Below are 56594 nucleotides of genomic sequence, written 5' to 3' on the forward strand. Positions count from 1 at the left end.
TGCGTCGCTACTGCGACCGGTACGGAATACGACCGACGATCCGGCACCGACAGATGCACCGTCGCCCCAAGCCAGGACTACCCCGCCTGTTCGAGCGCCCGCGTTATCGGCGTCGCAATGTGATAGAGCGTCTATTTGGCTGGATGAAGGAAAAGCGGCGACTTTGTACTCGCTACGACAAGCTGGCAAAAAGTTACCGTGCCATGGTCACGCTGGCCTGCATCGAGCGCTGTTTACGGGTCTATTTTTCAGACAGAGCCTAGGAGCCGGCGGGGGGAGCACTCGCGTCGGAGTCGTTCTGAGGGTCCGACATATCAGTGGACGGATCGTCGGCACCGCCCCCTTGGTTCCAGGTCACTCGCGCAGCGATACGTGCCAGCACCTCGGGCGGCGCCTCGCCCAATACCAGTATCTGCATGGGCCGGCCCTCATGATTCACATGACGAACCGCTGCATAGGAGATACCCAGTCGATGCATGCCGGGCAACAAGGAACGCCGGTTACCGGTAATGGGTTCGACGAACAAGCTGATGCTGGTCAAACCATCACTGTAGAGCTGGTGCTCAATCCGTGCGCTCTGACCAGGGCTATCAGGCGGGATCGGCTGCGAGGTAAACCCGGCAGGCAGCCACTGCGCGTGCCACGGAGAATCCGCCGGAGACTGGCCGGGGCCGAGACGAAGCGTATCAGGATAAAGCGTGGGGGCTCGCAGATCGGTTATCTGAAAGGTTTCGAGAATCTGGCCATTGATACCGATCATTTCACGCTTGAGCGGCAGCGATGTCTCGCGATCCAGCCAGAGACAGTAACCGTAGCGGAGCTCGTCCTGCGGTTCGATATCGAGACGCCATGCCGCGCGTCCGGCAATTCGCTCGATTTCCATCGGTTGGAGGTCGTAATGTCCGGCAATCTGTCGGGTCAAGGCGCCAGGCGCGAGACCAGCGGTAAAATCCAGCGTTCCCTGCCCCGCCGCATCCTGGCTCACGCTGCCCCGCTTCTCCACCGCGACGGGCGGACCATCCAGAAATCTCGCGGCCTCGGTCTCCACGCCCTGCTGCACGCTATGCGTCAGCGCCAGGGTCCTGACGCCATCGAAACTGATACGCACGGCCCGTGCACTGAAGTTATAGCAGTGGCTGGCCCAGAGACTGCGCTGAAACAGCGCCTCGGGAGAGACATCGCTATCGCTGGCGGCAGCCAGGTCGCGACAGTCGAAAGTTTCCGGAACCGCCCGCTCATCGACGGACGCTTGAGCCTGGGCAGTGCCGGAAACCGCAAGCAGAGGAAGTATCGCAGCCAGAGAGGCCCGGGGAGTAAACCGAAACATCAACGCGCTTCCGTGGCTCCGGCACCGTCGACCTGAGCGGACAGTGCGCCCGGCGTACGCAGCAACGGCATCCAGTTGTCGCCGGTGCTGTAGGCAGCGCCGACGGAGTGACGCTCCAGATAGGATTGCAGCGTCTGCGCCTGCTCCATATCGACGTTGGGAGACTGACGCGTGCTCGGCGACAGGAACATCGGCTGCATCACCTGCTCCCCGACCGTCATCAAGCCGCTGTTGTTGCCAGCGCCGAAGCTTCCACCGCCAAAGCTGCCGCTGCCCAGCGAATAGGGCAGCCCGCTGGAGACCGGCGCCTGCATGGAAGCCTGCATCGCCCCGCTCTGGTCGCCGGCAACACTTTCGGAGGCCAGCGTGGCCTGGGCCTGGGCACTTTCGTTGACCGCAGAGGTACCCGTAGCGGCCGCCACATCCGAGGACGTGGTGGTGTCGGCGCCAAAGCGGCCGTTATAGACCTGAACGCCGGTGATCACCATGAGCGATACCGCCGCCGCCACGGCAGCGCCGCCCATCATGGAAAACGAGTGGCGCCTGACCGGCTCGCTGGCTGGTTCCGCGACGGGCCGGGGTTCATCCGCCAGCGCCGCCATCACGTCGCCGGAGATATCGATATCGACGATCGCATCCCGCTCGCGCCGCATCATGCTGCGGGCCAAGTGATATCGACGCCAGGTATCGGATTCCTGCGGCGACGTGCCCAGCGTCTTGAGCGCCCGCCTCAGATCGAATTCATCGGCCTCGTTATCCATCAATGCGGAAAACGATTCGTATACCTGCTTCATAGTCACACCCTCACACTCGCCTTGCGGCTTGCCACGTGTTGAATGACGGCGACACTCAGGGCGACATCTGGGGGCGTGCCATTGCGATCCTCGAAGGCCGCAATGCCCTTGCCCGCTACCTGCGTCACCGGACCCTCGTCGCCGGATTGTCTCCAGCCGACGACGGCTTGGCTATTACCTGCCCCACTATGACGACAGAAATCGATGACAGTTCATTTTCGATTCATCTTTCTCGATTCGATCGCCATCGGCGCTCCCGAACCTATTGATCCTGCGTCGCTCAAGCGCCGTTGACCGCGTCTCGCCCACCGTGTTCCAGCAACGGTTCGATATGCTTGTCGACCGCCTCGCGCGCCCGGAAGATCCGCGATCGGACGGTTCCCACCGGGCACTCCATGATCGTGGCGATATCTTCATAGGAAAGCCCGTCGAATTCACGCAGCGTGATCGCGGTGCGCAGATCATCCGGCAGTTGCTCGATCGCTTCGAACACGGCGGCTTCCAGTTGATCGCGGGCGATCGCCGCTTCCGGCGATTCGATATCCGACAGACGCCCGCTCTGGTCGACGATCTCGGCATCGCTGATATCCAGATCGCTACCGGGAGGACGCCGCCCCCGCGATACCAGATAGTTCTTTGCCGTGTTGATGGCGATGCGATACATCCAGGTATAGAAGGCACTTTCGGCACGAAAGCTGCCCAGGGCGCGATACGCCTTGATGAAGGCTTCTTGGGCAACGTCCTGAACTTCGGAATGGTCCTGAACATAGCGGCTGATCAGACCGAGAATCTTGTGCTGGTACTTCTTGACCAAAAGATCAAAAGCTCGGGTGTCCCCTTTCTGGGCGCGTTCGACGAGTTGCTGATCGGTCTCTCGGACACCCATTCAACGCCTCCCCGTACGACTGGGCACCGGAAGCTGCAGGACCTGGAGCAGTGAAATGACACAGCGATAACGAGTGTGGTGACTAGGAGATAATACGCTCATGATCCCACCTGGAGCCCTTTGAGCTCACGATTCAATGACAGGCGTGCAAGTTATAACAGAAACGATGGATTAGCACGCGAAGCCGGCCAGTGTTCCTGTTTTAACCCGCCCCATCAAGTCGCGCTCCCGGCGCCGGATCCCCGGCATGCAGGGCACAACGGGGCCGGAAAGTTGATTTTTGTACCCTGCAACCCCCATAGTACGCGCTCCACGCGCAGTCACCATCAGAGTCAACGGGCCCCAGCATGTCGGAACAGCAGGTCAACAATCTCAACGTTCTCTCCCAGGATGTCCTGATTACCCCGGAAGCGTTGAAGCAGAACATTCCGCTTTCGGAATCCGCCGAGCGCACGGTCATCGAAGGGCGTCAGACCATCCAGCGCATTCTCGATCGCGAGGATCCTCGCCTGCTCGTGGTCATCGGCCCCTGCTCGATTCACGATCCGGAAGCCGCACGCGACTACGCCAGACGCCTTCGCAAGCTCGCCGATGCCGTCAGCGACAGCCTATACATCGTGATGCGCGTCTACTTCGAGAAGCCGCGTACCACGGTCGGCTGGAAGGGCTTGATCAACGATCCGCACCTCAACGACTCGTTCGAGATCGAGGAAGGCTTGCACATCGCTCGCCGGCTACTAGTGGATCTGGCCGAAATCGGCCTGCCGCTGGCCACCGAGGCGCTCGATCCGATTTCGCCGCAGTATCTGCAGGACTGCATTAGTTGGTCCGCGGTAGGGGCCCGCACCACCGAATCCCAGACCCACCGTGAAATGGCTTCCGGCCTTTCCGGCCCGGTCGGCTTCAAGAATGGCACCGACGGCAGCCTGGACGTGGCAGTCAACGCATTGCAGTCGGTCGCCAGCCCGCACAATTTCCTGGGTATCGACCAGGCGGGTCAGGTCGCGGTGATCCGGACCCGGGGCAACGCCTATGGCCACGTCGTTCTGCGGGGCGGCAACGGCAAGCCCAACTACGACAGTGTCAGTGTCACGCTGGCCGAGCAGGAACTGCACAAGGCGGGGCTGAAAGCCAACCTGATGGTCGACTGCTCCCACGCCAACTCCAACAAGGACCCGGCGCTGCAGCCGCTGGTCATGGAGAACGTGACGCACCAGATCCTCGACGGCAACCGCTCGATCATCGGTTTGATGATCGAATCGAATATCGGCTGGGGCAGCCAGAAGATTCCCGAAGACCGGAGCCAGCTCGAATACGGCGTTTCGATCACCGATGCCTGCATCGACTGGCCGACCACCGAACGCACGCTGACCGAGATGGCCGAGCAATTGAAGTCCGTGCTCCAGTCGCGCCAGCGTTCCGACGACTGATCCCAGGACGACGACCGTTCAAGCAGAACGCCCGGTGCCGCAATTCACGGCACCGGGCGTTTTTTGTTGGCGGCGGCAACGCGGCCCCCGTCAGTTCCTGGCCGGCTCGCCTGCTTCCACCCCTTCGATCTGACGCCGAAACGGTGGCAGCGCGTCCAGCAACGCCTTGCCGTACCGCCGGGTCAGCACACGCCGATCCAACAGCGAGATACGGCCGCTGTCGTTCTCCTTGCGGATCAGCCGCCCGCACGCCTGCACCAGCTTGATCGACGCATCCGGCACCGATATCCGCATGAACGGGTTGCCGCCCTGACTCTCGATCCACTCGGCGAGCGTGGCGCCGACCGGATCGTCCGGCACCGAAAACGGCAGCCGGGTGATGACCACGTGGGTGAGATAACGACCGGGAAGATCGATCCCCTCGGCGAAACTCGCCAGCCCGAAGATCAAGCTACCGCCGCCGTCGTCGACCGCCTTGCGATGGCGCTCCAGCAGCTCGCGCTTGGGCAGCCGATCCTGCGAGAGCAGGCGCGACGACCAGGGTTCCGGCAACGCATCGGCCACGCTGCGCAGTTGCTTGCGCGAGGAAAACAGCACCAGCACGGCTTCGTCATCTTCCAGCCCCTCGATGAACTCGACGATGGAACGGTCGTGCGCCTTGGCATCGCCGGGCTCCACCGCTTCCCTCGGCACACTGAGGATGGCCCGGGAATAGTCGAAAGGGCTCGGCAGGCGCTGGTAGCGATAGCGATTGGCCAGGCCGGCCCGCTCCTGCAATCGCTCGAAACGATTGAGCGCCGTCAGCGTCGCCGAGGTCACCACCGCCCCGTAGCAGGTTCCCCAGAGATGCCGCGCCAGTGTCTCCGCCGCCGATACCGGGCTGGCCGAAAAGGTCAGCTCCGGCTCGCCACCGAAGTTCTGGAACGTCAACCATCGCGCTTGCGGTGCCTGCCCCGCCGGATCCGGCTTGGCCATGGCTGACCACAGCGCATGCGCTTCCAGCGCGCGGCCGTGGAGCAGCGCCGTCAGCGGCAGCCACGGTTCCGCCTGCTCCCGCGGGAGCCCGGTGGACTTGTCCGGGTCGAGACTCTCGCGGAGGATATCGCTCATCGTCTCCAGATCGCGCGATAACTCGGCGAACGGAATGACCAGCTGCTGGGCCAGATCGACCAGCGGCTCCGGCGCCCGGCCGTTGGGAAAGCGGAAATGCTGCGTCTCCTCGCCTGCCCCGGATCCGAGCCCGGCAATCTGATGTCCCATGGCGTAGGCGTCGCCGAGACGTGGCTCCAGCGCCGCGATGCGTTCGGGGAAGGTCGCCAGCAAGCGGCCGAGTGTCGGCTGGGCGCCGAGCGCGGTGTTCAACTCCGTCAGCGACTTCTTCAACGTCCGCAGCCAGCGCAACGTGCCGTTAATCCCGAAACGATGATAGAAGTGATCCAGCGCCTTGTCCGGCAGGTGATGCCCTTCGTCGAAGACGTAGATACACTCCTTGGGCGACGGCAGTACCATGCCTCCGCCTAGCGCGAGGTCCGCCAGCACCAGGTCGTGATTGGCGACGATGATATCGGCCTGCTCGAGATGCCGGCGCGAGCGGAAATAGGCACAGGCGCCGAAATGGCCGCAGCGCCGATTGGTGCACTGGCGATGATCCACGGTCAGCCGTCGCCAGTCGCGATCATCAATGGCGACCGGCCAGCTATCCCGATCCCCTTCCCAGTTGCCGGAGGCATAGGTATCGGCCATCTCCTGGATCAGCTGCGGGAAGTCACCGCCGGCGTCCGTGGCGATGGTCTGCTCGAACAGCGACAGCGTCGGGTTGGGCTCGGCGCCTTCCAGCGCCTGATCCAGCTTGGCCACGCACAGGTAACGCCCCCGACCCTTGGCCAGCGCGTATTCGAAATCGAGCCCGCTGTGCGCCTTGAGCATCGGCAGGTCCTGATTCAATACCTGCTCTTGCAGTGCCACCGTGGCAGTGGCGATGACCAACCGCTTGCCGCGCGCCTTGGCGACGGGTAACGCCGCCAATAGATACGCAAGGGTTTTACCGGTACCGGTACCCGCTTCCAGAACACAGACGTGCTCGTTGGACGTCCTTCGGCCCTGATCATCTCGCTCGATCGACGCCAGCGTGCGCGCGATCTCCGCAATCATCAGACGCTGACCGTAACGCGGGGTGAGCTCCAACCCTTCGAGCACGCGCCGGTAAGCCTCCTGGATCTCTTGCTTGAGGGGTTCGTCGAGCATGCGCATTCCGGGGAAGGAAGGTCAGAAACAGATCGCCCACCGACGGTGGACGATCGAGAGAGCCGAACCGTTGACGATGTCAGCCGCTCAGGAAAGCATCGGCTCACGACATCATGGACTCGGGCGGATGCTCGCAGGGCAGCTTGCCGTTGATGTAGTTCTCGATCTCCGGCAGCGAGAAGGCATCCTCTTCGCCGACGAAACTGATCGACACACCCTTCGCGCCCGCACGGCCGGTCCGCCCGATACGATGGACGTAGTCTTCAGGATCTTCCGGCAGCGTGAAGTTGATGACGTGGCTGACATCCTCGATATGGATGCCACGACCGGCAACATCGGTCGCCACCAGCACGGTCACTTCGCCTTCCCGGAAACGCTCCAGCGTCTTGATTCGCTGGCTCTGCGGCACGTCGCCCGAGAGCATCGCCGCGTTGACGCCCTGGTCGCGCAGCATCTGGTCCAGTTCGCGTACCAGATCGCGACGGTTGCCGAACACGATCACCCGCTCCATCGCTTCCTGGCTGACCAGATTGAACAGCAGCTTGCGCTTCTCGCTGTCGCTGACCAGATAGACACGCTGGTCGATATTGGCCGCGTTGTCGGTGGTCACCTCGATCTCGACGTGGGCCGGATTCTGGGTCCACTGCTCGGAGAGGTTGAGGATATCCGGCGTGAAGGTCGCCGAGAACAGGAAGGTCTGGCGTTCCTCGCGCTTGGGCGTATAGCGGATGATGCGCTTGACGTCCGGAATGAAGCCCATCGACAGCATACGATCGGCTTCGTCCAGCACCAGCACCTCGACCTGGGAGAGATCGATGTCGCGCTTCTGCTGGAAATCGAGCAGACGCCCCGGCGTGGCCACCAGAATGTCCAGGTTCTTGCTCAGCTGATCCCGCTGCTTCTGGTAGTCCATGCCGCCGACGACGCTTGCCACATGCAATGACGTGAAACGGGCCAGTGCCTTGGCGTCCTTCTCGATCTGCAGCGCCAGTTCGCGGGTAGGCGCGATGATCAGCGCCCGCGGCGTTCCCGGCTTCTGGCCATCCGGCGCTTCTTCTTCCAGGAAATAGGCCAGCATCGAGATCAGGAAAGCCGCAGTCTTGCCGGTGCCGGTCTGTGCCTTGCCGACCACGTCGCCGCCGAGCAACGTATGCTTCAGCGCTTCGGCCTGGATCGGCGTGCAGTATTCGAAACCTTCTGCCTGGATCGCGCGCATCAATGATGTCGGCAGGTCGAAATCATGAAACCGCCAGCGTCCGGCAACGGGCTCGACCTGAAACTGTTTCAGCGACCAGTTGGAAGTGTTCCGCGACTGCGATTTACGTGGCTTGCGCCGACGCCGCTTGGGTCTGCGGTTCTGTGCCGGGGGCTGGGTGTTGTCAGACTCACTCATAGTTATGACGAATGTCCGAAATCGATTGACGGTTTGACTCGCGACGGCTGGCGTCCTGCTCGGCGGCGCCATCTACGGCGCGGCGGGCCGGCATTCACGCCTTCAAGGACGAACCCTCGACGCGACGATGATCGACTTCGCCGGGGCCAGGCCCGGCGCGAGCCGAACACATTGTACCAGTTCTGGCCTGCTAACGTCGCGAGCCCAGTGGTCCAACGTCGCGGCTAGCCGATGGCAGAGCCCCCTTCCCCTGTTAGAATGTGGGCTATCGTTGGCTCCGGGAACACCGCCTTGGCGGTCGAGAGTTTCCAATGCCGATGCCCATATCGCTATATCGCTGGATTTCCCGCTGAATACTGACAGGTTGCGCGCATGACTCGCAGAAAAAAGACCCGGTCGCTGGCCGACAAGGTGACGATCCGTACCGGCAAGCGCAAGGACTATCGCCGCTGGCGCCATGACAATCCCGATGAAGTCGCTCCATCGCGTCGTTACGTCGACAAGAAGACCCAGCAGCGAAAACTGCAGGCCGAGCGCAAGCGCCAGCGTCAGAGCGCCCCGCCGCTGCCGCTGCATTCCGCCAGCACCGATAGCGACGCCTCGAAGGATGAGGGCTCCGATTGATGCGACTCGTCTCTTTCAATATCAACGGCATCCGCGCTCGTCTGCACCAGCTCGAGGCGCTGATCGAGAGCCACGCGCCGGACGTCATCGGTCTGCAGGAGACCAAGGTCCAGGATAGCGAGTTTCCCCGCGACGCGGTGGAAGCCATGGGCTATCACGTTCACTTTCATGGCCAGAAAGGCCACTACGGTGTCGCGATGCTGACCCGGGCAGCACCGACATCCGTTCATTATGGGTTGCCCGACGATGGCGAGGAGGCGCAGCGCCGCCTGATCGGAGTGACGCTCGACATTGACGATGGCAAACCGCTGACGGTGTGGAACGGTTACTTTCCTCAGGGCGAGAACATCGCTCACCCTACCAAGTACCCCAACAAGCGAGCGTTCTACGCCGGTCTCAACGCGCTTCTCGAAACGCAGCACCAGCCTTCGGAGCGCGTCGCGATCATGGGCGACTTCAATATCTCCCCGGCGGATATCGACATCGGCATCGGCGAGGACAATCGCAAGCGCTGGCTGCGCGAAGGCAAGACCAGCTTCCAGCCCGAGGAACGCGAATGGCTGGAGCGCCTCAAGGCGTGGGGGCTCGAGGACAGCTATCGACTTTGCCACCCGGACAGCAGCGACTATTTCAGCTGGTTCGACTATCGCTCCAAGGGTTTCGATCGCGAGCCCAAGCGTGGCCTGCGTATCGATTACATCCTGGTCACCGAACCGCTGGCCCGCGCCACGCGTCGCTCGGGTATCGACTATGACCTGCGCGCCATGGAACGGCCATCCGACCACGCCCCGGTGTGGAGTGAATTCGAGCTAGCGTGAGTTTCGTTTCCTATGGCGACAAGTTCACTATGGCGACAGGTTCAAGCAGGACGAACTTACCACTGACCGAGCATCAACTTTCCTTCTGCTCGTTAATGCGAGGGGCAAGCCCCTCGCGCTCCCCTTTTTGACGCCACAGACGGCGAAACCCTAAACGCCAATCGCCCGCGCTCGGGTCGGCGCGAAAGGGCATCCCTGCCCTACGCGCCTCTGGCGTCATCCATGACGCCAGACCCGGCACGGGCGACCGTCGTTTAGCGCCGTCTGGAAGGCGTCATTCGGCGGCAAATCCCAGTGTCCCGGCTTTATTGACCAACAAACAAAAATGCTGACAAGGACCACTGGTGATGGTCAGTGGAGAACGGCTCACGCCACAATTCGCCACCTTACCAAAACCGACCATCGCGTGAGCGAACCACCGCTACGCCGATCCCAGCGAATCCAGCCACTGCTGCGCCTGCTCGACGCCCGCTGCCCTGGCCTGCTGAAAGGCATTGCGGGCCGCCTCCCGATCGCCGAGCTGCAGCGAGGCGAAGCCCTGCAACAACCAGTCCCGTCCGGAAATCTCGCCGCCTGCCTCACGCAGACGGGAAAGCGCGTCTCGTGTCGTCTGCCACTCGCCCCAACCGTAAGCGAGCTCGGCCAACTGCTGCCAATCCTCTGTCCGGCCGGTCTTGTCGGCCAGCGTCTGCCAGGCCGACAGCGCGTTTTCATGATCGCGAGCGGCCGTCCAGGCCTGGGCGATCAGGCGCAGGTTGGCGCTGCTGGAATCCAGCCGACCGCTATCCAGCCAGTTTCCCAGATGCTCGGCGGCACGCGCCGGCGTTCCCCCGGCAATGTGCAGTCTGGCCAGTTGCAACAGATCTTCATCCGACGTCAGCACACCTCGGCGCCAGCCGCTTTCCCAGATCGCTGCGGCACGACCGTCATCACCGGCTTGCTGGGCAAGCCCTGCGGCCCGGCGCCAGACGTCTGGTGAGCTCGCATCGTCGCCCAGCAGCGTCAGGGCGTCATCGAAACGTCCCGCCTGCTGGTAGACCGTACTCGCCAATTGCCGCTGCGACTGGCTCCAGCCCTCGGTGCCGGACGCTCTCAGCCGATCGAGCGAGTTGGCCGCGGCCGACCACTCTTCGAGCGACGCCCGCGCCTGAACCAGCAACCAGCGCGAAGCGTCGTCTCCGCCGCTGCGCTCGACCCATTGGGTGAGCAGATCCGCGCCCTGCCGTGTCTGGCCGCCACTCAAGCGCAGCCGCGCTTCCTGACGCAGCCACGAGAGACGGCGTGCGTCAGGGATATCGTCGATGCGCCTTGCCTCGGCCAATTGATCCGCAGCCAGGGATTTGTTTCCTTGATGAGCATTGGCCGATGCCGCCAGTTGCAGGAACAGGGCGCGCGCCCAGCGATCGGCCGCATTGCCGCCTTCGAGGCGCGAGGCCGAGTCGGCAGCGCGGGTAGCCACCGCCGCGTCGTCGCCGGCCTCGAGCTGCGACTGCATCGACTGCAGCGCCTGGATCATGTCCGCGCGCAGCGCCGGACCCTCGGCCCGGGCCAGCGAGATACCGCCGCAACCGATCAGGCCCACCAGCGCCAGCGACAGACAGCGCTTGCTCAGGCGACGAACCGTCATTGAACTCACGGTCAGCCCTCCAACTGGAACTGGATACGCTGCGTGGCCCGCCGCACGTCATCGGCCGGCGGGAATCGCCACTGTGATACCGCCTCCTCGACGGCACGGTCGAACACGTTGGCGGGATCGGCGTCGATCACACGCAGACTGTCGGTATCGACGCGTCCATCAGGCTGAATGATGAAACTCACCTCCACGTATCCTTCCAGGCCGCGCCGGCGCGCACGCATCGGATAGGACGGATTGACCCGGCTGGTAGGCTGCAGCTGGCCGACATCGCGCGGCGATGCCTGCGTTCCTCGCGGCGGTTGCTGCGGTGCGGGTTCGGGCTGCGGCGGGCCGGGCTCGGCTTCGGACTGAGGCGCCGCATCCGCCACGGCTTCCTGCGTCGGCTGGGGTTCCGGCTGGGGTTCCGGCTGAGCCTCGGGTTGCGGTTGTGGACGCGGCTCTGGCTCCGGCCGCGCCTCGCTCAGTTCGGGCAGCGATTCGTCCAGCGTCACGTCCGGCGCCTCCATGGGCGGCGTTTGCGGCTCCGGAATCTCCACCGGGCTCGGCGCCTCTGCCGCAGGTACGGGTGCCGCCGCAGGAGGTGGCGGCGGCGCGCTCGGCGGCGTCGGCAATGCCGGCGACGTTGGCGTCGGTTGCGCCGGCTCCTGCTCCGGCGCATCGACCATCGAGATCGCCGTCGGCGTCACGATCTGGGTGCGATCCGGTTCCGGCGGAGCCACCAGCAGCGCCAACAGATAGAACAGCAGCAACGCCAGCAGCGCGCCGCCGACCAGGCCTGCCACTCTACGCATCAGCCGGCATCCCGGTTGGCGGCCACGGCGACGTTATCGACACCCGCCTGGTGAATGCGATCCATGACTTCGATCAGCAAACCCGTCGTCGAGTTCTTGTCGGCCTGCACCACGACGCTGCCATCGCCGGAGACCAGCTCCGCGACGCGAGCGCCGACGCGATGGGCATCCACTGCCTCGCCGTCCACCCAGACCGCGCCTTCGCCGGTGATGGCGACGAGCACCTGGGTATCCTGGCGCGCCGTGGCCTCGCTCGACTCGGGCCGCTGGATCTCGACGCCACTCTCCTTGATGAAGCTGGTGGTGACGATGAAGAAGATCAGCATGATGAAAACGACATCGAGCATCGGCGTCAGGTCGATGCCGGTCGAATCGTCACTGGCTTCCCGCAAGCGGCGCCTACGCATGAGAGTCCTCCACGGCGCGGGCCATGCGGTCATGCAACCGCTGATCCTCGCGCCGAATGATCTGTTCCAGACGAGTGACGAAAAGCAGGCCGACCACGGCAACGGCCATGCCGCACAGCGTGGGCAGCGTGGCCTGGGCGACGCCGTCGGCCATCGCGCGGGCCTGGTTGCTCTCGGTGAGAGCCAGGCTGTCGAATACCTGGATCATGCCCGTCACCGTCCCCAGCAGCCCGAGCAGCGGGCAGACCGCGATCAGCAGCTTGAGCCATGGCAACGGCAGGCGTAACCGGGCGATCAGTTCGCTCGTCCACACTTCGCGCAGGGTCAGTGCGCTCCAGCTCGAGTGATCGCGACGCTGGATCCACGCCTCGATCAGCACTCGCCGGGCACGTCGATGGGTGAACTGCCAGTAGAACAGCCGTTCCAGCGACATCGCGAACAGCGCCATCGCCACCAGCATGATCACCACCAGCACCTCGCCGCCAGCGCCGATCAGCCACCGGATCGGCTCAAGCGTGGGCACCATGACGGCGCTCCTCGGCGTGGGCGACAGCAGCCGTCTCGGCCTCGAGATGCTCGGCGAGCACCGCGCTGGCGCGGCCTTCCAGCAGGCCGATCAATCGTCGGCTGCGGCTGCTCAAGGCGGTATTGACGAACAGCAGCGGCACGGCTGTGATCAGACCCAGCACGGTCGTCACCAGCGCCTGGCTGATGCCGCCGGCCATCAGCTGCGGATCGCCGGTGCCGAACACGGTGATCGACTGAAAGGTGACGATCATCCCGGTCACCGTGCCCAGCAACCCCATCAAGGGCGCGACGGCGGCGATCAGCTTGACGACCGGCTGGGCCCGCTCCAGGCGCGGCTGCTCCGCCAGCAGCGCCTCGTCGAGCCGAGCCTCCAGCGCTTCCGGCGCGTGATCACGGCCCAGCGCGGCGAAGCGCTGAAGTACCCGCCCCAGCGGGTTGTCGTCGCTGAGGGACTCCGGCGCCCGCATCTGCCGACGCATGCGCGCACTGACCCGAAGCAGGTAGACATACTGCATCAGCGCCACCAGCAGCCCGATGATCCCCAGCGCGACGATCACGTAACCGACGTAGCCGCCCTGCTGGAACCGCTCCCACAGGCTCGGCTGCTGGGCGAGCGCGTCCAGCACATCGCCGTCGGTAGGATCGACCACGATCTGGTTGCCCTCGCCCTGCTGGAAAGCCTGCAGGGCCTGGCGAGCATCGCCCGGCGTTGCCGCCACGACGGAAAGACGACCGTCGTCGCCGATTCGCTGCAGCAGATCGCCGTCGCTGAAGGCGACGATATCCCCCAGACGGACCACGGGGCGCTGGGCGACATCGCCGTCCGGCCCGGCAACCGGCGCCTGGAACCGCACGCCTCGGCCGCTTTCCGCGATCAGGCCCGCCAGATCCTGGCGCACCCGATCCAGCGTCTGCAGGTCGATCAGGCCACGATCGTCGAGCCGCGGAGGCAACTGCGCATCACCGCCGACGGTCAGCCAGCTCTCGCCCAGCGCATCCCGAAGCTCGCTGGCCTGCTGCTTGACGATTCCGGAGATATCACCGATATCGCCGGCCTCTTCCGTGCGCTGCTGCTGTAGCGCCGCCAATTGTTGCTGCTGGTCCGTCTGGCGCGATTCCAGCTGGTCGCGCCTGCCCTGGGCGTCCTGCAGCCGCTGCTCGGCATCGGCGACCGCCTGCTGCAACGCCTCACGGTCATCCAGCAATGTCTCCAGCCGCTGGGTATCGCGCTGTTCCGCGGCCTGGCTGTCGGCCCGGAACGTCTCTAGCACCTGCTGCATCGAGTGCGATCCGCTACCCGACGCGTCGCCGGACTGAGCACTGGCGACGATGGGCAATAGCGTCATCGCCACGAAAGAGAGCGCTGACCACCATGCATGACGCTTCATGACTGTCCGTCTCATGACTGCCCCTCCGTCGCTGACTGTCCGTCTTCGACGACCAGCGATGCCGGCAGGTGCAACAAGGCCGGCGCGCTCTGATCCTGTGCGATGCGAATGCCGCGACGGACCTCGTCGATCTGATCGCCGTCCAACGCTTCCCACTCGCCGTTGGCGATGCTCCAGACACCGCCGGCGCGATCGTCGGGCGTGACGTAGTACCAGCCCGTTCTCCCGACCCGTAGATAGTCGACTTCCCGCGCGAGCTGGCTACCCTGACTCGCCGCGTCGGATTGCGCGCCTTCGAGCGGGCCGCTCCACTGGTCCATTTCCCGCCCGTAGGCGAGCTCGGTACGCCAGGCGGAAAAGATTCGCTGCAGCTTGTCGGCCTGCGAGGCATCATCGCGGGCCAGCATCTGTTCCAGGTCGTCGACGCGGGCCAGACGCTCGTCGCGCAGGAACGGCATGTCCGCTTCGATCATCGCGCGCAGTTGCTCGACCATCTCGCGCATCTCCCCCGGCAGTCCCTCACGGGTCACGGAGATCTGCGTCAGCGCCTGCTGCTCGGAAGCGATGCGCTTGGCCTGATTGTCGACGATCGGTGCCAGCTCGGCGTTGTAGCTCTCGAGCCGGTCGGCCTGCTGGCTGGCCTGGCGCAGGCGCTGCAGCGCTTCCCGCGTGGCGTCGTCGGCGTTGTCGATACGGCTTTGAAGTTCGGCCTGGGTCTGCTGGGCCTCGATGCTGGCCTGGCTGAGCGAGTCCTGGGCCGGCGCCGTGCTGGCAACGCCCAGGCTCATGGCGGCGAGAAAGGACGCCAACAGGCGTGCACTTGCTCGTTTCCGCGGGGAATCATGCACCACGCTATCTCCTTGCGTATGAGCCGTGACAACAAGCTGGTGACAAGCACCGCTAACCAGCGGTGTAACGAAGCTGAATTCGACGCGATACGCTAATACAAACAAGAACAATTATCAATCCGTATAACCTGGCGCTCCAGTGACAACCCGCGACCTCCGCTGAACGGCGAGGCACAAAAAAACCGGTACCCGCAGGTACCGGCTTTCTGGATCGCGAATCGCGTAGGCGAGTCGTCTACAGCTTCTGCTCCAGCTCGGGCAGAATCTCGAACAGATCCCCGACGAGACCGTAATCGGCCACCTGGAAGATCGGCGCTTCGTCGTCCTTGTTGATCGCCACGATCACCTTGGAGTCCTTCATGCCCGCCAGGTGCTGGATCGCGCCGCTGATGCCGACGGCGATATAAAGCTCGGGAGCGACGATCTTGCCGGTCTGCCCGACCTGCATGTCGTTGGGCACGAACCCCGCGTCGACCGCGGCACGAGAAGCCCCGATGGCGGCGCCGAGCTTGTCGGCAATGCCGTCGAGCAGCTTGAAGTTGTCGCCGTTGCCCATGCCTCGGCCACCGGAGATGACCACGCGAGCGCCACCCAGCTCCGGGCGCTCGTTTTGCGCGAGCTCTTCGCCGATGAAGCGCGACAGCGCGTTGGAGACGACAGCATCCACGGGCTCGATGGTCGCGGCCCCGCCTTCGCTCACCGGGTCGAACGCCGTCGTGCGCACGGTGATCACCTTGAGCGGATCGCTGGACTGCACCGTGGCGATGGCGTTGCCGGCATAGATCGGACGCTTGAAGGTATCGGCGCTCTCGACGCTCAGGATCTCGGAGATCTGGGAGACGTCCTTGAGTGCCGCGACCCGCGGCAGCACGTTCTTGCCGTCGGTCGATGCCGCGGCGAGCACGTGGCTGTAGTCGCCGGCCAGCTGGGCCAGCAGATCCGCCAGCGGCTCGGCCAGCTGATGCGCGTACGCCGCATCGTCGGCCACCCGCACGCGGGAAACGCCATCGAGTTTGGCGGCCGCTTCGGCAATGGCCGCCACATTCTCGCCGGCTACCAGGATGTCGATATCGCCACCAATGGCTCGGGCGGCGCCGACGACATGAGCCGTGCCGGCGGAGAGACGCCCTTCATGGTGTTCGGCCAGAACCAGAATACTCATGCGATCAGCTCCTTTCACAGCACTTTGGCTTCGTTCTTGAGTTTATCGATCAGCTCGTCCACGGAGCCTACCTTGACCCCGCCCTTGCGCTCGGCCGGCGTCTCGACCTTGAGCAGCTCAAGCCCGCTGGAGACGGTTACGCCGAGTGCTTCCGGCGTCCGGCTGTCCAGCGGCTTCTTCTTGGCTTTCATGATGTCCGGCAGCTTGGCGTAGCGCGGTTCGTTCAGGCGCAGGTCGGTGGTCACCACCGCGGGCAGCTTGAGCGCGACGCTCTGCAGCCCGCCATCGATCTCGCGGGTGACGCGCACGTAGCCGTCCTCGACGCCATCGCCGAAGGCGACCTCCGAGGCGAAGGTGCCCTGCCCCATACCGCTCAGCGCCGCCAGCATCTGGCCGGTCTGGTTGTTGTCGGTATCGATCGCCTGCTTGCCGAGAATGACCAGGTCGGGCTTCTCTTCATCGACCACGGCCTTGAGCAGCTTGGCTACCGCCAGCGACTCGACGCGTTCGTCGGTCTCGACGTGAATGGCGCGGTCCGCACCCAGCGCCAGCGCCGTGCGCAGCTGTTCCTGGGCGGCCTTGGGGCCGACCGAGACGGCGACGATCTCCGTGGCGACGCCCTTCTCCTTGAGACGAACGGCCTCTTCCACCGCAATTTCACAGAAGGGGTTCATGGCCATCTTGACGTTGGTCAGATCCACGTCGGAGTGATCCGGCTTGACCCGGATCTTGACGTTGTAATCGATGACGCGTTTGACCGCGACGAGTACTTTCATGGGTGTCCTCGCAGACTAGTGACAAACCGACCCCACAGGCGTTGGTCGGCATCGACGATCGAACTATGGCGATCGTCAGCGTGACGGAAATGCCGGGCAACAAAAACGTCGGCGGAGACAGAATCACGCCGACGCCAGCTCGGGTCAACTCGGCGCTCCCTCCTGCCCCAGCTTGGTGCGCCATCGGGACAGGAACGAGCGAAAAATGCGATGATAGCGCATCAAAGGGGTGCTGCCGAAGCAGCACCTTCGCATAAGAAAAGCGCCTGTTGGCATAACATCAGGCAGCTGACTCACGTTAGGCTATAAAAAATGGCGGCCATCAGTCGTCGACGAACGGACCGGGCAGGCATGGCGGCACGCATCCTGCCAGCAAGCGAGGAGATCGGGTTTGGAACGTGAATCCATGGATTTCGACGTAGTGATCGTAGGGGCGGGCCCCAGCGGCCTGTCGGCAGCGTGCCGTTTGATGCAGCAAGCGAACGAGGCCGAACGGGAGCTCTCCGTCTGCGTGGTCGAGAAGGGTTCGGAGGTCGGCGCGCACATCCTCTCCGGGGCCGTGTTCGAACCGCGCGCGCTGTCGGAACTGTTCCCGGACTGGGCCGAGCGCGGCGCGCCGTTGAACACGCCGGTACTGCGCGACGAGCTCTATCTGCTGAAGGATGCCGACAAGGCCCAGAAGCTGCCCAACGCGCTGGTACCCAAGTCGATGCACAATGCTGGCCACGCCAGCTCGAACGGCACCGACAATCCGAACTATGTCATCAGCGCCGGCAACCTCTGTCGCTGGCTGGCCGAGCAGGCCGAAGGGCTGGGTGTCGAAATCTTTCCCGGCTTCGCCGCCCAGGAAGCGATCGTCGACGACGAAGGCATCGTGCGGGGCATCATCACCGGCGACATGGGCGTCGCCGCCGACGGCAGCGAGACCGCCAACTACATGCCCGGCATGGAACTGCGTGCCAAGTACACCCTGTTCTGCGAAGGCGCACGGGGCCATATCGGCAAGCAGCTGATCTCGCGCTTCGATCTCGATGCGAACCGCGACCCGCAACATTACGCCATCGGCTTCAAGGAGCTGTGGGACGTGCCCGCCGAGCAGCATGAGCCCGGCCTGGTGCTGCACGGCTCCGGCTGGCCCCTGAATGACAAGAACCATGGCGGCGACAGCCATGGCGGCTGGTTTCTCTATCACGGCGACAACCAGCAGGTGATGGTGGGGCTGATCGTCGACCTGGCGTACCGCAACCCTTATCTGTCGCCGTTCGACGAATTCCAGCGCATGAAGCATCACTCGCTGCTGAAACGCCATCTCGAAGGCGGCAAACGTGTTGCCTATGGTGCCCGCGCGATCACCAAGGGGGGCGCCAACTGTCTGCCCAGGATGACGATGCCCGGCGCCCTGCTGCTGGGCTGCGACGCCGGCACGCTCAATTTCGCCAAGATCAAGGGCATTCACACCGCGATGAAATCGGGGCTGGTCGCGGCGGAGAGCGTGTTCGAGGCCATCGCTTCCGGCGACGAGGGCGGTCAGGAGCTTACCGCCTTCACCCAGGCCTGGGAGTCGAGCTGGGCGTGGCAGGAGCTGCAGGCCAGTCGCAGCTTCGGTCCGGCCATCCATCGGTTCGGCACCGTGGGCGGCGGCGCCTTCAATTTCGTCGACCAGCTGCTGGGCGGCAAGCTGCCGGTGCAGCATGACACCACGCCGGACCATCAATTGAAGAAGGCGGCGGAGTCGACGCCGATCGATTACCCCAAACCCGATGGCAAGCTATCGTTCGACAAGCCGTCTTCGGTGTTCCTGTCGAACACCAACCACGACGAGAACCAGCCCTGCCATCTGAAGCTGAGCGATCCGGACATTCCCATCGCCAGAAATCTGCCGGAATACGCCGAGCCCGCGCAGCGCTATTGCCCGGTCGGCGTCTACGAAGTGGTCGAGGAAGGAGGAGAACCGCAGTTCCGGATCAACTTCCAGAACTGCATCCACTGCAAGACCTGCGACATCAAGGACCCGTCCCAGAACATCACCTGGGTAGCTCCCGAGGGTGGCGGCGGACCCAACTACCCCAACATGTAAGCTCGAAGCTCGAAGCTCGAAGCTCGAAGCTCGAAGCTCGAAGCTCGAAGCTCGAAGCTCGAAGCTCGAAGCTCGAAGACAGCATAAGCAAACCGCCCCACGGCAAGCACTTGGGGCGGTTTTTTCTTCCAGTTCAAAGCTTGTGACTTAAAGCTCCCGAGCGAAGCCCGGGCTTACTCGCCGGTCGCGATCGGCCTCGATGGGTCACGAATCCAGTCGCTCCAGGATCCCGCGTAAAGTCGCGGCAGCGGCAGACCCGCCACGGCATAGGCCAGGATATCATGGCAGGCCGAGATGCCGGAGCCGCAGTATGCCGTCACCTTATCGGCCCCGGGCAACTCTTCCGCCAGCCGCTGAGGCGATTTGAAACGCCCATCCGCCTCGAGATTGGCGCTGCTGGGCCGACAGACTGCGCCGGGGATATGTCCCGCAACCGCATCGATGGGTTCCTCGTCGCCACGAAAGCGAGCTTCGCCTCGGGCATCGACCAGCAAGCCACCTTCTTCCAGCAGATCTCGTACCGGGATGATCATCGTATCGTCGAAATCCGGCTGCCATTGACTACTCAACGACGGTGCCGGCTCGTCAGTCGCCAGCTCGCCGCCAGCGGCCTGCCATGCGGGCAAGCCACCATCGAGCACCCGCACGTCGGGATGCCCCGCCCAGCAAGCCAGCATCCACCAGGCGCGAGCTGCCGATAGCTGCCCACCTCTATCGTCATAAACCACCACGGCGCGTTGCGGCTCGATGCCGAGACGCTGGATCGTCGCCGCGAAGGCCTCATGAGACGGCAGCGGGTGGCGGCCACCGTCGCCGGGCGGTCTCGAGAGATCGCGGTCCATATCCAGGTGGTAACTGCCAGGAATATGCGATTCCTGCCAAAGCCGCTTTCCTGCCGCGGCGGCGTCCAGGCGGGCACGACAATCCAGCACCAGCGGCGGGCGATCGCCAGCCAGGCTTTGCCGCAGCTCCTCTGCCGTTACGAGCACGGATTCGTTCATCATTGCCTCCTTGATGCTTTATCAGCCGAAACAGGTCGTCGATCGAGCAAAGTCGCTGTTGGCTGAATAAAATCGTTGGCCGAGAAAGATCGTCGGTTGAAAGAGTCTGGCCGATCAATGCCGTTTCGTCAGGGGCGCCCGCGCCGCGATCAAGCGACGTCGACCGGCCGACTCGAAACGCACGTCGATGACCGGATTGGCTTCGTTGCCTTCGACCACCAGCACCTCGCCGTCGCCGAAGCTGGCGTGCCGCACTCGATCGCCAACCTGCCAGCTCGCTCCGGATTCCGCCCCGCGTTCCACGGCAGGCGTTTCCGCCTCTCTGGCTCGCGGCACGAGACCCCGCCCAACGTGCTCCAGTCCGACACGCTGCAGGTAGGCGCCGACCATGTCCGGCTCGCGAACCGCCACGGCGGCCTCGCTGCGCGCCTGAATCGCCTGGTCGATCCGACGGCAATCCTCCACCGCCGTCTCGTCGAGAAAGCGGCTCGGCCGGTGATCGCCGCCATCCTGAACCAGCAGCAGCCGTTCTCGCGCCCGCGTGATGGCGACATAGTAAAGTCGCCGCTCTTCTTCCAGTCGTTCAGGCGACAGCGGATTGTCGCGACTGTAATGGGGGAAATCCTCCTCATTGAGCCCCCATACCGCCACCAGCGGCCACTCGAGCCCCTTGGCGCCGTGCACCGTGCTGATCAAGACGCCGTCGGGACGGTTCTCCACCGGGTTGCGCAAAAGCTCGATGAAAGCCTCGGGATCGTTGGCCAGCTCGCCGGCCTGCTCGATCAGCATGTCGAGCAGGCGCACGTCGTCGTCCCCCTTCTCACGCCGCGCTGCCGATCGACGCAGGACTTTCTCCGCATCGATGGCATCGACGACATGCTCGAGCAGCTTCGCCGGCGGCCAGGCGGATAGCTTGGGCAGTTCGCAGAGGAGCTGCCAGCGCCGCTTGAGATGGCGGCGCTGCCCGGGCTTGAGCCCCGTCAGGACCGAGGCCTCGCGCGCCGGCCATTGCTGCGTGCGTGCGAGCTCCTCGACCAGCCGACGCACGCGCTCCTGGGCGACGAATGTCGTCGGCTGCGAGAACAGCAGGGCCAGATGGCCGGGATCGTGCAGCCGTTGTGGCTCACGGGCCAGTTGAAGATAGCCCGCCAAGGCCTGCACCAGCGGCAGCCGAAACACGAAGCGCTCTTCCTGTGCCAGCCGGAACGGTACGCCGGCCCGCAGCAACTGGAGCTGTACCGAGACCGACAGCGACCAACTGCGCACCAGGACGCAGGCTTCGTCGCTACGCCGGCCATCGGCGTGCCAACGCTGCAGCGTCGCCAGCAACGCACCGGCGCCGACGCCCGTCCGCAGCCGTGTCAGTGGGTTGCCGGGCGCTGCCAGGCAGAGCTGATCCCAGCGCTGGCGATTGTTGCGAATCGCGTGGTTGGCGGCCAATGCCAGGGCGTGGCCGTGGCGGAAGGTAAAGGAGAGCGGATACTCGCTGGCCTGGCCGAACAGGCCGTCGAAGCGCGCCAGCATGGCGTCGGGCCGAGCGCCCCGCCACTCGTAGATACACTGGTTGGCATCACCGACGGCCATGACCTGCGCCTGATGACCGGCCAGGATCCTGAGCAGTCGCAGCTGGGCTTCGTTGATGTCCTGATATTCGTCGACAATGACGTGGCCCAGAAAGCCCTCGACCCGGCGCCGCGCCTCCGCATGGCGTTCCAGGCACTGCAACGGCCGATAGAGCAGGTCCGCGTAGGTCATCGAAGCCGAGGCATCGAGCAGCGATTCCGCCACGTCGAAGGCCTCGATGAAGTGGCGCTCGCTGTCGGTATAGCCGAGCCGTTCGAAGAGTTCGGCGGGCGCCACCACTTCGGCCTTGACCAGATCACAGAACTGGCCGAACGCCTCGAGCCGGTCCGCGTCCAGCGCGGCCTCGCGGGTCTCGCCATCGGCGGATTCCAGGCTCTGCATCACCGCCTGACGCAGCAGCCGTTCACGCTGCCAGTCGGCCTGCAGCAATTGGCGCGGCGGCAGATAGCCCCAGCGGGTCAGGCTCTGGGTCAGACGGTGACCGATCGAATGAAAGGTGCGCACCTCGGGCAAGACGACATCGGCAGGCGCTTCCCGTACCAGTTTGGCCCGGAAGTCGTCCCGCGCCGCGCGGTTGAACATCAACACCAGGATGCGGCGGGGGTTTTCGCCGTTGGCGAGCAGATGCAGCACTCGTCTGACCAGGGTCGTGGTCTTGCCAGCCCCGGCAACCGCCGCGACCCGCGCATGCCCTTCGCGATGGCCGACCACGGCGCGCTGCTCCTCGGTCAGGCCGTCGGCGGTGGCAGCCAAGGGCAGCGTCGCGTTCACCAGCTCGTTCATCTCGCACCGTCGTCGAGGCGGCCCAGCGGGTGCCATGCCCCGCCACTGTACAGCCCGAGCTCGTTGCCCTGCTGCTCGGCGAGCTCGATCCAGCGGTAGTAGAGATTACGATGCAGACGCGCCTGCAAACCATGACGAACGGGCAGCGCCGGCAAGAGATCGCCATCCGGCGTCGCCAACAAAGACAGCCGGTGTGACGCATCCAGCGACACGCGGTCACCGCAGGCAGTCACCGCGACCCAGTCGGCACCGACCTGATCGGCATCCGTGACCCATAGCGGTAGATCCTCGACGCCGATACGCAGCTTCTCTCCCGGCGTCACCAGGTAATAGTCGCCGTCGGCCTCCCGCCGTAGCACACGGCTGAGCAAGTTGACCAGCGCCGGCCGTCGGATCGGCGTGCCTTCGTGGATCCACTCGCCGTTGGCCGCGATGCGAAGATCCATCTCCCCGCAGAAAGACGGATCCCATCGTTCGAGCGGCGGAATGGCTTGCGCATCGAGCTGTTGAAACAACGTATCGAGTTTCATCGTGCCCCCGTATGACGATGCCCTCTCGCAGAGGGGCATCCATGCAGTGAACGTGCTTACACGAATGGATTGTCGGACTGACCGCCGGGCGCGCAACCAGGAAACAGCTGATAGAAGTTGGCCCGGGTCTGCATCGCCACCTCATCGACGGTAATGCCTCGTTCGCTGGCGATACACTCGGCGACCTCGACGACCCACTGCGGCTCGTTGGGCTTGCCGCGATGGGGAACGGGGGCGAGAAACGGGCTATCGGTCTCGATCAGCAGCCGGTCCAGCGGCACCTGCCGGGCGACCTCGCGCAGGGCGCCAGCGCTGGCGAAGGTGACGATCCCCGACAGCGAAATGTAGAAACCCGACCTGACCGCCTCCCGCGCCATGGCGAGATCCTCGGTAAAGCAGTGAAGTACACCACCCACCTTGGGATCGACATGCTCGCGAATCAGGTCCAGCGTTTCGCCGCGCGCCTCGCGGGTATGGATCACCACCGGCAGCTCGAGCTCGCGAGCGGCGCGAAGGTGCGCAACGAAACGTTGCCGCTGGACATCCCGCGGTACGCTGTCGTAGTGGAAATCGAGGCCGGTTTCGCCGATGGCGACCGCTCCGTAGCGATCGGCACACGCCTGAATCGCTTCGCTGTCCGGCTCCACCGACACCTCATGCAAGGGATGCAAGCCGATGCTGATATCGACATCGTCGTGCTGCCGCGCGATCTCCGCCAGGTTCGGAGCCCCCTCCAACGATGTCGCAATCGCGAGGAAGCGATGGACACCGCGGGCGCGTGCGGCCTCCAGGGCCAGGTTGAGGTCGCCTTCGTAGGGCGTCAGGTCGAGGCGATCGAGATGACAGTGAGAATCGACGAACATGCGAATTCCAGAAAGAGAATGACAAACGTTGCGCCCGGCAATTCAGGGACGCCATCACAAGGTGTGGCTGAACGACCCGCCTCTTCCGGGAGAAAATTCCAGCCGCGCCTCGATACGTTCACGCAGCGCCCGATCGTCGGCACTGAAATGAACTCCGATGCCGGCAACGCGTTGCCCGGCACCGGTCGGCGTCAGCCATACGACCTTGCCGGCGACGGGAAAGCGCTCGCTCTCGCCGGGCAGCGTCACCAGCAGATAGACGGACTGGCCAATCCGATAGTCCAGCTCGGTCGGCACGAACAGTCCGCCATGCCTCAGCCACGACATGTAGGCGCTGCGCAGTGTCTCATCGTCGCGAATGGTCAACGACAGGGCCTTCTGAGCATTCATTGCTTTCACCTTTACCATTAAGTGGCGGCGCCGCACCCCAGCGTCTACGTTGCCGTCAGGATCGCAACAGGGCCGCCCAGCGGACCAGCCAGGCCTCGAGCACCAGCTGCGGGTTGGGATTGCCTCCCGCCGCCAGCAACCGCCGCTGTTCGCGAGCATAGTCGAGCAAGCGGAACCAGTCGCGGACCCGGGCATTCTTGACGGCCTGGCGATACAGCGGCAGCAGGTCGCTGTTGCGCACCCGCTGGGGATCCCCCGATAAGCCGAGCCGGATCAGATCCTCCAGCCAGGCGATGCCGTACCATAGTATGCGATCGAGCGCCTGGGCATCGAGTCTTGCCGCTTCTCCCACGGGTTCGCCGCCGCGCACCAGCGAATCGAAAAGCTCGCGCAGATCCTGGCGCAGATTTCGGGCATCGGCGCTTGCCAGCTCTTCGGCCAGCAGCGGCAGGCCACCGGCGACGCGCAGCCAGAATCGCGCCTCCTCCACGTCTCCCAGACGCTCGCGCAGCCACGGCTCGGCCGCCTCCAGCGACGGCACGGCGAGGTTCCAGTGCTGGCAGCGCGAACGAATCGTTGCCAGCAGCCGCGAGGGAACATCGGAGACCAGGATGAACAGGGTGCGCTCGCCCGGCTCTTCCAGGCTCTTCAGCAACGCATTGGAGGCCGCGACGTTCATCGCCTCGGCCGGCTCGATACGAATCACCCGATAGCCGCCCTGCTGCGCGGTCTGGGAGACGAAGCCGTTAACCTGACGAATCGCGTCGACACGGATCTGACGCGACTTTTCGGCCGGCGCCACGTTGAGCAGATCGGGATGATAGCCCGACGCCAGCATGCGGCAGCCGTGACACTCGCCACAGGCGATGTCTCCCGGCATGCGACACAGCGTCCGCGCGATCAGCGCATCGGCCAACGGCTGCTTGCCGATCCCGCGTGGGCCGGACAGCAGCAAGGCGTGCGGGAGACGACCACTGTCCTGCAGCTCAACCAGCTTCCGCCAGCGATCGAGTTGCCATGGCAACGGGGTCATAACCATGCGGTCAGCCTTTGGCTCAGGCACTGTTCGATGGATTCCTGGACCGCATCCAGCCCGGGCGAGGCATCGATGACCGCGAATCTCGCTTCCTCGGCGGCGCGTGCCAGGTAAGCCTCGCGCACGGCCTCGAAGAACGTTTCACGCTCACGCTCGAATCGATCGAGCTGGGCACCTCGCTGGGTGACGCGCTGCGCGGCCACGCCCACCGGCACATCAAGCAGTACGGTCAGATCGGGTTGCAGGTCGCCCTGGACAAGAGCTTCCAGCGTGCGAATGCGCTGGAAATTCAGTCCTCGCCCGCCGCCCTGATAGGCAAAAGTGGCATCGGTGAAGCGATCGCATACCACCCAGGCGCCGCGAGCGAGTGCCGGCCGGATACGTTCGGCCAGATGCTGGGCACGCGCAGCAAAGACCAGCAGCAGCTCGGCATCGTCGCTCCACGCCTCTTCACGGGTCGGGTCCAGCAATAGCTCGCGAATGGCTTCGGCGCCAGGCGTGCCACCCGGTTCCCGGGTGCGTACTACCTCGATGCCCCGTGACGTGAGCCAGTCGCAGACGAAGCCGACATTGGTCGTCTTGCCCACGCCCTCGCCGCCTTCCAACGTGATGAAGCGGCCGGTCCGCTGTTCCATATCGCCTGCGCTCATGCGGTGTCGTCTCGTCGGTATGGTCGGTTTTGTGGGTGCAAGCCCGCGATCTCAATCGCGATTCAGGATATAGCGGCGGACAGCCGCATTGTGCTCTTGCAGTGTCCGCGAAAACTGATGCGAGCCATCACCCTTGGCGACGAAATAGAGCGTATCGCCATCGGCGGGATGCACCGCAGCCTCGAGCGCCCCCCGGCCCGGCATGGCGATCGGTGTCGGCGGCAACCCTTCGATAACGTAGGTATTGTAGGCGGTCTGCCGCTGGAGATCGGCGCGCGTGATATTGCCGACGTAGCTGTCTCCCATGCCATAGATGACGGTGGGATCGGTCTGCAGGCGCATGCCTTTCTCCAGGCGTCGCGTAAAGACGCCGGCGATCTCCTTTCGCTCCGCCGGGACGCCGGTCTCCCGTTCGATCAGCGATGCCAGAATCAGCGCCTGGTAAGGCGAGTCGATCGGCAAATCATCATCGCGTTCGTCCCATACCGTGTTCAGCGTCTGCTGCATGCGGTCGAACGCGCGCTGCAGAAGCTCGATATCGGTCACACCCTTGTGATAGCGGTAGGTATCGGGGAAGAACTGCCCTTCGGGATATGTTCCCTCGTGGCCCAGCGCCGCCATGATCTCCTCGTCGCTCATCTCGCGAGTGCGATGCCCGAGCTTCGGCGCCTGATCCAGCAATCGGCGCATCTGCTTGAAGGTCCACCCCTCCGGCACCGTCAAGCGGTAGGTCACGACCTGGTCGCTCGAGAGATGCGCGATCAGCTGACGGCCGTTCATGCCCGGTTCGATCTCGAACTCCCCGGCCCGAAGCCCTTGCGTGGCCTTGGGAGCGACACGCGCCAGAATCCGATAGGGCCAGGCCGCTTCGATGATGCCCCGGCTTTCTAGGTCGTCAACGACCTGCATGAAAGCCGCACCGGGCGGCACCTCATAGATCGTCGTCTCGTCGAGCGCGATCGGTGCATCGAGCTGTTTCTGCCAGTAGTGGAAACCGCCGAACACCACGATCGTGGCGACCAGCAACAGCAGGATCAGAATCTTGAGGACACGCATGTTCATCCTTAATGGCCGAGTATTCCGTCATGGCGTACCCGAGCGAAATACTGGCGTCAATCGCCCGGGTTCAGCGGGTAACCCAGACGCCCGTGAGCCATTTGCTGAAGGGGGGAATCGAACGCCGGCGGCCACCGCTGGAGGCATTTCCCAGAGGCATCGTCGAGCCGACGAATGGGCCAGACTCCCTGGACGCTGTTGAGCAGCCAGACGGCGTCGGCCTGATGCAAAGTCTCCAGCCCCGCTCGTACCCAGTGCAACTCGATGTCGTCATTCATGGCGCTCAACAACGTGCCCTTGACGCCGCAGCGATCCAGCAATGGCGTCTCGAATCGCCCCTGCCGATACCAGATCAGATTCATCGCCGTGGCTTCGACCAGATGACCCTCGCTGTCGCAGAGCAGCCCTTCGGCAATGGCATCGTCCTGCCACTCCTGGCGCGCCAGCACGTTCTCCAGCCGCGCCAGATGCTTGATGCCGGCCAGCCGCGGCTGAATACCCAGGCGTAGTTCGCAGCATCGCACATCGACACCCTCGAACCAGCGCCGGGATGCAGGCTGGAAAGCCGACGCGGTCCAGCGCCAGCGCAACTCGGCGGAGCCGGGCGGACGATAACCGCGTCCGCCGCTGCCGCGGGTCACCATCAGCTTGAGTACGCGAAGCCCCGGGCCGCATTGCGCCGGCAACCGATCGAATGCCTCGAAGTCCGGCAACGGCAGCGAAAGCCGCTCGACGCCTTGTCGCAGCCGCGCCATGTGGTGCTCCCACAGCAACGGCTGCCCGTCTCGAACCAGGACGGTTTCGAATAGACCGTCGCCGTAGGCCAGTCCGCGGTCGTCGAACGGGAGCGCCGTGTCGCGCATCTCGATCAGACCTGGGTGAAGATCAGCGAACCATTGGTGCCGCCGAACCCGAAAGAGTTGGACAGCGCGGTGCGGATGGGCATGTCCCGCGCCGTGTGAGGCACATAATCCAGCACGCAATTCTCGTCGGGGTTATCCAGATTGATCGTCGGCGGCGCGACCTGATCGCGGATCGCCAGAACGCAGAAGATGGCCTCGACGGCACCGGCAGCGCCCAGCAGGTGGCCGATCATCGATTTGGTCGAACTGACCGCGACGCGACGAGCCGCATCCCCCATGACCCGCTCGACGGCACGGCTTTCCGCCACGTCCCCGGCCGATGTCGACGTACCGTGAGCGTTGATGTACTGGATATCGGAAGGATCGATGCCGGCATCACGAATCGCATTGGCCATCGAGGCTGCCGCGCCGTTGCCGTCCTCGGGAGGCGAAGTCATATGGAAAGCATCGTCGCTCATGCCGAAACCGGTCAGCTCCGCGTAGATGGTCGCACCACGGCGCTTGGCATGCTCGTACTCCTCGAGCACCATGACGCCGGCGCCGTCGGATAGCACGAAGCCGTCACGGTCGCGATCCCACGGGCGGCTGGCGGCCTGCGGATCGTCATTGCGCGTCGACAAAGCCCTCGCAGCGGAAAAGCCCCCAAGCCCCAGTGGCGTGGTGGCCATTTCGGCCCCACCGCAAAACATCACGTCGGCATCACCATAGGCGATCGTGCGCGCACTGTAGCCAATATTGTGCGTGCCGGTCGTACAGGCCGTAGTAATGGCGATATTCGGGCCTTTGAAACCATGCTGGATCGCCAGGCTGCCGGAGATCATGTTGATGATCGAACCCGGCACGAAGAACGGCGAAATACGACGCGGTCCGCCCTTCTTGAGCGAGTCGTGATTGCGCTCGATCATCGGCAACCCGCCGATGCCCGACCCGATCGCGACGCCGATACGATGCGCGTTCTCTTCGGTACACTCGATGCCCGAATTGCGCATCGCTTGCGTCGCGGCGGCAACGCCGTACTGGATGAACAAGTCCATCTTGCGAGCATCCTTGGGATTGAGATACTCGCCGATATCGAAATCCTTGATCGCACCGCCGAATCGCGTGTTGAAGCCCGCGATATCGAAACTGTCGATCGGCGCGATGCCACTCTTCCCTGAGAGGAGGCTCTTCCAGCTCTCCTCGACCGTGTTACCCACTGGCGTTACCAACCCCAGCCCGGTCACCACCACTCTTCTGCGCGGCATCGAATCTCCTCCGAACTTCCTGATGGCCATGGAAGGCACACCCGTGAATGGCAGCCTTGGCCATCACATCACGAGATCCCGACCTTCGCCTGGCCCGACTGGCGCAAATTATACCTGAACATCCCGGGAGATGGGCGCCACAAGCAGGGACTTTGACCTCTCTCTTCGAGCGTCAACATGATCCCGAGAAGCGGACCCTGAAATGCAGAAAGCCGCTCTCATGGAGAGCGGCTTTCCGAACATCGCGATTTCAGCCGGCCAGAACACTCCGCCATGGCGGAGTGCGCAAGGCTTACTGGTGAGCGACGATGTAGTCGATCGCTTCCTGAACGGTCGTGATCTTTTCAGCTTCTTCGTCGGGAATTTCGGTGTCGAATTCCTCTTCGAGCGCCATCACCAGTTCGACGGTATCCAGCGAATCCGCGCCGAGGTCTTCGGTGAAGGATGAGGAGTTCTGAATATCCTCTTCCTTGACGTTCAGGCGTTCGGCAACAACCTTCTTCACGCGCTCTTCGATGGTGCTCATTATGTCGTTACTCCTAGTGGTACGAATCCGCCAGCTAAAAAGCTGCGGGTAGTTTATAGACCGCCCCCAGACGACGCAACCCGCGTCGCGGAAGGATTACCGCATGTTCATACCGCCGTTGACCTGCAGCGTTTCGCCGGTAATATACCCGGCAGCATCGCTGGTGAGAAACCCAATGGCGGCAGCGATTTCCGCCGGCTGCCCCAGGCGCGCCAGCGGAATTTGTCCCAGAAGCGCTTCTCGCTGCGCTTCCGGCAAGGACTGGGTCATGTCCGTGTCGATAAAACCGGGCGCCACGGCATTGACCGTGATCGCACGGGAGGCGACCTCTCGAGCCAGGGCCCGGGTAAAACCTTCCATGCCCGCCTTGGCGGCAGCATAGTTGGCCTGTCCCAGATTGCCCATCATCGCGACGACGGAACTGACGTTGACGATACGACCGAAGCGCGCCCGCGTCATCCCCCTGAGACTCGCCTTGGAAACACGATAGACCGACTTCAGGTTGGTATCGAGCACCTCGTCCCACTCGTCTTCTTTCATGCGCATCAGCAGGTTATCCCGCGTGATGCCGGCATTGTTGACCAGAATGGTCGGTGCCCCGAAGGTTTCGGTGATGCGCTTGAACACGGCATCGATACTGGCCTGATCCGTCACGTCCAGCGCCAGACCCAACCCCTCGATATCTTGAGCCTTGAGATCCTCGTCAATCCTGGCGGCGCCACTTTCACTGGTCGCGGTGGCGACGACGATTCGCCCCTGCCGCCCCAGCTCGTGCGCGACCGCGCGCCCGATACCCCGGCTCGCTCCCGTGACCAGCGCGACTCTACGTTCGGTCATGATGTCATCCATCCTTTAAGGCTCTTGTACATCCAGCGCATCACGCGCCAGCTCCAGCGCCGCAGCCAAGGTGTCAGGGTCGTTGACTGCGAGCCCCTTGGCCTGACGCTGGATCCGCTTGTTCAGTCCGGTCAGAACCTTGCCCGGCCCGCATTCGATGAAGACCCCGGCGCCATCGTCGAACATGGCATTGACGCATTCGGTCCAGCGCACCGGGCGATAGAGCTGCTCGACCAGTCGCTGCTGGAGCACCTCTGTCGTCTCCGGCACTTGCGCATTGACGTTCTGATAGACGGCGTAACGCGGCAGCTTGAACTCCATCGTCGCCATCGCCTGGGCGACCTGCTCGGCCGCGGGCTGCATCAATGCACAATGGGATGGCACCGAAACCGGCAAGGGCAGCGCGCGCTTGGCACCCGCCTCCTGGCACAGCGCGATCGCCCGGTCGACAGCACCCTGATGCCCTGCGATAACGACCTGGCCAGGCGAGTTGTAATTCACCGCCGAAACCACTTCCGACTGCGCCGCATCACGACAGGCCGCTTCCACCGCCGTGTCGTCCAGACCCAGAATCGCGGCCATCGCGCCGACGCCGGCCGGCACCGCCTGCTGCATCGCCTCGCCACGCAAACGCACGAGACGCACGCCTTCGGCAAAGCCCAGGGCGCCGGAACAGACCATGGCGCTATACTCGCCCAGACTATGCCCAGCCATCATGCCGGGACGCGGCCCTTCGAGCTCCTGCCAGACGCGCCAGATCGCCACGCTGGCGGTCAGCAGCGCAGGTTGCGTACAAGCCGTCGCGTTGAGTTTTTCTTCTGGTCCTTCCTGAACGACATGCCAAAGATCATAGCCCAGCGCTTCCGATGCTTCATCGAATGTCGTGCGCACTACGCTGTAACGTTCGGCGAGTTCCCGCAGCATGCCGACCTGCTGGGAACCCTGCCCCGGAAAGACCAAAGCCAGTGATTGCGTCATCGCGCTCACCCTTGAAATGATGGACCGTCGGAACTCGTCATATCGCGAGACCCGCTATCCACTCGACCGCTCGCAACGGTCGACGAGATAACAGGCGTCGCTACATCCTGAGACCATGCAGCGCGGAAATGCCCCGGAAGCCCGACCTCGACTTCTCGCATTGCCCGGTCGATGGCGAAAGCAAAAGCCTGGGCGCTGGCGTTACCGTGGCTTTTGACCACGATGCGATTCAGGCCAAGCAGGCTGGCGCCGTTATGCCGCACCGGATCCAGCTGCGCCTTGAGCCGCATCAGCGTCGGCCTTGCCAGTGCCGTGACCAGCCGCGTCGACCAGTGGGACTCGAAGGTTTCCTGCAGACGCTTGAGCAGCATCTGGGCGACCCCCTCGCTCGCCTTGAGCACGGCGTTTCCCACGAAGCCGTCGCAAACCACCACGTCGGCCTGGCCGGAAAAGATGGCATCGCCTTCGAGGTATCCGATGTACTCGAAGTCGCTGCCACCGCGAGCTCTCAGCAGCGCATCGGCCTCGCGCACGCGGGCCACCCCCTTGCTCGCTTCGACGCCAATGTTCAGCAGTGCCACCCTGGGCACTGCGATGCCGTCCACGACACGCGCCATCAGCGCCCCCATATGGGCAAAGTCGAACAGATGACGAGCATGGACATCGACACTGGCGCCCAGGTCCAGCAGATAGCAGCGCCCACCCTTTCGGGTCGGCACCGCCGTACTGATGGCAGGTCGCGAAATGCCAGGAACCGTCCCCAGCTCGCGCCGCGCCAGCGCGACCAGCGCGCCGGTATTGCCACAGGTAATGCCGGCATCGGCTTCGTGTTCACGCACGGCTGCCAGCATGCCGTACAAGCTGGTGGCGGAAGGGTCGTCGAACACATCCATCGGAGGCGTGGACTGCAGCACCACACGCGGTGCATCCACCAGCCTGACGCGTTTGGCGAGGGATGGCTCCCCCGAGGCCTTGGCCAGCTCCGCCACCAGAGCGCAAAGCTCTGCCCGCGGACCAAACACCGAAGGTTCGAGATCAGGGTGGCGCGCCAGCGCCAGAAACAGACCACCAATAGTGGCGCGGGGACCGAAGTCCCCGCCCATGGCATCAATGGCGATGCGCATTGCCTAGCGAAACGCTCAAAGTCTCGTTAAACGTCGACGACCTTGCGACCACGATAGTAGCCGTCCGGCGCAACGTGATGACGACGATGCGTGGTGCCGGTTTCCTGATCCTGGGACAAAGCCGGAGAAGTCAGGGCATCGTGTGCACGACGCATGCCACGCTTGGAACGAGTTTTACGGTTTTGTTGAACGGCCATGATATGACTCCAACGTCAATGTCTTTCAGATTCAGAATTTTCCCTTCAACGACTTCAGGACGTCAAAGGGGCTGTCAGGGCGGGAGACCTCTTCAACCGGGGCATCACCGCTGCTCATTTGCTCACGAGAAATCGCACAATCCGCTTCATCGTGATAGACCACTTGGGGCAGGCTGAGAATCAACTCGTCCTCGACCGCCCCCAGCAGGTCAAGCTGTTCATCGTCGACCAGAACCGGCTCGTAGTCACTGGGCACCTCCGCCGCCAACGCATCGTCACTGACGATAGCCAGCTTGAAGTGGCTCGCGACAGATACCGCCATGGGCTGCAGGCAGCGCCGACACGGCACCATGAGATCCGCTTCCAACTCGCCGTCGATGAGATGACGCCGCTGTGTGTCAACGTCGAACTGCAGCCTGACGCTAGCGCTGCCTTGCTGCGGCCCGATCTCATCCTGCAGGCGCACCAGTTTCTCGAGGTCAACGAGGCCCTCGATCATTTCTTGGTTTGCCGCTGCCCGATAGGGTTCGACGGTCGGTGGAAGTCGTCTGGTCAACATAGGCGCGACATAATAGGGACTCACCGTGCCCCTGTCAAAGCACATGAAGCACGCTATCCTGTTGCCGGAAACGCGTCGGCTACGGGTCTCGGGCCAGGAACCCGGCGCGACACCTATCCGACTCCAAAGAGGAAGCCCATGTCTCGCCTGGTACTCGCCTCCAGCTCTCGCTACCGCCGCCAGTTACTGGATCGGCTCGATCTCTCCTACCAATGGGCCGCACCGGATATCGACGAAGCCCGGCGCGCCGACGAGAATGCCGTCACCCTGGCGCACCGCCTGGCGCTGTCCAAGGCGCAGGCGATCGCCGCCGACTATCCCGATCACCTGATCATCGGCTCCGACCAGCTGGCGCTGTTCGAAGGAGACATGCTGGGAAAGCCCGGCGACTTCGATACGGCTTGCGCCAATTTGCGCCGGTTTTCGGGCCATCAGGTCAGCTTCATGACTGGTCTCGCCCTGATCGACACCGGTGCCGGGCGTCATCGTGTCGTGCATGACACCTACCATGTCTGGTTCCGAAACCTGAGTGACGAGGAGATCGAAAACTACGTCTCTCGCGATCAGCCTTACGACAGCTCGGGCAGCTTCCGCATGGAAGGCCTCGGCATCGCACTGTTCGAACGCTTCGAAGGCAACGACCCCAATACCTTGATCGGCCTGCCTCTCATCAAGCTCTGCGAGCTCCTGAGAGAGGCAGGATTGAACCCCCTGGCGGGTCAGGGCAACTGATAGCGTACGGGCGAGGCGCCGTTGCTCAGCCCCAGCCAGTGAGCGGCAGCGCTGGTCAGCTTGTCGGAGACCAGCGCCCAGGGGTCCAGCGACGGCGTGTAGTCCTTCAGACTCACCTCGCCCAGGCGTATGCGAGACAGCTGCTCGAGGTTGCCGATGTCATCGACCAACCCTAGGGTTCTTGCCTGCTCGCCGGTCCATATCAGGCCGGAGAAGAGCGCGGGATCGTCGCTCAGGCGGTCGCCGCGCCCGGCCTTGACCGCGTCGATGAACTGCTGATGCGTGGTGTTCAATACCGATTGCCAGAAGTCGCGCTGCGCCGGTGAAATCTCGGAGAACGGATCCATGAAGGCCTTGTTCTCACCGGCGGTAAAGACCCGCCGCTCGACGCCCACCTTGTCGATCGCTTCCTGAAGGCCGAATCCGGCACTGATAACGCCGATGGAGCCGACCAGACTGGCTGGCGACGCGTAGATGCGATCCGCCGCCGAGGCCATGTAGTAGGCACCGCTGGCACCGATATCCTCGATCACTGCCAGAATCGGCTTATCGCCCTGCCCCTGGAGATAGCGAATCTCGTCGTAAACCCGTTGCGACTGGACCGGGCTGCCGCCGGGGCTATTGACATGCAGCACGACGGCATCGGCGTCCGAGGCGCGCCAGGCCTGCTGCAATCCTTCGATGATGCGCTCCGCGCTGGCCTGGCCGTTGGCATCGATGGGCCCGCTGACCTCAACGATGCCAAGATGGCGACGGCTGGCAGACGCCCCCTCCCCCTGCGCCAGGAACATGGCATAGGCGCTCAGACAGAGGCTCGCGATCACGATCAGCGCGAACAACAGGCGAAAGAAGATCTTCCAGCGTCGTGATTGCCGCTGCTCTTTCAGGACGCCGCCGATCCAGCGGTCCATCATTTGCACTTCGGCCAATCGCACCGAGTCGGCATCGGCCGGCTCGTCACCGCGGGAAGAGGCTGCCGCCCGGCGTCGCTCGACCTCCTCCCGGCTCAGTTCCGGCCCCTGTGTCCAGTCATCCCGCCGTTCGTCGCTCATCTACCCTCTCCTTGCTGAATACCACCACGCATGGACCATCCGGACACGCGGGAGCCATCCGGTATCCCGTCATGCCGGCGGAATTAAGCATCGTTTCGACGCCGACAACGACGTTCTCAAGCCAGCAGCCACTCGACGACCGATGAAAAGTCGTCGGCAACGAATTGCGGCTCGCTACGCAACAAGCGCTGACGCTCGTGAACGCCGTAGGTCACCGCGACGCGATCCATGCCGATGGCCCTGGCCATCTCCAGATCATATTCGGTATCCCCGACCATGACCGCCTCCGCCACCGGCACGCCACACTCGGCCACCAGCTCTTCCAGCATCAAAGGATGCGGCTTGGAGCGGGTAAGATCGGCGGTGCGACTGGCAACGAACCAGCTACCGCAGGATTCGTGGCCGAAGACACGGTCGAGCCCACGACGACTTTTTCCGGTCGCCACCGCCAGCCGGCATTCAGCATCACCCCGCAAGCGCCGGATACCCTCGGTCACGCCGGGAAAAAACGGCGTCGGTATTCGATCGACGGCCCGGAACTGATGCCCATAGGCTTCGCGCAAACGATCCTGCTCCTGAAGCGTCACGTCCGGAAACAGTACGGCGACCGCTTCGGGCAGTCCTAGCCCGATAATGTCGCGAACGGCAGCGTCATCCGGCACCGGCCATTGCAGCTCACGCGCAGCGGCCTGCATGCAGGCGACGATACGCGCCGCGGAGTCCATCAGCGTGCCATCCCAGTCGAAGATGACCAGCGAATAGCGACAGCGCCGAACTGCCTGGCCCGGCAGCGCTTCGACCGCGCTCGTCTCAACCGCCATGACGGGCACGCTCCAGTACCTTTTCCAACCCCGGTTCCAGCGGCGCTCTCGCTTGTACCGGGCGCCCGGTCTTGGGGTCGGGGAAGGTCAGCGTCAGCGCATGGAGGAACAGCCGATCCAGGCGCAGGGAGCGTGCAAGGTAGGCTCCCTCGGCGCTGCCGTACTTGTCGTCCCCTAGCAGCGGGTGACCGGCATGAGCGGCATGAACACGAATCTGGTGAGTACGACCAGTGACCGGCTCCGCCTCGACCAGCGTGACCTTCGGGAACGTTTCCCGCACGGCGAAGCGCGTCCGCGACACCTTGCCGCCGTCATCCACCCGCACTCGTCGCTCGCCGTTACCGGCGTCATAGCGCTCCAGCCGCGCACTGACGTAATCGCGGCGCGCCGGCCAGCGCCCCTGAACCAGCGCCAGATAGCCCTTCTCCATGCGGCGCTCGCGCAGCGCGGTGTTGAGAGACAGCAGCGATTCACGGTTCTTGGCCAGCAGCAGACAGCCCGAGGTATCACGGTCGAGCCGATGAACGAGCTCGAGAAAATCCAGGTCTTCGCGCACCTGGCGCAGCGCCTCGATCAATCCGATCTTGACCCCGCTCCCTCCATGTACCGCCAGCCCGGAAGGCTTGTTGATCACCAGCCAGTCCGGGCCTTCGATGACGACACTGCCGGCCAGCAGGTTACGCAGGCTTTCGCTGGCCTCCTTGACGGCGCTTTCCGGCGCCAGCCTCAACGGCGGCACGCGAACCATGTCGCCGGCCTGGACGCGATAATCCGCCTTGATGCGCTTCTTGTTGACGCGCACCTCGCCCTTACGAACGATGCGGTAGATCAACGATTTCGGCGCCCCCTTGAGCCGCGTACGCAAGAAATTGTCGATTCGCTGCCCATGCTGCGACTCGCTGACCTCGATGAACTGAACTTCCTGGCCTTCGGCCATGCTTGACTCCCCTCGACGGCGCTCCGTGGCGACACCCGCGCGCCGCCGGGCGCCATTCTAACGCACCGCGCCCGCAGCGCGAGCTCAATTGCCGCTACCTCGGCATTACTGTTATATTGCGAGCTCACTCGGTGGGCGCTATGCCCATTCAGGCGCCAGCCACTGAATACGCTGGCCGAAGTGAAAAAATGTCTCGATCTTCCAGAGAGTTAACGAAGCCTACCGCTCACGGCTGCTGGAATGATCAAAACACGTTTGGAACGCCAGACCCCGACTCGACGGCGCGACTGACAGTCTCAGTTCGCCAGACTCGCGGGAAAATCCACAGGTACCAGTGGAAGGCGTCGCCGAACCGAACAATGCCAAGTGATATGAACGGCAGTCTGCAGGACCGGATGCGCCAACGAAAAAGCGCACCGTGACATGTCCTGCCACCGTTTCGTACTCGACCCATGTTCGTGTAGCACCCGATAAAAGCAGGTAACGACAGCAAAGATGTAATGGCAATGAGCAGGCACGTTACTGGGCTCGACGAGCGTCGATCCGAACTCGCATCGATGGGCATTTCGTGCCACGTGACAAGCGATTTTCGGACCTCCTCCTCGAGTCCCTGACGCGGGTTTCGCACGTATTACACGTTGAACTCGTTCTGACACACGCCGCGCTTGTTTGCCCTGCCGGGTCGCTTCACCCATGTGCGCGAGCACAGCACGACCGCTAGCGGTTCGTCGTCGCCGATTGCAGCACGCCTTCCACCGGCACGCTCAATTAGCGAGACCGTATGAAAAGAATGCTCATCAACGCGACACAGCCCGAAGAGCTGCGCGTCGCGCTCGTCGATGGACAACGCCTTTACGACCTGGACATCGAATCCGGTGCCCGGGAGCAGAAGAAAGCCAATATCTATCGGGGCAAGATCACCCGCCTCGAGCCCAGTCTCGAAGCGGCCTTCGTCGATTTCGGCGCAGAGCGCCACGGCTTCCTGCCGCTCAAGGAGATCTCTCGCGAGTATTTCTCCAAGGAGCCGTCAGGCCGGCCGAACATCAAGGAAGTCCTGAAGGAAGGCCAGGAAGTCATCGTCCAGGTCGACAAGGAAGAGCGCGGCAACAAGGGCGCGGCGTTGACGACCTTCGTCAGCCTGGCCGGTCGCTTTCTGGTACTGATGCCCAACAACCCTCGCGCCGGCGGCATCTCCCGTCGCATCGAGGGTGAAGAGCGCAGCCAGCTCAAGGAGGCCATGGGCCAGCTGACGCTTCCCGACAAGATGGGCGTCATCGTTCGCACCGCGGGCATCGGCCGCTCGCCGGAAGAGCTTCAGTGGGACCTCGACTACCTGGCGCAGGTGTGGGACGCCATCACGACCGAAGCGGTCAAGCGGCCGGCCCCCTTCCTGATCTACCGCGAGTCGAACGTCATCATTCGCGCCATGCGCGACTACCTGCGCCAGGATATCGGCGAGGTGCTGATCGACAGCAAGGATGTCCACGAGGAAGCCCTCAGCTTCATTCGCCAAGTCATGCCGTCCTACCAGCAGAAGATCAAGTTCTACACCGACGACGTACCGCTGTTCTCGCGCTTCCAGATCGAATCCCAGATCGAGACGGCCTATCAGCGTGAGGTCAAACTGCCCTCCGGCGGCTCGGTCGTCATCGATCATACCGAAGCGCTGGTTTCCATCGACATCAACTCGGCACGCGCCACTCGCGGCGCCGATATCGAAGAGACCGCCCTGCAGACCAACCTGGAAGCGTCCGACGAGATCGCCCGTCAACTGCGTCTGCGGGATATCGGCGGCCTGGTCGTCATCGACTTCATCGACATGTCGCCCGCGCGCAATCAGCGCGAAGTCGAGAATCGTGTGCGTGATGCACTCAAGCTCGACCGCGCACGCGTCCAGATAGGCCGTATCTCGCGCTTCGGCCTGATGGAAATGTCGCGTCAGCGTCTGCGCCCCTCTCTCGGCGAGACCAGCGGCGTCGTCTGCCCCCGCTGCGATGGTCAGGGCACCATCCGCGACGTACGTTCCATTGCGCTGTCGATCCTGCGTCTGATCGAAGAAGAGGCAATGAAGGAGCGCAGCGCCCAGATTCGCGCCATCCTGCCGGTACCCGTGGCGACCTATCTGCTCAACGAGAAGCGCAACGTGCTCTCCGACATCGAGCGCCGCCAGGACGTCAAGGTTCTGCTGCTGCCGAATCCGGAAATGGATACGCCGCACTACGAAGTTCAGCGTTTCCGTGATGACCATGTCTCCGAAGACGGTGACGACATCAAGTCGAGCTTCGAGCTTTCCGTCGACAGCGAACTGCTCAAGGAGCCGGAGACGACGCTCGCCAAGCCGATTCAGCGCACTCAGGCCGCCGTGCAGACCGTTCAGCACACGGCACCTGCCCCGGATTCACTCCACCAGGAGCCGGAGCCGACCCAGCAGGCACCCAGCGTACCCAGTGCACCGACGCCGTCCCCCGCGACTTCTCAGCAGGGCCAGAGTTCTGGCGGCCTGCTGCAGCTCTTCCGAGGTCTGTTCGGACGTCATCGAGCCGATGAGGAAGTTTCGAAGCCGAACGGCACAGCCAGCCAGCGAGGCCAAAGCGCCAATAGCGGCGACCAATCGACGAGCACGCCCCGTGGCGGCGCCAGCGGCAACAATAATGGCGCGGGCAATTCACGCCCATCGCGCTCGCCCTCACCGAAAAACGATCGTGACGGCGGCGCCAAGCGCAACGACGGCAATGCCAAATCCGCCGACAACGCTCGCAGCGACAGCAATTCCCGGAACGACGGCAACGGTCGCAACGACAACGGCAACCGTCAGGGCAATAATCGTCGGCGCCGCGGTCAGGACGACCGTCAGGGTCAGCACCGTCAGCCGCGCCAGGATAATCGACAGGAGAGCCGCCCGGACAACCGCGGTAGCGACAAGGTCGAAAAAGCCGACAAGGCCGAACAAGCCGACAAGACCGCTAACGATCGGCGTAACGACACCTCGAAGCCCGAGAGCAACAAACCGTCCAGCGACATCAAGCCTTCGCGCACCGAGACACGCGAGACGGCACCAGTCGCCGCGACGGAGGCCGTCGACAGCAAGCCGAAGCGCACGCGCAACAATCCGCGCAATCGCTCGCGCAAGCATGCGCTGAATCCGGCGGCGGTCGAAGAGCAGCAGCGTCTGCAGGCCGAGGCGCCGACGGATACCAGCGCGACCGAGGCAGCGGCACCGACCACAGCCGCCGACGCGGTCGAAGCCAAGTCCAAGGCAGTCGAAGCGAAGGCAACTGACGAAGCGAAGGCGACTGACGAAGCGAAGGCGACTGCTGAGCCCAAGGCAACCGGCGAAGCCAAGGCGACCGACAAGGCGGAGACGGCTGCTGAGGCCAAGGCGACCGACGAGGCGAAGACGAACGCCGAGACTCAGGCCTCCACGGCACGGCAGTCGTCGACCCAGGACGACAAACCCACGGCCACGCCTGCGGCTCCCAAGGCAGATACGAAGGCGGATACGAAGCCTGTTGAGCAGCCGGCCGCTGCCGAAAAGCCACAGGCTGACCAGACCGCCGCGGCGCCGAGCAAGACTGCCCAGCGACAGGAAGCAGCTGCCGACAAGGCGGACGCCACCCCGACCGTCAGCCAGCCGACGAGCGCAGCTGCCGATGTTGTCGAGACGACGGCGGAATCCGCCGAGCGCCCCGCAAAAACGTCAGCCACTTCGCCGAGCGACGATAAACCCGATGTCGCGACCAGGACGACCGCTGACGACGTCAAAGCCGAAGCGCCCCGCCAGGAGGCTACGGCGGCACAAGCGAGCGAATCCTCTTCGTCGGAGACGACAGCCGAGCCCAAGCCCGTACAGTCTCGTGAAGAGCCGTCTCGTGAAGAGCCGTCTCGCGAAAAATCGCCTCGTCAGAAGCGTGACCGCACGCCGCAGCCGGAAAAGGCGGCATCCACGGCCGCTGACAGCGTATCGAACGCCGACGTACCGGCGGCCGCCGCTGAAGGCGCGATTCCTGGCGAGACGAACGAGCCGGTTGCGGAGTCGAAGTCAGCGGCCGAGCGCGAAGCTGGCGTAGAAAAGGCCCAGGAAGCGCCAGCAACGCCGGTTGCAGGCACGACCATGCTGTCTGCCGTGCCGGCTTCATCCGAGGCCCAGGAGCAGGCACCGGCTTCCGCGACCGCCAGCGCCGCAGCGCCCGAGCCGGCGACACCGGACACGGCGCCCAGCCAGGCCGAAGCCGGCGATCATCAGGCAGCAGCTGCGACATCCGACAACGCTGAATCCAGCGAGCCGGCATCGACAGCCAGAACGCCGAGTGCCGACGCTTCCGGCGAAGAGAGCAGCAGCGAGCCACGCCGGCCGCGTCGTCGTCGGGCCCACAACGACCCGCGCGAAAAGCGTCGTCGCGAGTCCGGCCAGAACGATAGCTGATCGTCAACGACAGCTGCCGTAGAAAGCGAAAAGCCCAGACAATATTGTCTGGGCTTTTTCTTGGCCGCTCGCCAGCGCCTGTCTCGAGGGCCTAACGTCTTCCCGAAGGCCTAACGTCTTGTCTCGAGGACGTTATCTCTCTCGGCCATTACGCTCTGTCATCACCCCCGCTAACCGATCGACCGCGCCCCGACCCAGCGCGGCTCACGCTCCAGCGTCACCTCGAATCGGGCATGAACGGTCTCGACGATCTGGTCGGCAAAGGCCAACAGCCCTTCCAGCGTCCCGCCTCCGAAATGAACCAGTACCAGAGCCTGGCGATCATGAACGCCAAAACTGCCTTGTCGATACCCTTTCAATCCACACTGATCGATCAGCCAACCCGCGGCCAGCTTCACCCGCCCATCCGGCTGCGGATAGTGCGGCATCGACGGCATCTGTGACAACAGGTGAGAAGCCTGAATCCCGGAGACGAACGGGTTCTTGAAAAAGCTGCCGGCGTTGGGCGTATGTGCCGGATCGGGCAGCTTCTCACGGCGTATGGCACAGACAGCCGCGAAGACATCCCGTGCGCTTGCAGGCGCGGCCACATGCTCACTCAGCGCACCGTAATCGAGCTTGGGCGCGGGGCGCGAGGAGAGCGTCAGGCCAAGCCGGGTAATGACGACCTGATTCGCCAGCTCGCGCTTGAACACACTATCGCGATAGCCCAGCTCGCAAGCCTCGCGTTCCAGGCGATGCCGCCTACCGTCCCGCCGGTCCACGAGCTCGACCCAATCCAGCACGTCGGCGATCTCGACACCGTACGCGCCGATATTCTGGATCGGCGCGGCGCCGGCCAATCCGGGAATCAAGGCGAGATTCTCGATCCCCCATAGCTCACGCTCGACACAGGATTCGACCAGCGCGTGCCAGCCGACCCCAGCGCCCACTTCGACATGAACCGCATTGCCGCGACCCGGCGCGAACGATACGCCTTCGAGATCCGCACACAGCGTGAGCCCTTCGATCCGACGTGGCAACAGCACATTGCTGCCGCCGCCCAGCACCGTCATCTCCCAGCCGTGCTCGTTGGCCAGTTGCAGCCCTTGAACGACCTCACCTTCGGTCCGGGCGCGCCAGAAACGCGCTGCCCGGCTGGGTAGCGCCAGCGTATTGGCGTCGGAAAGATCATGATCGACCTCCAGATCGTCAACCTCGCCTTCCCGCATCAGAGGATACCCAGCCGCTGACGCAACGATGCCACGACGCCTTCCACAGCGTCTTCCAGCTGATCCAGCACCTGCTGAAACCCGGCTTCGCCGCCGAAATAGGGGTCCGGCACGTCCTCGTCGAGCTGCCCGGCATAATTCAGCAAGCGCGATACGCGAGCACGGCTGTCAGCCGGCTGCAGCGCGAGCGTGCGCTCGAGATTGTCGCTGTCCATCACCAGGATCTCCTCGAACCGCTCGAAGTCCTCGACGGTCAACTGCCGCCCGCGCAATTCACCGAGGTCGATGCCTCGATCGGTGGCGGCCCGAAGCGCACGCGGGTCCGGCGGCTGGCCCACGTGCCAGGCGCCGGTACCACAGGAGTCCACCGCCACGCGATCCGCCATGCCTTCTTCCTCCAGGCGCTTCCTCAGCATGCCTTCGGCCGTCGGTGAACGGCAGATATTGCCCATGCAGACGAACAGGATTCGCCATTCGGGACGCGAATCGCTCATGCCTCGCTCCGCTTCTCGTCACTACGTTGTGCAAAATACTGACGCACGCGCTCCAAGTCTTCCTGCGTGTCGACACCGCCGGGCAGCGACGACGTGACCGTTGCCACCTGAATGAGATGACCGTGCTGCAGCGCTCTCAACTGCTCGAGCTGCTCGAGCTGCTCCAGCGGCGCCGGCTGCCAATTGACATACTCGGCCAAAAATCCGGCGCGATAGGCGTAAAGACCGATATGGCGCAACCAGGCATCCGTCTCCAGCAGCGTCGGCGGCTGCGTCTTCCAGGCGTTGCGATCCCAGGGAATCGGCGCCCTCGAGAAATAGAGCGCCCGCCCCGTCAGATCGGTGACGACCTTGACCACGTTGGGATTGAACAGCGTATCCACGTCATGGATCGGCTCGGCCAGCGTCGATACGGACGCCCGGTCGTCCGCCGCGAGCCGCGTGGCGACACGGTCGATTGCGCTGGCTGGCAGCAGCGGCTCGTCACCCTGCACATTGACGACGATGGTCTCGTCGGGCAATTGCAGCCTGGCGGCCACTTCTGCCAGGCGATCGGTGCCCGAAGGGTGGTCGTCGCGAGTCATCACCACCTCGGCGCCGAATGCCTGCACGGTCTGCTCGATGCGGGCGTCGTCGGTGGCGATCACGACGCGCGAGGCACCGCTGTCATTGGCTCTCATCCACACGTGCTGGATCATGGGCAAGCCGTCGATGTCCATCAGCGGTTTGCCCGGAAGGCGGCTGGAGCCGTACCGAGCCGGAATCACCACCACGAAATCATTCATGGTGCTGGCGCTGCCTTGCCGAGCTTCTCCTCGGTCGACATCACACGGGCTTCATTTTCCAGCATCACCGGGATCCCATCTCGAATCGGATAGGCCAGCCCGCTGACCGAACTCTTGAGCTCCTGACGCTCGCGATCGTACGTCAGTTCACTATGGCTGACCGGACAGATCAGCATTGCCATCAATTCCTTATCCATGATTCTTCCTTATCAACGATGCCTGTGTACGCCACCACGAGCCAGACGAAACCGACTCGTGGAAATCTGCCACCATGATCGCGCCATCGGCGCCTGCATGCCAGAGGGGCCTATATGCCAGAGGAGTCTGTTTGTCAAAGTGACCTAGGTATCAGGGTGGCCTGAATGCCAGAGCGGCCTGGATGTCAGAGATAGAAAAAGCATCTAGGATCGCGCCCAACCCTCGGCTCGCTCGGCCCACCATTCGGTGAAGGCCGGTTCGGGTGCTGCCTCGACGTCCAGCACCCAGCAACGATCGTCGGCGAAGCCGGCACATTTGACCGCATCCTTCGCGGTCATGACCACGACGCTCGGGGCAGCGGGCAAATCGGCAGCGGAGAACTGGTGATGATCGCCGAACGCGATTCCTTCATGAGGCACGCCCAGTGCCCCGAGCGTGTCGAAGAACCGTCGCGGATGCCCGATCCCCGCCAGGGCCGCAACGGGACGATCGAGCCCGAACGGCGGCTGCTCGACCGGATAGCGCTCGCCGCTGGTCAGGTGACGCCATGCCGTCGGCACGAGCGTCATCGAAAAGCGCGGGACGCCTTCGCCGTCGGTGTTGGCAAGCGATGCCGTACCGCCATTGCCGATCAGCGCGTCGACGTCTGCCAGGCGCTGCAGCGGTTCCCGCAGGGGGCCTCGTGGCAGACAGTGGCGATTGCCGAACCCTCGCACGCCATCGACGACGACCAGCTCCAGCGATCGCCCCAGGGCGTAATGCTGCAGACCATCGTCAGCGATCAGAATGTTGCAACGGGAATGTTCAATGAGCCAGCGTGCCGCCCGCGGCCGATCGGGATCGACAGCCACCGGCGCGCCGGTCTGCTGCGCCAGCATCAACGGCTCGTCACCGCTCTGCGCCACGGGCGTCTGGCCCGTCACCGCCAGCGGGTACGATGAGGCCTTGCCGCCGTAACCCCGGGAGACGATGCCCGGCCGCCAGCCATTGTCCGTCAGCCAGCGCACCAGCCAGGCAACCAGCGGCGATTTGCCGGTGCCTCCCACCGACAGATTGCCCACGACGACCACCGGGACCGACGGTTGCCAGATCTCGCGGCGACCGTCGCGGTAGGCCTCGCGGCGACGCACCACGGCCTGGCGGTAAAGCGCTTCCAGCGGCGCCAGCAGCGTCAGCCACCGCGATCCGCGATACCAGGCGCGCTCGATCGGCGTCACGCCTCCTCCTGGAACTGCAGCTGATAAAGGGAGGCGTAGGCGCCACCCTTTTCCAGCAGCTCGGCGTGGGTGCCGCTCTCGATGAGATTGCCCTGATCCATCACCGCGATGCGATCGGCGCGCTCGATGGTCGATAGGCGGTGGGCGATGACGAACGTGGTGCGATCACGGCAGACGACTTCCAGCGCCCGCTGGATGTAGCGCTCGGATTCGGTATCCAGCGCCGAGGTCGCCTCGTCCAGAATCAGTACCGGCGCATCCTTGAAGATGGCTCGCGCGATCGCCAGGCGCTGGCGCTGGCCGCCGGAAAGCATGACCCCGTTATCGCCGACCAGCGTGTCGTACCCTTTCGGCAGTTGTTCGATGAACTCGTGCGCGTAGGCGGCTCTTGCCGCGGACTCGACCTGCTCGCGGCTGGCGTCAGGCACGCCGTAGGCGATGTTGTCGGCGATCGTGGTGTTGAACAACGTCACCTGCTGGGAGACCAGCCCGATCTGCTGGCGCAGCGGCGACAGCTGGTACTCCTGGATATCGATGTCATCGATCAGAATGCGCCCGGCGGTCGGCCGGTAGAACCGCGGCAGCAACCCCATCAGCGTCGACTTGCCGCTTCCCGAACGCCCCACGATCGCGACCATCTGGCCCGCGGGCACGTCCAGATCGATGCCCTTGAGCACTTCCGGCTGGTCTTCGTCATAGGCGAAGCGCACACCTTCAAAGCGCACGCGCCCTTCCAGGCGAGTCGGCAGGTACTCACCCTCGTCTTTCTCCGTCGGCCGACTCAGCAGGCCAAAAAGCTCCTGCGAAGCCGAGAGCCCTTTCTGGATGATGCTGTTGACGTCGGTCAGCGACCGGATGGGCTTGGCCATCAGGGACGCGGCGGTAATGAAGGCGACGAACTCTCCCGGCGTCATCGCATTCATCAGCTCCGGCGCCATCGCCAGCCACACGAGCCCCGCCAGCGCCAGCGCCACCAGCAGTTGGATGACCGGCGTGCTGGTCGCCTTGGTCATCGCTTCCTTGATGCTCTGCTCGCGGTTGTAGTTGCTCGCAGCTTCGAAACGGCGTTTCTCGTACTCTTCCGCCCCGTGCGTGCGCACCACGCGATAACCGGTCAGCGCCTCGGAGGCGACGTGCGTCACATCACCCATGGAATTCTGGATGCGCCGCGAGATCTTGCGGAAGCGCTTGCTGGTGTAGCGCACCACGAGCCCGATCAGCGGCGTGACGCCCATGAAAATCAGCGTCAGCAACCAGTTGGTCCAGAACAGGTAGCCGATCAGACCGATCACGAACAGGCCTTCCCGCAGGATGATCGTGATCGCGTTGGTGGCCGCCCCTGTCACCTGCTCGACGTGATAGGTCACCCGCGAGATGAGATGACCGCTGGAGTGCATGTCGAAGAAGCGACCGGGCAGGTGCAGCATGTGGTTGAAGACGTCGCAGCGCAGTTTGTGCACCACGTTACGCGCCACGTTGCTCATGAAGTAGGTGCCCAGGAAGGTACCGATGCCGCGGGTCGCGAACATCCCGATCACGAACAGTGGCAGAAAGTAGCGAAAGGCGGCATCCGGCTGCTGAATCCCGTCGATCAGCCGCTTCATCATCTCCGCCAGTGCCGTGCTCGAGGCGGCATAGATGGCATAACCGACCACGGCGAGGGCGAAGGAACGCCATTCCACGCGGACGTATTCTAGGAGACGTCGATAGAGTGCCCAACTGGAAGCTTGTGACACGGTAACTCCGTTCGACTGGAAAAAGGTCAGGCTCCCGACGCCGCGCATACCGACCGGGCAGAACGCCGGGTGGACGGATTCCTGCGACGGCTTATTCGGCCGTTAGAGCCCGTTCACGACCTCGCGAGCCAGAACCAAACCAGGAGAAAACGCTTGAGGAAAAGACCGGGCTCGCGCACAAGTTTGCGTAAGCTTGAATGAGTCTTCCGAAGTCGTTTTCAGCGGCGCCTGGCCGACGCGAAGCAGATGGTGAACAGGCTTTCACGCAACTCGGGGGCATTCAGGGGCTGGATTCTACCCCATCATCCGCGCCGTCGACAGCCGACCGGCGCGACCAGCCCGGATATCGTTGTGCGTGGACGGTGACGCTGGCCGGAGTCAGGACAACGCGGACGGCGCCATCGTAGGCGGTGTTCCAGACTCGGCTGCCGACGTCGACGAACCGCTGGACGACCGAGGGCGCCGGATGACCGAACGGATTGCCGCGGCCGCTGCTGAAGATAACCTCGGCAGGCCGCGTCGCCACCACCAACGCTTGCGACGAACTGGTGGCACTACCGTGATGGCCGGCCACCAGTACATCGAGTGGGCGCGATCCCGCTGGCCCGCTCTCCAATGCCTCGATGAACCCGCGCTCCCGCTCCATGCCGGCGTCACCGGTGATCAGTACTCGGCGTGCTCCCAGGGTGACCAGCAGTACGCAGGAACGGTCGTTGGCATTCGAGGCAATATCGCCGGCAGGCGGGGACAGGAACCGCCAGGAGGTTCCATCGTCCCGCCAGCCGCCGCCCGCCTCGCAAGGCCGCGATGGCAATGGCAGATCGTTGCCACGTGGCGCCCACCAGCGCTCGACGCGATGATCCTGGCGCAGCGCGGCGATGCCGCCCGAATGATCGTTGTCGCTATGCGTGACGATGACATCGTCGAAACGTTGTCCGGCAGGCCACAGCAGGCTCGCCGGCATGAAACCCGACCCGAAGCGCGGCCCGGTATCGACCAGCACGCGCCGGTCACGGGTCTTCAGTTCGACCAGTTGCCCCTGGCCGACATCATAGACCGTGACCATCAACTCTCCCCGATCCAGGCTGGGCGGCCGAAGCAGCAGTACCAGAATCAGCAGCGACGGACAGGCCCACGCTCGCGTCATGCGAGTCACGCCCGGCAGCAACCAGAGCAGCCCCCACAGCAGCAGCGCGACGGCGACCGGCCAGCACCACCAGGGGCTCGGCGTCCAGAGCGGCAGACTGTCGGCGGCCTGCGCGAGGAGATCGGCCAATCCATTGGCCAGCTGATCGAAGGGCCACCATGCCCAGCTGGCCAACGGTGGCCAGATCGCGAACAGCCAGCCGACGAATCCGAGAGGCACCATCAGACTGCTCACGAGCGGAACCGCGACCAGGTTGATCAACGGCGCCAGCGGCGACAATCGTCCGAAGGCGAGTAATACCGACGCTGCCATGATCGGGGCCAGCAACCACTGACTGCGCAGCAGCGCGAGGCACCACCCTCGCCCTCCTGAAGGTCGAGGCCGACCCGACCAGGCGAGGATCAGCACGGCAACCGCCGCGAAGGACAGCCAGAGTCCGGGGCGCCACGGCGCCAGCGGGTCGGTGACCACCACGAGTCCCAGCGCCAGCCACCAGGCCTGCCACCAGCCGGGCGCATGACGACCGCTCGCCGCCCACAGACCGATCGCCGCCATGATCGCCGCCCGTACCGCCGGTGGCCCGAAACCCGCCAATCCCGCATAGGCGAAGGCTGCCAGCCCGGCTCCCAGCCACGGCCAGGCCGTCATCCGCCAGGACAACGGCTGCAAGACCCGCGCCACGCGTCTCAGCAGCCACAGGCAGAGCGCTGCCACGAGCCCGATGTGGAGCCCCGAGATGACCATCAGGTGGGTCGTGCCGGTCGCGTTCAGCAAGTCCCAGTCATCGTCGTCAAGACGCTCGTCGGCACCCAGCGTCAGTGCCGCCAGCCAGCGTCTGCCCAGTGGCGAGATATCGGCGGCGTCCAATAGGTCGAGAGCAGCCTGACGCAGCGAGAAACGAGCTGTGCTCAGCCTTTCCGGCGAGTCGTCGCGAATATAGCCCAGCGCCTGGATCCCTTCCCGCCAGAGCCAACCGCCATAATCGAAGGTGTCTGGATTGGCGAACCCCAGCGGCTGGCGCAGACGAGCCGTCAGCTGCCAGCGCTCCCCCTCCTGAAGCGCGGGCGCGTCATACCAGGACAGCCGGAGCCGGGTACTGTCGGGACAGAAGTCGCCGGGAGCCCTGGGCTCACAGGCCTCCACCTCGAAGCGAAAGCGTGTCCGACGCGGATCGACATCCAGCCCATGGATTCGGCCCGTCAGCCTGAAGTCGTGCCCGGCGAGCGATGCCGGAAATTCCCCCGCACGCTGCTGCCCAACCTGATGCGCGCAGCTCAGGAAGGCCAGAACCGCCAGTACGCCCCACAGCGAGCGCCGCCACAGCGCAACCGCCAGCAGCGAGGCGGCGGCCGTGACGGACAGGATTCCCAACAGCGATTCACCCCCGCTTCGATACCCGACGAGCGAGCCGGCTATCGCCGCCAGGGCCAGCGGCATCGCCCAGCCTGGGCGTCTCGCCAAGGCGGAGACCCGCCTTGCGGCGTCAGTCGCCGTCAACGTCGGCATTCCCGATAAACGGACTTAACATGGCGGGGCCTTGAGGTTGTATGGATAATGGGCCTTCTTCGTTCAGCGAGCGGCCTCATGTCTCGTCGATGGTTACAACGCTACATTCCCAGCCAGGAGAGGCTACAGCGCACTCGCTCTTTGCGTTTCATGCACCATATGCTGGGCGATCCGGCGATGTGGGTGCTATCTCGTCATAGCGTTGCCAACGCCTGCATGGTCGGCCTGTTCGCCGCCATGCTGCCGATCCCGTTCCAGATGCTGCTGGCCGCCTTTGGCGCCTACTGCTTCCGCGGCAACCTGCCGTTGTCCGTCAGTCTGGTCTGGCTGACCAATCCGCTGACGATGCCGGTAGTCTTCTACTTCAACTACCGCGTGGGGGCATGGGTGCTGGACTACCCGGCCCGCAAGGTGCCGGATCACATCACCACGATGTGGATCGCCGAACAGATGGCGCACATCGTCCTGCCGCTGGCGGTCGGCTCGGTGATCGTCGGCCTGGTGCTGGCCATCGTCAGCAACGTTCTAGTACGGCTCATCTGGCGCTTCCAGATCTACCGCAGCTGGCGACGGCGCGCCAGGCACCGCCAACGCCGGCAAAGACACTGAGCCCCACTCCCCGCTCGCTCCGACTCCTCCAGCCCGCGACCTTTCCTTCTTCGATTCACTTCACGAAGGCGCAAAAAAAGCCGCCCTGGACTATTGATCGTCCAGGGCGGCTTCAGCTTTAGCCGGCGATGTCAGACGGCGGTCAACTGGCCTCTGTCCAGACGCATCGTGCGATCCTGATGCGCCGCCAGCGACATGTCGTGGGTGACCACTACGAACGCACAGTCGGTGGTCGCCGCGAGCTCGTCCATCATGGCGAGGATGTTGGCCGCCGTGGTCTGATCCAGGTTGCCGGTCGGCTCGTCCATCAATACCAGACTGGGATTGGTGACCAGCGCCCTGGCGATGGCCACGCGCTGGCGCTCGCCGCCCGACAGCTCGCCCGGCTTGTGGGCTCCACGTGGCGCCATGCCGACGCGATCCAGCAACTGCAGGGCCTTGTCGACGGCGACTTTCCGGGTCTGACCGCGAATGATCAGCGGCAGCGCGACGTTCTCCGCCGCGGTGAACTCCGCCAGTAGATGGTGGAACTGGTAGACGAAACCGATATAGCGGTTACGAAAGCTGCCCAGGGCCGCCTCGCCCAGCCCCGCCAGCGATTGGCCACCGATGACGACCTCGCCGGCCGTGGGCCGGTCGAGCCCGCCCAGCAGGTTGAGCAGCGTGGTCTTGCCGGAGCCGGAACTCCCGACGACGGCCACTCTCTCCCCCGCTCTCACCTGCAGGTCCAGATGATCCAGCACGGTGAGATCCTGCGGGCCTTCGCTGTAGGTCCGCGTGAGTTGGCGGCAGTCGAGCATGATGTTGTCTCCGCTGGCAGACGATGACCGGAAATTGGCTTCACTCATAACGCAGTACCTCTGCCGGCTGGATACGCGCCGCTCGCCAGGCCGGATAGAGCGTCGACAGGAAGGTCAGTCCGAAAGCGCTGGAGACGATCACGCCCAGGTCGCTCATCTCGAGCCGCGAAGGCAGGTAGCTGATGAAATAGACGTTGGGATCGAGGAACTGGATACCGGTAACGGCCTGGACCCAGGCAATGATGTCGGACACCGTCAGCGCCAGGATCACGCCGGCAATCACGCCGATCACGATACCGATGATGCCGATCGCCAGCCCCTGCACGACGAAGATCCCCATGATCGACTTCGGCTTGGCGCCGATGGTGCGCAGGATGGCGATGTCCGCATGCTTGTCGGTGACCACCATGACCAGCGTCGAGACGATGTTGAACGCGGCCACCGCGACGATCACCATCAGCAACAGGCCGATCATGTGCTTCTCCATCTGGATCGCCTGGAACAGGTTGCCGTGGGTATAGGTCCAGTCCATGCCCCGATAGCCGGCGCCCAGATTCGAGACGATGTCTCGGGTCACCGGCCCCGCCTGGAAAAGATCGTTGAGCTCCAGCCGCAGCCCGTCGACCTTGTCGCCCAGACGGGCAAGCGTCTGCATGTCTTCGATATTGGCATAGGCGAGGTTGGCATCCAGGTCGGCGCCGACCTTGAAGATTCCGCTGACGGTGAAGCGCTTCAGGCGCGGGAACACGCCCCCGGGCGTGATCGATGCCTCCGGCACCAGCAGCGTCACCCGGTCACCCACGCCGACGCCGAGATTGCGTGCCAGCAGCGAGCCGAGCACGACATGCCAGCTGCCGGCCGAGAGATCGCCGAGGGTGCCGGCCTGCATATGCTGATCGATGATCGAGACGTCACGCTCGTATTCCGGCTGAACCCCGGTGACCATGGCGCCCTGGGTTCGCCCGCTGGCCGAGAACATGCCCTGCTGCTGCACGTAGGGGGCCGAGGCGACGACATCCCTGTGCTGGTCGACCTTCTCGGCCAGCGCTTTCCAGTCCTGCATGCCGCCCTGCTGTTCGATGCGGGTATGCGGCACCATGCCGAGCACGCGAGTGCGCAACTCGTGATCGAAGCCGTTCATGACCGACAGCACCAGGATGAGGACAGCGACCCCCAGGGCCAGGCCAAGCATCGACGTGAGCGATATGAAGGAGATGAAGTGATTACGTCGTTTGGCCCGGACGTATCTCAGGCCCACCAGAAAGGGTAAACGGTCGAGCATCAGGTTGGATTCCTTGTCAGCAGCGGCTCATGTTACGGGTTTTGTCGGTTCCCGAAAACGCCAGATTGTCGGGCGACCTTCGGCTTGCCAGCGGCGTCGCCCACGCTACACTGGCGCTCACCGGAAAGCGGTAGCGAGCGCCGTCGTCGCTGCGTCGAGACGACGCGCGACTCCTGCTTGCATCGCCGCGATCAGGCTCTACAATGCCGCGTCCCCGACATCGGCTCTGACGCACATCGGCCCTTATGCGCAATGGAGACACCATGACCCTGCGTCTGTTCCCCGAATGGCACCCTCAGGATGCCATTCAACTGACCTGGCCGACCCCGACCAGCGATTGGGCACCGTTGCTCGAGCATATCGAGGCAACGCTGGAAGCGATGGTCGTAGCCATCACTCGCTATCAGCCGGTGCTGGTCGTCGTGCATGACGAGCCTCAGCGCGAACGCCTGGCGGCGCGTTTCACCGCGCTGGGCATCGACACCCGGCGCTGGCATCTCGTCGTGGCACCGAGCGACGATACCTGGGCCCGGGATCACGGCCCGATCGCCATCGAGCGCGATGGTCGCCTGACATTGCTCGACTACGTCTTCACCGGATGGGGTGGCAAGTTCGCCGCCGAACGGGACGACGCCCTGACTCGGGCGCTGGCATCCCAACAGGTATTCGCAGCACCGGTCGAGCCACAGATGCTGATACTCGAAGGCGGCGCCATCGACACCGACGGCGAAGGCACGCTGCTCACCACCAGCGCCTGCCTGCTCAATCCCAATCGCAACCCGGACCTCGACCGCGACGCCATCGAGACCTGCCTGGGCGAGCAGCTCGGCGTCTCCCGCGTGCTATGGCTCGAGAACGGTCATCTCGAAGGCGACGATACCGACAGCCATATCGACACTCTGGCGCGCTTCTGCGACCCGGCGACGATCGCCTACGTGCGTTGTGACGATCCCCAGGACCCGCATTACGAGGCCTTGGCGGCGATGGAGAACGAACTCAAGGCGCTACGCCGCGAGGACGGCTCGCCCTATCGCCTGCTGGCACTTCCCTGGCCCAAGCCCTGCTTCGATCCGGACGACGGCCACCGCTTGCCGGCGACGTACGCCAACTTCCTGATCATCAACGGCGCCGTCCTGGTTCCGACCTATGGCGATGCCGCGGATTTCCAGGCACTCAAGGTCATCGACGGCGCCTTCCCCGGCCGCGACGTGATACCGATCGACTGTCGCGCCGTCATTCGTCAGCATGGCAGCCTTCACTGCCTGACCATGCAGTTGCCACGCGGATCGCTCAACCCCTCGCTATCCTTGGGCTGAGTGGAAACCTGAGGCGAGAAGCCGAGTCAGTAAAGAGCCGGTTCGAAATACAGGTTAAGGAGAGATCATGTCCAGAACGCTAAAGGTCGGCCTGGTCCAGCAGCAAGCCTGGCCAGACAAGCAGCGCAGTCTCGAAGCGAGTGAAGCCGGTATCCGCGAGCTCGCCGCCCAAGGTGCCGAACTGGTACTGCTGCAGGAACTGCACGCGACACACTACTTCTGCCAGTGCGAAGATACCGAGCTGTTCGATCTGGCCGAGCCCTTAGATGGTCCGACCGGCCAACGGCTCGCGACCCTGGCCCGCGAGCTGGATATCGTCATCGTCGGCTCGATCTTCGAACGCCGCGCTGCGGGGCTCTACCACAACACCGCGATCGTGCTGGACCGCGCCCGGGGCCGCGTCGGTCATTATCGCAAGATGCACATTCCCGACGACCCCGGCTTCTACGAGAAGTTCTACTTCACGCCTGGCGACGAAGACGCCAAGCAGGGCTTCGAGCCGATCGATACTTCCGTCGGCCGCCTCGGCGTGCTGGTCTGCTGGGATCAGTGGTATCCGGAAGCGGCTCGACTGATGGCGTTGGCGGGCGCGGATCTTCTGCTTTACCCCACCGCCATCGGCTGGACGCCTTCCGACGACACGGCGGAGAAGCAGCGCCAGAAGGACGCCTGGACCCTGATCCAGCGCTCTCACGGTGTCGCCAACGGCTTGCCGGTCATCGTCGCCAACCGGGTCGGCCACGAGCCCGATCTCTCCGGCGTCGGTGAAGGCATCGACTTCTGGGGTGGCAGTTTCGTCTGCGGGCCCCAGGGCGAGCTGCTGACCCATGGTGGCGAGGAAAGCCAGAACCTGTTGGTGGAGGTCGACCTGCTTCGCAGCGAAGATGTCCGCCGCATCTGGCCTTACCTGCGTGACCGACGGATCGACGCCTACGGCGACCTGACCCGCCGCTATCGCGACCGCTGACCGTGATCGTCGCCGCTGCCATCGTTCCGGCGATGGCAGCGGCGCAAGACGGTCGATTGTCTAGACGACCGCCCTTTCTAAATGACCGCTCTCTCTGGACAACTGTTCTCTCTGTATGGCCACTCCTTCCCTGTCAGAGGAAATTTCGCCCATCAGTAGACGCGCTGGAAAAGATAACGGTATAAAACAGTATCTATCTTCAAGGGAAGATCATGGAACTGCAGTATCGCTTGCTGGCCGAGCTGGAATCCGATTTCGATCGTCTGATCGAGGCCGTCGAACAGCTGGCAACAGCCTACGCCAACAATCCGACACCCGCTTGGGCATTGGGCGAGACGACAGTCGATGCACAATGGCTACGCCGCGCACTGACCGACTTCTGGTACCAGGACGGACAGGACGGCCGCGAAACACGCAATTACATCGGCCTGGTCGTCGCGGGGCCGGCAATCATGGAAGCCGTCCAAACGGTCAATCTCGGCAAGGCGCAGTTCGCCGCAACGCTGAAACGCATTCGCCAGTCCGCCCCCCGACTCATCCCCGAGGTCAAGGCCGTGCTGCCTTTCCGGCATCCGGTACTGCATGATCATCTGCGTGGCCAGGGGCTCGCTAGGCTTCATCTCAAGCAGTGCTGGCGCCAGGTGCCTATCGCCGACGCGCCGTTATCGCGGATCAGGCTGGCTTGGTACACCAGCGGCCGCTCGATCAAGCGAATGAGCGTGGCCGACGCAGAAGCCAGGTTGAAGCAGATGGACCTGTCGGCGTCTCATATCCAGATCCAGTTGCGCAAGCTCGCCGACATTCCGGACGGCGAGCCACTGGCGCAGATCCAGCAGCAGGCACCGGTGATGCGTGCCAATCTCTTCTTCCGCGAAGCGCTGGCGGACGGGCGAATGCGGCGCGCCATGAACCTGCCCTTGCCGCTGTTCATTCCGGACCCGGCACTGAAACTGCCACATCTCAACGACCCGCCGATACGGCCGCCGGCAACACGAACCCGTGCACGCCGTTCCGATCAGCGACTGGAGGACGATGTCTTCCTGAAGAGCTTGCGCATCTACCGCTATCGCAACCCGGCGCTGGAGATCGCGCTCGACAAACAGCGCGAGCAAGACGCCGTCGACGGCAGCGACGATTCGGAAGTCTGACCCCGCTCAGCACCCTATGGCGCAACGCGGATTGGCAGCATCTCCCACCCTGCAGAAAACGAGACGCCAGAAACGCCGTCGCCCCTGAGTCGCGAAGCCTCGATGACAAGGCTGCAATTCAGGGGCGAACGACGACCAGGCCACTCAGAAAAGTCGGTTCAAGCCGTTCTGGGCAGCGATTCGATACGCTTCGGCCATGGTGGGATAATTGAACGTCGTATTGATGAAGTAGCGCAGCGTATTGGCCTCGCCCTTCTGCTGCATGATCGCCTGACCGATATGCACGATCTCGGAGGCCTGGTCGCCGAAGCAGTGGATCCCCAGGATCTCCAGTGTCTCGCGATGGAACAGGATCTTGAGCATTCCCGCCGTGTCGCCGGTAATCTGCGCGCGCGCGGTATCCTTGAAGAAGGCCTGGGCGACCTCGTAAGGCACCTTGGCTTCGGTCAGCTCCCGCTCGGTCTTGCCCACGGAGCTGATCTCGGGAATCGTGTAGATACCGGTGGGAATGTCATCGACGAAGCGGAATTCCTCGCCGAGAAATTCGTCACTGGCGCTGCGTCCCTGGTCGTAGGCCGCACTCGCCAGGCTCGGCCAGCCGATCACGTCACCCACCGCGTAGATGTGCGGAATCTGGGTACGGTAGTGGCCGTCGACCTGCAGCTGACCACGGCCGTTGGGCTCGAGACCGATGTTCTCGAGGCCGAGTTCATCGGTATTACCGGTACGTCCGTTGGCCCAGAGGAAGGCATCGGCGCGAAGCCGCTTGCCGGACTCCAGGTTGACCACCACGCCAGCCTCGTCGCCCTCGACGCTACGATACGCTTCGTTGTGTCGAATCAGCACACCGTTGTTGCGCAGCT

53 protein-coding genes (1 of these 53 running past the window's edge) are annotated in these 56594 nt (G+C 63.9%); 11 read left to right on the forward strand and 42 right to left on the reverse strand.

From position 1 onward, the window contains the following. The coding region (locus R3F72_RS06220; protein ID WP_332779199.1) for a transposase at positions 1-263 on the forward strand (263 nt) is incomplete at its 5' end. On the opposite strand, the gene R3F72_RS06225 is transcribed toward R3F72_RS06220, so the two are convergent. The 3 genes from R3F72_RS06225 to rpoE form a co-directional block, all read right to left on the reverse strand. Beyond that, positions 260-1327 carry a MucB/RseB C-terminal domain-containing protein gene (locus tag R3F72_RS06225; protein WP_332779200.1) on the reverse strand — a complete coding sequence of 356 codons (1068 nt, stop codon included), beginning with the start codon at positions 1325-1327 and terminating at the stop codon, positions 260-262. The two genes, R3F72_RS06220 and R3F72_RS06225, sit on opposite strands and share 4 nt — an antisense overlap. Next, positions 1327-2121: a sigma-E factor negative regulatory protein gene (locus R3F72_RS06230; RefSeq protein ID WP_087719496.1), complete on the reverse strand. Its 795-nt coding sequence runs from the start codon at positions 2119-2121 to the stop codon at positions 1327-1329. The genes R3F72_RS06225 and R3F72_RS06230 overlap by 1 nt, the downstream gene beginning before the upstream one ends. A gap of 280 nt (positions 2122-2401) precedes the next feature. Beyond that, positions 2402-3007: an RNA polymerase sigma factor RpoE gene (rpoE, locus tag R3F72_RS06235; RefSeq protein WP_087719497.1), complete on the reverse strand. Its 606-nt coding sequence runs from the start codon at positions 3005-3007 to the stop codon at positions 2402-2404. A gap of 347 nt (positions 3008-3354) precedes the next feature. Here rpoE and R3F72_RS06240 point away from each other — a divergent pair, with 347 nt between their 5' ends. Further along, on the forward strand, positions 3355-4437 hold the full coding sequence (locus R3F72_RS06240) for a 3-deoxy-7-phosphoheptulonate synthase (RefSeq protein ID WP_087719498.1): 1083 nt from the start codon (positions 3355-3357) through the stop codon (positions 4435-4437). 90 nt (positions 4438-4527) lie between these two features. On the opposite strand, the gene dinG is transcribed toward R3F72_RS06240, so the two are convergent. Continuing rightward, positions 4528-6681, reverse strand: a complete 2154-nt coding sequence (gene dinG, locus R3F72_RS06245; RefSeq protein WP_087719499.1) for an ATP-dependent DNA helicase DinG — start codon at positions 6679-6681, stop codon at positions 4528-4530. 103 nt (positions 6682-6784) lie between these two features. After that, on the reverse strand, positions 6785-8074 hold the full coding sequence (gene rhlB / locus R3F72_RS06250; RefSeq protein WP_303853565.1) for an ATP-dependent RNA helicase RhlB: 1290 nt from the start codon (positions 8072-8074) through the stop codon (positions 6785-6787). 372 nt (positions 8075-8446) lie between these two features. On the opposite strand from rhlB, the gene R3F72_RS06255 reads away from it, so the two are divergent. Beyond that, positions 8447-8698: a hypothetical protein gene (locus R3F72_RS06255; RefSeq protein WP_276231555.1), complete on the forward strand. Its 252-nt coding sequence runs from the start codon at positions 8447-8449 to the stop codon at positions 8696-8698. Next, on the forward strand, positions 8698-9516 hold the full coding sequence (gene xthA / locus R3F72_RS06260; RefSeq protein WP_322527500.1) for an exodeoxyribonuclease III: 819 nt from the start codon (positions 8698-8700) through the stop codon (positions 9514-9516). The genes R3F72_RS06255 and xthA overlap by 1 nt, the downstream gene beginning before the upstream one ends. A 421-nt stretch (positions 9517-9937) precedes the next feature. Here xthA and R3F72_RS06265 read toward each other — a convergent pair whose 3' ends face one another. The 8 genes from R3F72_RS06265 to R3F72_RS06300 all read right to left on the reverse strand — a co-directional run bounded on the left by R3F72_RS06265 (position 9938) and on the right by R3F72_RS06300 (position 17052). Beyond that, entirely contained in the window at positions 9938-11143 is a 1206-nt protein-coding gene (locus tag R3F72_RS06265; RefSeq protein WP_332779272.1) for a hypothetical protein, read from the reverse strand. Positions 11144-11154: 11 nt separating this feature from the next. After that, entirely contained in the window at positions 11155-11943 is a 789-nt protein-coding gene (locus tag R3F72_RS06270; RefSeq protein WP_332779201.1) for an energy transducer TonB, read from the reverse strand. Then, positions 11943-12350, reverse strand: coding sequence for an ExbD/TolR family protein (locus R3F72_RS06275; RefSeq protein ID WP_087719505.1), 408 nt, complete (start codon positions 12348-12350; stop codon positions 11943-11945). Before R3F72_RS06275 ends, R3F72_RS06270 begins: the two co-directional genes overlap by 1 nt. Then, the gene (locus tag R3F72_RS06280; RefSeq protein WP_276231557.1) at positions 12343-12876 is read right to left on the reverse strand and encodes a MotA/TolQ/ExbB proton channel family protein; all 534 of its coding nucleotides are present in this window, start codon (positions 12874-12876) and stop codon (positions 12343-12345) included. The genes R3F72_RS06275 and R3F72_RS06280 overlap by 8 nt, the downstream gene beginning before the upstream one ends. Next, entirely contained in the window at positions 12860-14266 is a 1407-nt protein-coding gene (locus R3F72_RS06285) for a MotA/TolQ/ExbB proton channel family protein (RefSeq protein WP_332779202.1), read from the reverse strand. The genes R3F72_RS06280 and R3F72_RS06285 overlap by 17 nt, the downstream gene beginning before the upstream one ends. An 11-nt stretch (positions 14267-14277) precedes the next feature. Beyond that, positions 14278-15117: a DUF3450 domain-containing protein gene (locus R3F72_RS06290; RefSeq protein WP_332779203.1), complete on the reverse strand. Its 840-nt coding sequence runs from the start codon at positions 15115-15117 to the stop codon at positions 14278-14280. A 232-nt stretch (positions 15118-15349) separates the two neighbouring features. Then, positions 15350-16276: an electron transfer flavoprotein subunit alpha/FixB family protein gene (locus tag R3F72_RS06295; RefSeq protein WP_332779204.1), complete on the reverse strand. Its 927-nt coding sequence runs from the start codon at positions 16274-16276 to the stop codon at positions 15350-15352. 14 nt (positions 16277-16290) lie between these two features. Further along, positions 16291-17052 (reverse strand): electron transfer flavoprotein subunit beta/FixA family protein, encoded by a 762-nt coding sequence (locus R3F72_RS06300; RefSeq protein ID WP_071233041.1) that lies wholly within the window; start codon positions 17050-17052, stop codon positions 16291-16293. 406 nt (positions 17053-17458) lie between these two features. On the opposite strand from R3F72_RS06300, the gene R3F72_RS06305 reads away from it, so the two are divergent. Continuing rightward, positions 17459-19129 carry an electron transfer flavoprotein-ubiquinone oxidoreductase gene (locus R3F72_RS06305; RefSeq protein ID WP_322529584.1) on the forward strand — a complete coding sequence of 557 codons (1671 nt, stop codon included), beginning with the start codon at positions 17459-17461 and terminating at the stop codon, positions 19127-19129. 173 nt (positions 19130-19302) lie between these two features. Here R3F72_RS06305 and R3F72_RS06310 read toward each other — a convergent pair whose 3' ends face one another. The 16 genes from R3F72_RS06310 to R3F72_RS06385 all read right to left on the reverse strand — a co-directional run bounded on the left by R3F72_RS06310 (position 19303) and on the right by R3F72_RS06385 (position 33350). Then, positions 19303-20130: a sulfurtransferase gene (locus R3F72_RS06310; RefSeq protein WP_332779205.1), complete on the reverse strand. Its 828-nt coding sequence runs from the start codon at positions 20128-20130 to the stop codon at positions 19303-19305. Positions 20131-20244: 114 nt separating this feature from the next. Further along, positions 20245-22497 carry an ATP-dependent helicase gene (locus tag R3F72_RS06315; RefSeq protein ID WP_332779206.1) on the reverse strand — a complete coding sequence of 751 codons (2253 nt, stop codon included), beginning with the start codon at positions 22495-22497 and terminating at the stop codon, positions 20245-20247. Beyond that, entirely contained in the window at positions 22494-23027 is a 534-nt protein-coding gene (locus R3F72_RS06320; RefSeq protein WP_087719514.1) for a DUF1285 domain-containing protein, read from the reverse strand. Before R3F72_RS06320 ends, R3F72_RS06315 begins: the two co-directional genes overlap by 4 nt. Positions 23028-23083: 56 nt before the next feature. After that, positions 23084-23890 carry a TatD family hydrolase gene (locus R3F72_RS06325; RefSeq protein WP_332779207.1) on the reverse strand — a complete coding sequence of 269 codons (807 nt, stop codon included), beginning with the start codon at positions 23888-23890 and terminating at the stop codon, positions 23084-23086. A 54-nt stretch (positions 23891-23944) separates the two neighbouring features. Then, entirely contained in the window at positions 23945-24280 is a 336-nt protein-coding gene (locus R3F72_RS06330; protein ID WP_332779208.1) for a PilZ domain-containing protein, read from the reverse strand. Positions 24281-24335: 55 nt separating this feature from the next. Further along, complete coding sequence (locus tag R3F72_RS06335; protein WP_303855090.1) at positions 24336-25319, reverse strand: DNA polymerase III subunit delta'; 984 nt, start codon at positions 25317-25319, stop codon at positions 24336-24338. Then, on the reverse strand, positions 25310-25966 hold the full coding sequence (gene tmk / locus R3F72_RS06340; protein WP_442978333.1) for a dTMP kinase: 657 nt from the start codon (positions 25964-25966) through the stop codon (positions 25310-25312). Before tmk ends, R3F72_RS06335 begins: the two co-directional genes overlap by 10 nt. A 51-nt stretch (positions 25967-26017) precedes the next feature. Beyond that, a complete protein-coding gene (gene mltG / locus R3F72_RS06345; RefSeq protein ID WP_332779209.1) occupies positions 26018-27028 on the reverse strand; it encodes an endolytic transglycosylase MltG in 1011 nt (336 codons plus the stop codon). A gap of 50 nt (positions 27029-27078) precedes the next feature. Continuing rightward, positions 27079-27885, reverse strand: coding sequence for an aminodeoxychorismate lyase (gene pabC, locus R3F72_RS06350; protein WP_332779210.1), 807 nt, complete (start codon positions 27883-27885; stop codon positions 27079-27081). A 5-nt stretch (positions 27886-27890) separates the two neighbouring features. Then, positions 27891-29129, reverse strand: a complete 1239-nt coding sequence (fabF, locus tag R3F72_RS06355) for a beta-ketoacyl-ACP synthase II (protein WP_087719810.1) — start codon at positions 29127-29129, stop codon at positions 27891-27893. A 292-nt stretch (positions 29130-29421) separates the two neighbouring features. After that, positions 29422-29655: an acyl carrier protein gene (acpP, locus tag R3F72_RS06360; RefSeq protein WP_071233058.1), complete on the reverse strand. Its 234-nt coding sequence runs from the start codon at positions 29653-29655 to the stop codon at positions 29422-29424. A gap of 96 nt (positions 29656-29751) precedes the next feature. Further along, entirely contained in the window at positions 29752-30495 is a 744-nt protein-coding gene (gene fabG / locus R3F72_RS06365) for a 3-oxoacyl-ACP reductase FabG (RefSeq protein WP_087719869.1), read from the reverse strand. 12 nt (positions 30496-30507) lie between these two features. Further along, positions 30508-31470: an ACP S-malonyltransferase gene (gene fabD, locus R3F72_RS06370; RefSeq protein ID WP_332779211.1), complete on the reverse strand. Its 963-nt coding sequence runs from the start codon at positions 31468-31470 to the stop codon at positions 30508-30510. A gap of 5 nt (positions 31471-31475) precedes the next feature. Beyond that, entirely contained in the window at positions 31476-32594 is a 1119-nt protein-coding gene (gene plsX / locus R3F72_RS06375) for a phosphate acyltransferase PlsX (protein ID WP_332779212.1), read from the reverse strand. Positions 32595-32620: 26 nt separating this feature from the next. Beyond that, complete coding sequence (rpmF, locus tag R3F72_RS06380) at positions 32621-32791, reverse strand: 50S ribosomal protein L32 (protein WP_087719813.1); 171 nt, start codon at positions 32789-32791, stop codon at positions 32621-32623. 31 nt (positions 32792-32822) lie between these two features. Next, positions 32823-33350 carry a YceD family protein gene (locus R3F72_RS06385; RefSeq protein ID WP_442978335.1) on the reverse strand — a complete coding sequence of 176 codons (528 nt, stop codon included), beginning with the start codon at positions 33348-33350 and terminating at the stop codon, positions 32823-32825. A gap of 138 nt (positions 33351-33488) precedes the next feature. Between R3F72_RS06385 and R3F72_RS06390 the strand changes: the two genes are divergently transcribed. Beyond that, positions 33489-34082 carry a Maf family protein gene (locus R3F72_RS06390; RefSeq protein ID WP_332779214.1) on the forward strand — a complete coding sequence of 198 codons (594 nt, stop codon included), beginning with the start codon at positions 33489-33491 and terminating at the stop codon, positions 34080-34082. Here the strand turns inward: R3F72_RS06390 and sppA are convergent. The 3 genes from sppA to R3F72_RS06405 form a co-directional block, all read right to left on the reverse strand. Then, entirely contained in the window at positions 34070-35134 is a 1065-nt protein-coding gene (gene sppA / locus R3F72_RS06395) for a signal peptide peptidase SppA (RefSeq protein WP_332779215.1), read from the reverse strand. The genes R3F72_RS06390 and sppA overlap by 13 nt on opposite strands. A gap of 116 nt (positions 35135-35250) precedes the next feature. Next, a complete protein-coding gene (locus R3F72_RS06400; RefSeq protein WP_332779216.1) occupies positions 35251-35955 on the reverse strand; it encodes an HAD-IA family hydrolase in 705 nt (234 codons plus the stop codon). Beyond that, a complete protein-coding gene (locus R3F72_RS06405; protein ID WP_332779217.1) occupies positions 35945-36892 on the reverse strand; it encodes an RluA family pseudouridine synthase in 948 nt (315 codons plus the stop codon). Before R3F72_RS06405 ends, R3F72_RS06400 begins: the two co-directional genes overlap by 11 nt. 781 nt (positions 36893-37673) lie before the next feature. On the opposite strand from R3F72_RS06405, the gene rne reads away from it, so the two are divergent. Further along, a complete protein-coding gene (gene rne / locus R3F72_RS06410) occupies positions 37674-41315 on the forward strand; it encodes a ribonuclease E (RefSeq protein ID WP_332779218.1) in 3642 nt (1213 codons plus the stop codon). Between the two features lie 170 nt (positions 41316-41485). Here rne and murB read toward each other — a convergent pair whose 3' ends face one another. The 7 genes from murB to R3F72_RS06445 form a co-directional block, all read right to left on the reverse strand. Further along, positions 41486-42526, reverse strand: coding sequence for a UDP-N-acetylmuramate dehydrogenase (gene murB / locus R3F72_RS06415; protein WP_087719820.1), 1041 nt, complete (start codon positions 42524-42526; stop codon positions 41486-41488). Further along, complete coding sequence (locus tag R3F72_RS06420) at positions 42526-43020, reverse strand: low molecular weight protein-tyrosine-phosphatase (protein WP_087719821.1); 495 nt, start codon at positions 43018-43020, stop codon at positions 42526-42528. Before R3F72_RS06420 ends, murB begins: the two co-directional genes overlap by 1 nt. After that, positions 43017-43805, reverse strand: coding sequence for a 3-deoxy-manno-octulosonate cytidylyltransferase (gene kdsB / locus R3F72_RS06425; RefSeq protein ID WP_087719822.1), 789 nt, complete (start codon positions 43803-43805; stop codon positions 43017-43019). The genes R3F72_RS06420 and kdsB overlap by 4 nt, the downstream gene beginning before the upstream one ends. Continuing rightward, a complete protein-coding gene (locus R3F72_RS06430; protein WP_170835899.1) occupies positions 43802-44002 on the reverse strand; it encodes a Trm112 family protein in 201 nt (66 codons plus the stop codon). Before R3F72_RS06430 ends, kdsB begins: the two co-directional genes overlap by 4 nt. 204 nt (positions 44003-44206) lie before the next feature. Next, positions 44207-45220, reverse strand: a complete 1014-nt coding sequence (gene lpxK / locus R3F72_RS06435; RefSeq protein WP_332779219.1) for a tetraacyldisaccharide 4'-kinase — start codon at positions 45218-45220, stop codon at positions 44207-44209. Then, a complete protein-coding gene (gene msbA, locus R3F72_RS06440; protein WP_332779220.1) occupies positions 45217-46956 on the reverse strand; it encodes a lipid A export permease/ATP-binding protein MsbA in 1740 nt (579 codons plus the stop codon). The genes lpxK and msbA overlap by 4 nt, the downstream gene beginning before the upstream one ends. 280 nt (positions 46957-47236) lie before the next feature. Beyond that, the gene (locus tag R3F72_RS06445; protein ID WP_332779221.1) at positions 47237-49564 is read right to left on the reverse strand and encodes a DNA internalization-related competence protein ComEC/Rec2; all 2328 of its coding nucleotides are present in this window, start codon (positions 49562-49564) and stop codon (positions 47237-47239) included. 123 nt (positions 49565-49687) lie between these two features. Here R3F72_RS06445 and R3F72_RS06450 point away from each other — a divergent pair, with 123 nt between their 5' ends. Next, positions 49688-50218, forward strand: a complete 531-nt coding sequence (locus R3F72_RS06450) for a DUF2062 domain-containing protein (RefSeq protein WP_332779222.1) — start codon at positions 49688-49690, stop codon at positions 50216-50218. 131 nt (positions 50219-50349) lie between these two features. Here R3F72_RS06450 and R3F72_RS06455 read toward each other — a convergent pair whose 3' ends face one another. Both R3F72_RS06455 and R3F72_RS06460 read right to left on the reverse strand, forming a co-directional pair. Then, positions 50350-51066, reverse strand: a complete 717-nt coding sequence (locus tag R3F72_RS06455; RefSeq protein WP_087719827.1) for an ABC transporter ATP-binding protein — start codon at positions 51064-51066, stop codon at positions 50350-50352. After that, positions 51059-52300 (reverse strand): lipoprotein-releasing ABC transporter permease subunit, encoded by a 1242-nt coding sequence (locus R3F72_RS06460; RefSeq protein WP_332779223.1) that lies wholly within the window; start codon positions 52298-52300, stop codon positions 51059-51061. Before R3F72_RS06460 ends, R3F72_RS06455 begins: the two co-directional genes overlap by 8 nt. 263 nt (positions 52301-52563) lie before the next feature. On the opposite strand from R3F72_RS06460, the gene R3F72_RS06465 reads away from it, so the two are divergent. From R3F72_RS06465 to R3F72_RS06475, 3 genes are all read left to right on the forward strand, one after another. Continuing rightward, positions 52564-53616, forward strand: a complete 1053-nt coding sequence (locus R3F72_RS06465; RefSeq protein WP_332779224.1) for an agmatine deiminase family protein — start codon at positions 52564-52566, stop codon at positions 53614-53616. Positions 53617-53683: 67 nt separating this feature from the next. Then, the gene (locus tag R3F72_RS06470; protein ID WP_332779225.1) at positions 53684-54583 is read left to right on the forward strand and encodes a carbon-nitrogen hydrolase; all 900 of its coding nucleotides are present in this window, start codon (positions 53684-53686) and stop codon (positions 54581-54583) included. Between the two features lie 212 nt (positions 54584-54795). Continuing rightward, positions 54796-55731, forward strand: a complete 936-nt coding sequence (locus R3F72_RS06475) for a DNA replication terminus site-binding protein (RefSeq protein ID WP_332779226.1) — start codon at positions 54796-54798, stop codon at positions 55729-55731. Between the two features lie 144 nt (positions 55732-55875). Here R3F72_RS06475 and sthA read toward each other — a convergent pair whose 3' ends face one another. Beyond that, positions 55876-56594, reverse strand: the 3' portion of a protein-coding gene (gene sthA / locus R3F72_RS06480) for a Si-specific NAD(P)(+) transhydrogenase (RefSeq protein WP_087719831.1). 673 nt of this gene lie beyond the right edge of the window; the window shows 719 of its 1392 coding nt (coding positions 674-1392); its start codon lies beyond the right edge, outside the window; its stop codon occupies positions 55876-55878.

The organism is Salinicola sp. 4072 (genome assembly GCF_036663415.1).
GTDB lineage: Bacteria > Pseudomonadota > Gammaproteobacteria > Pseudomonadales > Halomonadaceae > Salinicola > Salinicola salarius_A.

Excerpts from the sequence above, each read along its gene's own strand:
- R3F72_RS06225 (WP_332779200.1), bottom strand. The coding sequence starts at position 1,327 with ATGTTTCGGTTTACTCCCCGGGCCTCTCTGGCTGCGATACTTCCTCTG.
- R3F72_RS06230 (WP_087719496.1), bottom strand. The coding sequence starts at position 2,121 with ATGAAGCAGGTATACGAATCGTTTTCCGCATTGATGGATAACGAGGCC.
- rpoE (WP_087719497.1), bottom strand. The coding sequence starts at position 3,007 with ATGGGTGTCCGAGAGACCGATCAGCAACTCGTCGAACGCGCCCAGAAA.
- R3F72_RS06240 (WP_087719498.1), top strand. The coding sequence starts at position 3,355 with ATGTCGGAACAGCAGGTCAACAATCTCAACGTTCTCTCCCAGGATGTC.
- dinG (WP_087719499.1), bottom strand. The coding sequence starts at position 6,681 with ATGCTCGACGAACCCCTCAAGCAAGAGATCCAGGAGGCTTACCGGCGC.
- rhlB (WP_303853565.1), bottom strand. The coding sequence starts at position 8,074 with ATGAGTGAGTCTGACAACACCCAGCCCCCGGCACAGAACCGCAGACCC.
- R3F72_RS06255 (WP_276231555.1), top strand. The coding sequence starts at position 8,447 with ATGACTCGCAGAAAAAAGACCCGGTCGCTGGCCGACAAGGTGACGATC.
- xthA (WP_322527500.1), top strand. The coding sequence starts at position 8,698 with ATGCGACTCGTCTCTTTCAATATCAACGGCATCCGCGCTCGTCTGCAC.
- R3F72_RS06265 (WP_332779272.1), bottom strand. The coding sequence starts at position 11,143 with ATGACGGTTCGTCGCCTGAGCAAGCGCTGTCTGTCGCTGGCGCTGGTG.
- R3F72_RS06270 (WP_332779201.1), bottom strand. The coding sequence starts at position 11,943 with ATGCGTAGAGTGGCAGGCCTGGTCGGCGGCGCGCTGCTGGCGTTGCTG.
- R3F72_RS06275 (WP_087719505.1), bottom strand. The coding sequence starts at position 12,350 with ATGCGTAGGCGCCGCTTGCGGGAAGCCAGTGACGATTCGACCGGCATC.
- R3F72_RS06280 (WP_276231557.1), bottom strand. The coding sequence starts at position 12,876 with ATGGTGCCCACGCTTGAGCCGATCCGGTGGCTGATCGGCGCTGGCGGC.
- R3F72_RS06285 (WP_332779202.1), bottom strand. The coding sequence starts at position 14,266 with ATGAAGCGTCATGCATGGTGGTCAGCGCTCTCTTTCGTGGCGATGACG.
- R3F72_RS06295 (WP_332779204.1), bottom strand. The coding sequence starts at position 16,276 with ATGAGTATTCTGGTTCTGGCCGAACACCATGAAGGGCGTCTCTCCGCC.
- R3F72_RS06300 (WP_071233041.1), bottom strand. The coding sequence starts at position 17,052 with ATGAAAGTACTCGTCGCGGTCAAACGCGTCATCGATTACAACGTCAAG.
- R3F72_RS06305 (WP_322529584.1), top strand. The coding sequence starts at position 17,459 with ATGGATTTCGACGTAGTGATCGTAGGGGCGGGCCCCAGCGGCCTGTCG.
- R3F72_RS06310 (WP_332779205.1), bottom strand. The coding sequence starts at position 20,130 with ATGAACGAATCCGTGCTCGTAACGGCAGAGGAGCTGCGGCAAAGCCTG.
- R3F72_RS06315 (WP_332779206.1), bottom strand. The coding sequence starts at position 22,497 with ATGAACGAGCTGGTGAACGCGACGCTGCCCTTGGCTGCCACCGCCGAC.
- R3F72_RS06320 (WP_087719514.1), bottom strand. The coding sequence starts at position 23,027 with ATGAAACTCGATACGTTGTTTCAACAGCTCGATGCGCAAGCCATTCCG.
- R3F72_RS06325 (WP_332779207.1), bottom strand. The coding sequence starts at position 23,890 with ATGTTCGTCGATTCTCACTGTCATCTCGATCGCCTCGACCTGACGCCC.
- R3F72_RS06330 (WP_332779208.1), bottom strand. The coding sequence starts at position 24,280 with ATGAATGCTCAGAAGGCCCTGTCGTTGACCATTCGCGACGATGAGACA.
- R3F72_RS06335 (WP_303855090.1), bottom strand. The coding sequence starts at position 25,319 with ATGGTTATGACCCCGTTGCCATGGCAACTCGATCGCTGGCGGAAGCTG.
- tmk (WP_442978333.1), bottom strand. The coding sequence starts at position 25,966 with ATGAGCGCAGGCGATATGGAACAGCGGACCGGCCGCTTCATCACGTTG.
- mltG (WP_332779209.1), bottom strand. The coding sequence starts at position 27,028 with ATGAACATGCGTGTCCTCAAGATTCTGATCCTGCTGTTGCTGGTCGCC.
- pabC (WP_332779210.1), bottom strand. The coding sequence starts at position 27,885 with ATGCGCGACACGGCGCTCCCGTTCGACGACCGCGGACTGGCCTACGGC.
- fabF (WP_087719810.1), bottom strand. The coding sequence starts at position 29,129 with ATGCCGCGCAGAAGAGTGGTGGTGACCGGGCTGGGGTTGGTAACGCCA.
- acpP (WP_071233058.1), bottom strand. The coding sequence starts at position 29,655 with ATGAGCACCATCGAAGAGCGCGTGAAGAAGGTTGTTGCCGAACGCCTG.
- fabD (WP_332779211.1), bottom strand. The coding sequence starts at position 31,470 with ATGACGCAATCACTGGCTTTGGTCTTTCCGGGGCAGGGTTCCCAGCAG.
- plsX (WP_332779212.1), bottom strand. The coding sequence starts at position 32,594 with ATGCGCATCGCCATTGATGCCATGGGCGGGGACTTCGGTCCCCGCGCC.
- rpmF (WP_087719813.1), bottom strand. The coding sequence starts at position 32,791 with ATGGCCGTTCAACAAAACCGTAAAACTCGTTCCAAGCGTGGCATGCGT.
- R3F72_RS06385 (WP_442978335.1), bottom strand. The coding sequence starts at position 33,350 with ATGTTGACCAGACGACTTCCACCGACCGTCGAACCCTATCGGGCAGCG.
- R3F72_RS06390 (WP_332779214.1), top strand. The coding sequence starts at position 33,489 with ATGTCTCGCCTGGTACTCGCCTCCAGCTCTCGCTACCGCCGCCAGTTA.
- sppA (WP_332779215.1), bottom strand. The coding sequence starts at position 35,134 with ATGAGCGACGAACGGCGGGATGACTGGACACAGGGGCCGGAACTGAGC.
- R3F72_RS06400 (WP_332779216.1), bottom strand. The coding sequence starts at position 35,955 with ATGGCGGTTGAGACGAGCGCGGTCGAAGCGCTGCCGGGCCAGGCAGTT.
- R3F72_RS06405 (WP_332779217.1), bottom strand. The coding sequence starts at position 36,892 with ATGGCCGAAGGCCAGGAAGTTCAGTTCATCGAGGTCAGCGAGTCGCAG.
- rne (WP_332779218.1), top strand. The coding sequence starts at position 37,674 with ATGAAAAGAATGCTCATCAACGCGACACAGCCCGAAGAGCTGCGCGTC.
- murB (WP_087719820.1), bottom strand. The coding sequence starts at position 42,526 with ATGCGGGAAGGCGAGGTTGACGATCTGGAGGTCGATCATGATCTTTCC.
- R3F72_RS06420 (WP_087719821.1), bottom strand. The coding sequence starts at position 43,020 with ATGAGCGATTCGCGTCCCGAATGGCGAATCCTGTTCGTCTGCATGGGC.
- kdsB (WP_087719822.1), bottom strand. The coding sequence starts at position 43,805 with ATGAATGATTTCGTGGTGGTGATTCCGGCTCGGTACGGCTCCAGCCGC.
- R3F72_RS06430 (WP_170835899.1), bottom strand. The coding sequence starts at position 44,002 with ATGGATAAGGAATTGATGGCAATGCTGATCTGTCCGGTCAGCCATAGT.
- R3F72_RS06450 (WP_332779222.1), top strand. The coding sequence starts at position 49,688 with ATGTCTCGTCGATGGTTACAACGCTACATTCCCAGCCAGGAGAGGCTA.
- R3F72_RS06455 (WP_087719827.1), bottom strand. The coding sequence starts at position 51,066 with ATGAGTGAAGCCAATTTCCGGTCATCGTCTGCCAGCGGAGACAACATC.
- R3F72_RS06460 (WP_332779223.1), bottom strand. The coding sequence starts at position 52,300 with ATGCTCGACCGTTTACCCTTTCTGGTGGGCCTGAGATACGTCCGGGCC.
- R3F72_RS06465 (WP_332779224.1), top strand. The coding sequence starts at position 52,564 with ATGACCCTGCGTCTGTTCCCCGAATGGCACCCTCAGGATGCCATTCAA.
- R3F72_RS06470 (WP_332779225.1), top strand. The coding sequence starts at position 53,684 with ATGTCCAGAACGCTAAAGGTCGGCCTGGTCCAGCAGCAAGCCTGGCCA.
- R3F72_RS06475 (WP_332779226.1), top strand. The coding sequence starts at position 54,796 with ATGGAACTGCAGTATCGCTTGCTGGCCGAGCTGGAATCCGATTTCGAT.